The 57029-nt window shown below is 64.4% G+C and carries 51 protein-coding genes (1 of these 51 cut by a window edge); 30 read left to right on the top strand and 21 right to left on the bottom strand.

The features are described 5' to 3' along the window. The 4 genes in view from fba to FJ414_RS00760 are tightly spaced (at most 11 nt apart) and all read right to left on the bottom strand, a layout consistent with a single transcriptional unit that may run on beyond the window. Positions 1-645, bottom strand: the 5' portion of a protein-coding gene (fba, locus tag FJ414_RS00775) for a class II fructose-bisphosphate aldolase (protein ID WP_140640311.1). 435 nt of this gene lie to the left of the window's left edge; only the first 645 of its 1080 coding nucleotides appear in the window; the start codon lies at positions 643-645; the stop codon falls past the left edge of the window. Positions 646-656: 11 nt separating this feature from the next. Continuing rightward, positions 657-2660 carry a transketolase gene (gene tkt / locus FJ414_RS00770; RefSeq protein ID WP_140640309.1) on the bottom strand — a complete coding sequence of 668 codons (2004 nt, stop codon included), beginning with the start codon at positions 2658-2660 and terminating at the stop codon, positions 657-659. 10 nt (positions 2661-2670) lie between these two features. Further along, complete coding sequence (locus FJ414_RS00765; RefSeq protein WP_140640307.1) at positions 2671-3543, bottom strand: phosphoribulokinase; 873 nt, start codon at positions 3541-3543, stop codon at positions 2671-2673. 8 nt (positions 3544-3551) lie between these two features. Beyond that, positions 3552-4601 carry a class 1 fructose-bisphosphatase gene (locus FJ414_RS00760; protein WP_140640305.1) on the bottom strand — a complete coding sequence of 350 codons (1050 nt, stop codon included), beginning with the start codon at positions 4599-4601 and terminating at the stop codon, positions 3552-3554. A 119-nt stretch (positions 4602-4720) separates the two neighbouring features. Between FJ414_RS00760 and FJ414_RS00755 the strand changes: the two genes are divergently transcribed. Both FJ414_RS00755 and FJ414_RS00750 read left to right on the top strand, forming a co-directional pair. Then, positions 4721-5710 carry a LysR family transcriptional regulator gene (locus tag FJ414_RS00755; RefSeq protein ID WP_140640303.1) on the top strand — a complete coding sequence of 330 codons (990 nt, stop codon included), beginning with the start codon at positions 4721-4723 and terminating at the stop codon, positions 5708-5710. A 213-nt stretch (positions 5711-5923) separates the two neighbouring features. Continuing rightward, positions 5924-6124 carry a hypothetical protein gene (locus tag FJ414_RS00750; RefSeq protein WP_140640301.1) on the top strand — a complete coding sequence of 67 codons (201 nt, stop codon included), beginning with the start codon at positions 5924-5926 and terminating at the stop codon, positions 6122-6124. 17 nt (positions 6125-6141) lie between these two features. On the opposite strand, the gene FJ414_RS00745 is transcribed toward FJ414_RS00750, so the two are convergent. Genes FJ414_RS00745 through FJ414_RS00720 form a run of 6 tightly spaced genes read right to left on the bottom strand, consistent with a single transcriptional unit; the run spans position 6142 to position 11196 of the window. Continuing rightward, positions 6142-6768: a hypothetical protein gene (locus tag FJ414_RS00745; RefSeq protein WP_140640299.1), complete on the bottom strand. Its 627-nt coding sequence runs from the start codon at positions 6766-6768 to the stop codon at positions 6142-6144. Further along, on the bottom strand, positions 6768-7628 hold the full coding sequence (locus tag FJ414_RS00740; RefSeq protein WP_181181494.1) for an ABC transporter permease: 861 nt from the start codon (positions 7626-7628) through the stop codon (positions 6768-6770). The genes FJ414_RS00745 and FJ414_RS00740 overlap by 1 nt, the downstream gene beginning before the upstream one ends. 11 nt (positions 7629-7639) lie before the next feature. Next, positions 7640-8434, bottom strand: coding sequence for an ATP-binding cassette domain-containing protein (locus FJ414_RS00735; protein WP_181181477.1), 795 nt, complete (start codon positions 8432-8434; stop codon positions 7640-7642). Positions 8435-8475: 41 nt separating this feature from the next. Further along, positions 8476-8922: a hypothetical protein gene (locus FJ414_RS00730; RefSeq protein ID WP_140640295.1), complete on the bottom strand. Its 447-nt coding sequence runs from the start codon at positions 8920-8922 to the stop codon at positions 8476-8478. Positions 8923-8954: 32 nt separating this feature from the next. Beyond that, entirely contained in the window at positions 8955-9926 is a 972-nt protein-coding gene (locus FJ414_RS00725; protein ID WP_140640293.1) for a YVTN family beta-propeller repeat protein, read from the bottom strand. A gap of 22 nt (positions 9927-9948) precedes the next feature. Continuing rightward, positions 9949-11196, bottom strand: a complete 1248-nt coding sequence (locus FJ414_RS00720; RefSeq protein ID WP_140640827.1) for an ABC transporter substrate-binding protein — start codon at positions 11194-11196, stop codon at positions 9949-9951. Positions 11197-11609: 413 nt separating this feature from the next. On the opposite strand from FJ414_RS00720, the gene FJ414_RS00715 reads away from it, so the two are divergent. From FJ414_RS00715 to FJ414_RS00695, 5 genes are all read left to right on the top strand, one after another. Next, the gene (locus FJ414_RS00715; RefSeq protein WP_140640291.1) at positions 11610-12737 is read left to right on the top strand and encodes an S-(hydroxymethyl)glutathione dehydrogenase/class III alcohol dehydrogenase; all 1128 of its coding nucleotides are present in this window, start codon (positions 11610-11612) and stop codon (positions 12735-12737) included. Positions 12738-12803: 66 nt separating this feature from the next. Next, on the top strand, positions 12804-13373 hold the full coding sequence (gene gfa / locus FJ414_RS00710) for an S-(hydroxymethyl)glutathione synthase (protein WP_140640289.1): 570 nt from the start codon (positions 12804-12806) through the stop codon (positions 13371-13373). 485 nt (positions 13374-13858) lie between these two features. Beyond that, positions 13859-14842: an ABC transporter substrate-binding protein gene (locus FJ414_RS00705; RefSeq protein ID WP_140640287.1), complete on the top strand. Its 984-nt coding sequence runs from the start codon at positions 13859-13861 to the stop codon at positions 14840-14842. 192 nt (positions 14843-15034) lie between these two features. Beyond that, entirely contained in the window at positions 15035-15838 is an 804-nt protein-coding gene (locus tag FJ414_RS00700; protein WP_140640285.1) for an ABC transporter permease, read from the top strand. Positions 15839-15960: 122 nt separating this feature from the next. Further along, positions 15961-16719, top strand: a complete 759-nt coding sequence (locus FJ414_RS00695) for an ABC transporter ATP-binding protein (protein WP_210239423.1) — start codon at positions 15961-15963, stop codon at positions 16717-16719. Positions 16720-16888: 169 nt separating this feature from the next. Here the strand turns inward: FJ414_RS00695 and FJ414_RS00690 are convergent, their stop codons facing one another. Both FJ414_RS00690 and FJ414_RS00685 read right to left on the bottom strand, forming a co-directional pair. After that, positions 16889-18508, bottom strand: a complete 1620-nt coding sequence (locus FJ414_RS00690) for a GMC family oxidoreductase N-terminal domain-containing protein (protein ID WP_140640281.1) — start codon at positions 18506-18508, stop codon at positions 16889-16891. Positions 18509-18528: 20 nt separating this feature from the next. Then, positions 18529-20160, bottom strand: a complete 1632-nt coding sequence (locus FJ414_RS00685; RefSeq protein WP_140640279.1) for an amidohydrolase — start codon at positions 20158-20160, stop codon at positions 18529-18531. Between the two features lie 281 nt (positions 20161-20441). Between FJ414_RS00685 and FJ414_RS00680 the strand changes: the two genes are divergently transcribed. The 5 genes from FJ414_RS00680 to FJ414_RS00660 are packed head-to-tail and all read left to right on the top strand — an operon-like array spanning position 20442 to position 25335. Then, a complete protein-coding gene (locus FJ414_RS00680; RefSeq protein WP_140640277.1) occupies positions 20442-21716 on the top strand; it encodes an NAD(P)/FAD-dependent oxidoreductase in 1275 nt (424 codons plus the stop codon). A gap of 35 nt (positions 21717-21751) precedes the next feature. Continuing rightward, positions 21752-22168 carry a RidA family protein gene (locus tag FJ414_RS00675; protein ID WP_140640275.1) on the top strand — a complete coding sequence of 139 codons (417 nt, stop codon included), beginning with the start codon at positions 21752-21754 and terminating at the stop codon, positions 22166-22168. A gap of 5 nt (positions 22169-22173) precedes the next feature. Next, a complete protein-coding gene (locus FJ414_RS00670) occupies positions 22174-22848 on the top strand; it encodes a DUF1028 domain-containing protein (protein ID WP_140640273.1) in 675 nt (224 codons plus the stop codon). Between the two features lie 21 nt (positions 22849-22869). Beyond that, the gene (locus tag FJ414_RS00665) at positions 22870-24360 is read left to right on the top strand and encodes an aldehyde dehydrogenase (protein ID WP_140640271.1); all 1491 of its coding nucleotides are present in this window, start codon (positions 22870-22872) and stop codon (positions 24358-24360) included. A gap of 45 nt (positions 24361-24405) precedes the next feature. Further along, the gene (locus tag FJ414_RS00660) at positions 24406-25335 is read left to right on the top strand and encodes a LysR family transcriptional regulator (RefSeq protein ID WP_140640269.1); all 930 of its coding nucleotides are present in this window, start codon (positions 24406-24408) and stop codon (positions 25333-25335) included. Positions 25336-25341: 6 nt separating this feature from the next. Here the strand turns inward: FJ414_RS00660 and argE are convergent, their stop codons facing one another. Next, the gene (gene argE, locus FJ414_RS00655) at positions 25342-26499 is read right to left on the bottom strand and encodes an acetylornithine deacetylase (protein WP_140640267.1); all 1158 of its coding nucleotides are present in this window, start codon (positions 26497-26499) and stop codon (positions 25342-25344) included. Between the two features lie 219 nt (positions 26500-26718). Between argE and FJ414_RS00650 the strand changes: the two genes are divergently transcribed. The 4 genes from FJ414_RS00650 (at position 26719) to FJ414_RS00635 (ending at position 31262) form a co-directional block, all read left to right on the top strand. Next, positions 26719-28788 carry an NAD(P)-binding protein gene (locus FJ414_RS00650; RefSeq protein WP_140640265.1) on the top strand — a complete coding sequence of 690 codons (2070 nt, stop codon included), beginning with the start codon at positions 26719-26721 and terminating at the stop codon, positions 28786-28788. A 209-nt stretch (positions 28789-28997) separates the two neighbouring features. Beyond that, positions 28998-29777 (top strand): SDR family NAD(P)-dependent oxidoreductase, encoded by a 780-nt coding sequence (locus FJ414_RS00645; protein WP_140640263.1) that lies wholly within the window; start codon positions 28998-29000, stop codon positions 29775-29777. Continuing rightward, positions 29774-30370, top strand: coding sequence for an SDR family oxidoreductase (locus tag FJ414_RS00640; RefSeq protein WP_246672261.1), 597 nt, complete (start codon positions 29774-29776; stop codon positions 30368-30370). Before FJ414_RS00645 ends, FJ414_RS00640 begins: the two co-directional genes overlap by 4 nt. Next, positions 30354-31262 (top strand): aldose 1-epimerase, encoded by a 909-nt coding sequence (locus FJ414_RS00635; RefSeq protein WP_140640261.1) that lies wholly within the window; start codon positions 30354-30356, stop codon positions 31260-31262. The genes FJ414_RS00640 and FJ414_RS00635 overlap by 17 nt, the downstream gene beginning before the upstream one ends. Here the strand turns inward: FJ414_RS00635 and FJ414_RS00630 are convergent. The 4 genes from FJ414_RS00630 to FJ414_RS00615 all read right to left on the bottom strand — a co-directional run bounded on the left by FJ414_RS00630 (position 31259) and on the right by FJ414_RS00615 (position 35731). Further along, on the bottom strand, positions 31259-32017 hold the full coding sequence (locus FJ414_RS00630) for an SDR family NAD(P)-dependent oxidoreductase (protein WP_246672260.1): 759 nt from the start codon (positions 32015-32017) through the stop codon (positions 31259-31261). The two genes, FJ414_RS00635 and FJ414_RS00630, sit on opposite strands and share 4 nt — an antisense overlap. Further along, complete coding sequence (locus FJ414_RS00625) at positions 32017-33552, bottom strand: sugar ABC transporter ATP-binding protein (RefSeq protein WP_246672259.1); 1536 nt, start codon at positions 33550-33552, stop codon at positions 32017-32019. Before FJ414_RS00625 ends, FJ414_RS00630 begins: the two co-directional genes overlap by 1 nt. 83 nt (positions 33553-33635) lie before the next feature. Further along, entirely contained in the window at positions 33636-34610 is a 975-nt protein-coding gene (locus tag FJ414_RS00620; protein ID WP_140640255.1) for a substrate-binding domain-containing protein, read from the bottom strand. Positions 34611-34720: 110 nt separating this feature from the next. Further along, positions 34721-35731, bottom strand: coding sequence for an ABC transporter permease (locus tag FJ414_RS00615; protein ID WP_140640253.1), 1011 nt, complete (start codon positions 35729-35731; stop codon positions 34721-34723). Positions 35732-35980: 249 nt separating this feature from the next. Here FJ414_RS00615 and FJ414_RS00610 point away from each other — a divergent pair, with 249 nt between their 5' ends. Next, positions 35981-37021, top strand: coding sequence for a LacI family DNA-binding transcriptional regulator (locus FJ414_RS00610; protein ID WP_140640251.1), 1041 nt, complete (start codon positions 35981-35983; stop codon positions 37019-37021). Positions 37022-37083: 62 nt separating this feature from the next. Here FJ414_RS00610 and FJ414_RS00605 read toward each other — a convergent pair whose 3' ends face one another. Genes FJ414_RS00605 through FJ414_RS00590 form a run of 4 tightly spaced genes read right to left on the bottom strand, consistent with a single transcriptional unit; the run spans position 37084 to position 40909 of the window. Further along, positions 37084-38265 (bottom strand): mandelate racemase/muconate lactonizing enzyme family protein, encoded by a 1182-nt coding sequence (locus tag FJ414_RS00605; protein ID WP_140640249.1) that lies wholly within the window; start codon positions 38263-38265, stop codon positions 37084-37086. A gap of 7 nt (positions 38266-38272) precedes the next feature. Then, entirely contained in the window at positions 38273-39262 is a 990-nt protein-coding gene (locus FJ414_RS00600; RefSeq protein WP_140640247.1) for a transketolase C-terminal domain-containing protein, read from the bottom strand. Further along, positions 39259-40107, bottom strand: coding sequence for a transketolase (locus FJ414_RS00595; protein ID WP_140640245.1), 849 nt, complete (start codon positions 40105-40107; stop codon positions 39259-39261). Before FJ414_RS00595 ends, FJ414_RS00600 begins: the two co-directional genes overlap by 4 nt. Before the next feature lie 7 nt (positions 40108-40114). After that, positions 40115-40909, bottom strand: a complete 795-nt coding sequence (locus tag FJ414_RS00590) for an SDR family oxidoreductase (protein ID WP_246672258.1) — start codon at positions 40907-40909, stop codon at positions 40115-40117. Between the two features lie 107 nt (positions 40910-41016). On the opposite strand from FJ414_RS00590, the gene FJ414_RS00585 reads away from it, so the two are divergent. The 13 genes from FJ414_RS00585 (at position 41017) to ftsZ (ending at position 56922) form a co-directional block, all read left to right on the top strand. After that, positions 41017-42237: a mandelate racemase/muconate lactonizing enzyme family protein gene (locus FJ414_RS00585; RefSeq protein ID WP_140640243.1), complete on the top strand. Its 1221-nt coding sequence runs from the start codon at positions 41017-41019 to the stop codon at positions 42235-42237. Positions 42238-42451: 214 nt separating this feature from the next. Continuing rightward, positions 42452-44848, top strand: coding sequence for a thiamine pyrophosphate-dependent enzyme (locus tag FJ414_RS00580; RefSeq protein ID WP_140640241.1), 2397 nt, complete (start codon positions 42452-42454; stop codon positions 44846-44848). Positions 44849-44871: 23 nt separating this feature from the next. Further along, positions 44872-45882, top strand: coding sequence for a C-terminal binding protein (locus tag FJ414_RS00575; RefSeq protein WP_140640239.1), 1011 nt, complete (start codon positions 44872-44874; stop codon positions 45880-45882). Beyond that, positions 45879-46592 (top strand): E3 binding domain-containing protein, encoded by a 714-nt coding sequence (locus FJ414_RS00570; RefSeq protein WP_140640237.1) that lies wholly within the window; start codon positions 45879-45881, stop codon positions 46590-46592. The genes FJ414_RS00575 and FJ414_RS00570 overlap by 4 nt, the downstream gene beginning before the upstream one ends. Before the next feature lie 93 nt (positions 46593-46685). Beyond that, positions 46686-47456: a GntR family transcriptional regulator gene (locus FJ414_RS00565; protein WP_140640235.1), complete on the top strand. Its 771-nt coding sequence runs from the start codon at positions 46686-46688 to the stop codon at positions 47454-47456. A 200-nt stretch (positions 47457-47656) separates the two neighbouring features. Continuing rightward, a complete protein-coding gene (locus FJ414_RS00560) occupies positions 47657-48721 on the top strand; it encodes a substrate-binding domain-containing protein (RefSeq protein WP_246672257.1) in 1065 nt (354 codons plus the stop codon). A 68-nt stretch (positions 48722-48789) separates the two neighbouring features. Then, positions 48790-49857 carry a sugar ABC transporter substrate-binding protein gene (locus tag FJ414_RS00555; RefSeq protein ID WP_140640233.1) on the top strand — a complete coding sequence of 356 codons (1068 nt, stop codon included), beginning with the start codon at positions 48790-48792 and terminating at the stop codon, positions 49855-49857. A gap of 166 nt (positions 49858-50023) precedes the next feature. Then, positions 50024-51526, top strand: coding sequence for a sugar ABC transporter ATP-binding protein (locus tag FJ414_RS00550; RefSeq protein ID WP_140640231.1), 1503 nt, complete (start codon positions 50024-50026; stop codon positions 51524-51526). 42 nt (positions 51527-51568) lie between these two features. Continuing rightward, positions 51569-52558, top strand: coding sequence for an ABC transporter permease (locus FJ414_RS00545; RefSeq protein WP_246672256.1), 990 nt, complete (start codon positions 51569-51571; stop codon positions 52556-52558). Further along, positions 52555-53523 (top strand): ABC transporter permease, encoded by a 969-nt coding sequence (locus FJ414_RS00540; protein WP_140640227.1) that lies wholly within the window; start codon positions 52555-52557, stop codon positions 53521-53523. Before FJ414_RS00545 ends, FJ414_RS00540 begins: the two co-directional genes overlap by 4 nt. A 2-nt stretch (positions 53524-53525) precedes the next feature. After that, entirely contained in the window at positions 53526-54407 is an 882-nt protein-coding gene (locus FJ414_RS00535) for an SMP-30/gluconolactonase/LRE family protein (RefSeq protein WP_140640225.1), read from the top strand. A 264-nt stretch (positions 54408-54671) separates the two neighbouring features. Beyond that, entirely contained in the window at positions 54672-55712 is a 1041-nt protein-coding gene (locus tag FJ414_RS00530) for a proline racemase family protein (RefSeq protein WP_140640223.1), read from the top strand. A gap of 217 nt (positions 55713-55929) precedes the next feature. After that, on the top strand, positions 55930-56922 hold the full coding sequence (gene ftsZ / locus FJ414_RS00525) for a cell division protein FtsZ (protein ID WP_040996104.1): 993 nt from the start codon (positions 55930-55932) through the stop codon (positions 56920-56922). The last annotated feature ends 107 nt before the right edge of the window (positions 56923-57029 follow it).

Raw genomic sequence — 57029 nt, 5'->3', positions numbered from 1 at the left:
CTGCATGGCCAGGATGTCGCCGTCCGGCTTGCGCGTGAACTTGTAGGCGCCGTGGGAAGTGCCGCAGGCGATGGCGAGCGCGTCGACGCGGGTGGCGGTCACGAAGTCGACCGCCTGATCGGGATCGGTCAGCAGCTGATCGTGCGACAGCGCGCCCTCCGCTCCGTGACCGTCCTCCGCTTCGCCCTGGCCGGTTTCCAGCGAGCCGAGCACGCCGAGCTCGCCTTCGACGGAAGCGCCGACCCAATGCGCCATGCGCGCGACGCGTTCGGTGATGGCGACGTTGTAGTCGTAGCTCGCCGGGGTCTTGGCGTCCGCCATCAACGACCCGTCCATCATCACCGAGGTGAAGCCGTGGCGGATCGCCGAAAGGCAGGTGGCTTCGTTGTTGCCGTGATCCTGATGGATGCACAACGGAATGTTTGGATGGATCTCGGTCAGCGCCTCCATCATCCTGGACAGCATGATGTCGTTGGCATAGGAGCGGGCGCCGCGCGACGCCTGGATGATCACCGGCGCGTCGCAAGCCCTGGCCGCCTCCATGATGGCGAGGCCCTGTTCCATGTTGTTGATGTTGAATGCCGGCACGCCGTAACCGTGCTCGGCGGCATGGTCGAGAAGCTGGCGAAGGGTGATGCGGGCCATTGTCGGTCCTCCTAGATGATGAGTTTCAGCGCCGCCGCGGCGACGGCTTCGGGTGTGATGCCGAAATGCCGATACAGGTCAGGGGCGGGGGCACTGGCGCCGAAGCCGGTCATGCCGACAAAAGCGCCTGTGTCGCCGATCCAGCGGTCCCAGCCGAGACGGGCGGCCGCCTCGATGGCGACGCGCGGCGCCGAGCCGAGGACGGACTTGCGGTAGTCGGCTTCCTGTTCCTCGAACAATTCCCAGCACGGCATCGAGACGACCGCGGCGGCGACGCCGTGCTGGGTTTCCAGCCGTTCGGCGGCGGCAACGGCGATCTCGACCTCCGAGCCGGTGGCGATCAGCGTCACGGCGCGATGCGCGGATGGCTCGCGCAAGACGTAAGCGCCGCGGCCGGACCGGTTCTCGTGGCCATGTACCTGGCGCAGCGTCGGCAGGTTCTGGCGCGAGAGCGCGAGCACGCTTGGCCGCTTCCCGCTCTTCAGCGCCAGTTCCCAGCACTCCGCCGTTTCGATGATGTCGGCCGGGCGGAAGACATTGAGGTTCGGCGTGGCCCGCAGCATCGCCAGGTGCTCGACGGGCTGATGGGTCGGTCCGTCCTCGCCGAGGCCGATGGAATCGTGCGTCATCACATAGACGACGCGCTGGCTCATGAGCGCCGAGAGCCGCATCGCGCCGCGAGCATAGTCGGCGAAGCACAGGAAAGTGCCGCCATAAGGTATGAACCCGCCATGCAGGGCGATGCCGTTCATGGCCGCGGCCATGCCGTGCTCGCGAATGCCGTAATGAATATAGCGGCCTGCATAGTCGCCCGGCGCTATGCGATCCATGCCTTTGGTGATCGTCAGGTTCGAATGGGTCAGATCGGCGGAGCCGCCGACTGTCAGCTCGGTTGCGCCGTTGATCGCGGCGAGCGCCATTTCGGAGGCCTTGCGCGTTGCAACCTTGGTCGCCTTCTCGACGTGCTCCGCGCGGAAGGCGTTCAACGCTTCGAAGACCGCATCGGGCAGCTTGCCGGAAAGCGCGCGCTCGAAGTCTTCGCGGCGCGCCGAGGCGGCAAGCCGCCGCTCCCAAGCGCGCCGCGCCGCCTGGCCGCGTTCGGCGATCTCGCGCCAAGCCGAAAGGATGTCGTGCGGCACGTCGAACGGCGCGTGGGCCCAGCCGATGTTTTCGCGCGTCGCGGCGATCTCCGCATCGCCCAGCGGCGCGCCATGCGTCTTTTCCGAACCGCCGAGATTGGGGGCGCCCTTGCCGATCACCGTACGGCAGGCGATCAGGGATGGCCGATCCGAATGCTGTGCTGCCTCGATCGCCGTGGCGACGGCTTCCATGTCATGGCCGTCCACCGACCGCACATGCCATCCGGCGGCTTTGAACCGGGCCGGCTGATCCATCGATGTCGACAGCGAGGTCGGTCCGTCGATGGAGATCGCGTTGTCGTCCCAAAGCACGATCAGGCGGGAGAGCTTCAGGTGACCCGCGAGGTCGATCGCCTCGTGGCTGATGCCTTCCTGCAGGCAGCCGTCGCCGGCGATCACATAGGTGTAGTGGTCGACGAGATCGGCGCCGTGGCGGGCGGCAAGCATGCGCTCGGCCAGCGCCATGCCGACAGCGGTCGAAATGCCTTGCCCGAGCGGGCCGGTGGTCGTCTCGATGCCAAGCGCGTGGCCATGCTCCGGATGCCCGGCGGTACGGCTGCCCAGCTGACGGAACCGCTGCAACTCCTCGATCGGCATGTCCTGGTAGCCGAGCAGGTAATGCAGCGCATATTGCAGCATCGAGCCGTGCCCGGCCGAAAGCACGAAGCGGTCGCGATCGGGCCAATCCGGCGCCGCCGGGTCTATGGCGATGAAGCGGCTGAACAACACCGTCGCGACATCGGCCATGCCCATCGGCATGCCCGGATGTCCGGAACTGGCCTTCTGCACGCTGTCCATGGCCAGCGCGCGGATGGCGTTCGCCAAGTCGCGCTCGGACACGGCGGCGGTGGGCTTCAATGCTGCCAGGCTGGTCATGGCATCCTCCTCACGACACACGTTTCTTGCGTTCGATCAATTGCAGGATGAGCGGCGTCAGGATCAGCTGCATGGCAAGGTCGAGCTTGTTGCCCGGCACCACTATGGAATTCGGCCGCGACATGAAGGAGTCGTGGATCATTGAAAGCAGGTAAGGGAAATCGATGCCGCGGGGATTGGCGAAGCGGATCACCAGCATCGATTCGTCGGGGGTCGGAATCCAGCGCGCGATGAACGGGTTCGACGTGTCGACGATCGGCACGCGCTGGAAATTGATCGCGGTTTGCGAGAATTGCGGGACGATGTAGCGGACATAGTCCGGCATGCGGCGCAGGATCACGTCCATCACCGCCTCGGTCGAATAGCCGCGCGTGGCGCGATCGCGATGGATCTTCTGGATCCATTCGAGATTTATGACCGGCACCACGCCGATCTTGAGGTCCGCATGCCTGGCCAGATTGATCTTTTCGGTGACGACGCAGCCATGCAGGCCTTCGTAGAAGAGCAGGTCGCTCGGCGCGAATTCGCGCCATTCGGTGAAATGGCCGGGCGGTGTGCCGTACTGTTTCTCCTCGTCCTCGTCATGGATGTAGGTGCGGGTCTTCCCGCTCCCCCGGCGGCCATATTCCTCGAAAACCTCCTCGAGGATCTCGAGCTCGTTCGCCTCGGCATGGAAGTGGGTGAAGTTCGGGTTGCCTGCCTTTTCCTGCTTGGCGACCTCCACCTTCATCGCAGCGCGATCGTAGCGATGAAAGGCGTCGCCTTCGATGAAGGCAGCCTCGATGTTCTCGCGCCGGAAGATCATCTCGAAGATGCGCTTGACCGAGGTCGTACCCGCGCCCGACGACCCGGTGATGGTGATGATGGGGTGCTTCGCCGACATGGTTCCGCTCAGGCCCTGAAGAGTCCGCGGCGGCTGAACAGCGGCGCACGCTCGCCGATGGCGCTGGGCTCGGTGTGGTAGCGGGCGATCCGCGCGACTTCCCGCGCGGATCCGAAGACCACGGGTACGCGCTGATGCAGGCTCTCGGGTTCGATTTCCAGGATGCGGGTGATCGCATCGGTCGCGGCACCGGCCGCCTGTTCGATCAGATAGGCAATCGGATTGGCCTCATAGACCAGCCGGAGCCGTCCCTGGCTGTAACCCCGGCGTTGGTCGCCGGGATACAGAAACACGCCGCCGCGCATCAATATGCGGTAGCATTCGGCAACCAAAGAGGCGATCCAGCGCATGTTGAAATCCTTCTCCCGTGGGCCTTCGGCGCCTTCCAGGCAGTCGTCGACATAGAGGCGCACCGCCTCGTCCCAGTGGCGGTAGTTGGCGGCGTTGATGGCGAACTCCTGGGTCCGCTCCGGAATGATCCGGCTTTCGTAGGCCTGGACGAAGGTGCCTAGCCTGGTCGAATGCACGAAGACGTGCGTGCCGCTGCCGAGCGACAGAACGAGCGCCAACTGCGGCCCGTAGATAAAGAAGCCGGCGCCCAGCATGTTCGCGCCTGCCTGCAAAAAGGAGGCGGCCGGATCGGCGTCCGGCGCGCCAGTTGCAGGGAGGAGCGAGAAAATCGTTCCGACCGACACGTTGGTGTCGATGTTGGAGGAGCCGTCCAGCGGGTCGATGGCGACGGCGAGGGGGGCTTGCCTGTCGAGCAGGACCGGCTGCTCCAGCTCCTCGGAGGCATAGAGCGCGACCGGGGCGCGACGCATGGCGTCGAGGAAGATATCGTCGGCGAAGACGTCGAGATCCTTCTGGACATCGCCGTCGGCATTGGCGCCGCGGGTCCCGGCAAAAGCGGCGCCGAGCGCTCCCTGGTTGATGGCATTGCGGACCTTGGTAGCCGCCTGCGTGAACTGACGGACGGTGGCGACGACCGCGGATCGGCGTTTGTCCGGCAGGTCGCCGAGATAAGAGTTCAGAAAAGCGTCGAGCGTTGCCGCTGGCATCGTAACCTCCCGGTCCGGCGTATTTCCCAGGCGCCGGATGGAGAGATGAAACCAAACGGTCCAAGATAAGTAAAATTCAATAACTTTACCTTGACGCTAAAAATAATTTAGTATGCTGCATGAGGACTCTCACGCTCAAGCAATTCAAGACCGTCCAAGCCATCGTCAGCCACGGGAAAATCGTGAGCGCGGCCAAGGTGTTAGGCCTCTCTCCTCCAGCGGTTACGATCCAGTTGCGACAAGTGGAGGAGGAGTTCCAGCTGGCCTTGTTCGACCGGACGTCGGACGGCATGCGTCCTACTACCGCAGGGCTGGCCTTCGTCGAGGCGGCGCAGGCCATCGAGGAGCGGCTGCGCATGCTTGAGGACGAGATGGACGCCATCAAGGGCGTGCGCGCCGGCAGCCTGAGGCTCGGCGTCGTCTCCACCGCCAAATATTTCGCGCCGCGGCTGATGGCCGGCTTCATGAAGGAGCATCCCGACATCGACATGCGGCTTGCCATCGGCAATAGAGCCGAAACGATCGACAGGCTGAAGAATCACGACATCGACATCGCGCTGATGGGCCGTCCACCCAAGGAAGTTTCGGTGCGCGCTTCGGTCTTCGGCGACCATCCGCTGGTCATCATCGCGCCGCCCGAACACAAGCTGGTTTCGGCACGCGACATTTCCAAGGAAAGGATCGCCGAGGAGCATTTCCTGATCCGCGAGCCAGGCTCGGGCACGCGCATCTCGCTGGAGATATTCCTGAGCGACGTGCCTGGCCGGATCGACGATCTCGGCGTCGAGATGGGGTCGAACGAGACGATCAAGCAGGCGGTGATGGCAGGTCTCGGCATTGCCTTCATCTCCGCCCACACCATCGCCGCGGAAACGGAAGCCGGTCGGCTCGTCATTCTCGATGTGGCCGGGATGCCGATCCGCCGGCAATGGTTTTCGGTGATGCGCACCGATCACGTGATCTCGCCCGCGATGGCGACCTTCAACGATTTCCTGATGCGCAAGGGCGCGACTTACCTGCCCCTGTTCGGCAAACTGTATCCACATGCCGAAGCGGATGAAGCAGCGCCGACACGGCAAGCGAGAACGCCTGCAAGGCGGCCCAAGTGAAACGCCTGACATATCGGCTGTCGGGGTTCGTGCGAAAAGGTTGGGGAAGGGCGTGAGCAATGGGTCATCGCCATGGCGGTCGGCAGGCCTGCATGGCATATTGCTGATGGAAGGGTAGGGCAGCAATTCACACAAGGCGGAAGGGCAGCCAAACCCGCAGGCAAATCGCATGCGTCCCGGCGTGGGGTTCGGGATTTCGAAGGGGAAGGGGCAATGCTTTATACAATCGTGATGATGGTCTGCATGACGACCGTGCCGCAGACCTGTGAGCAACGCGAGGAAATGGCGGACGGCCTGGCCATGAATCCCGGAGTGGCCTTCATGCAGGCACAGCCGCTGGTCGCGCATTGGCTGGACACACATCCCGGCTATTTCGTGCAGCGCTGGCGCGTATTGCCCGGCCGGAGCAGCTAGAGCAATTCCAGGAAGAGTTATTTCTTCGCGGCAAGCGTCTCCGAGACGGTCTTGGCCAGCTGGTAAAGCCGCTGCTCGATTATCGTCGGCACGTCACAGACGTAGGTCAGTGATTGCGCGCGCTCCGTGAAGATGCGCGTCGCGAAATTCAGCTGGTCGGTCCGCCGCTCGACCTCGTCCTGATCCGCGCCGGGCTTTGCTCGCAACGCATCGACGTCGGACGCTTGCTTGCGCAAGTCAGCGGCCATTTCGAGCTGCCTGTGGGCATAACGGGAAATGCCGGAAATGACGTGCGAACGCTCGGCGTCCATGTGGTCGAACATGCCCTGCACGAGCATCGCCATTTTCGGCGCAAGCTGCTCGGCCGGAAGCGATGCCGCAAAATCCCTGATTTTCTTCTGAGCGTCGCCGAGCGGCAGCCGCCGCGCCGAGACGTCCTCGACAAGGGCGGAGACCGATGAGTCGTTTGACCAGTCCTTGGCCGACGGCGGAAGGTCCGGCCCGTTCCAGACCTGGCCGAGCGACAATTGCGGCACCTTGCGCTGGACGCAGGGCCAGCCCGGATCGGCGGTCGCCGCCCCGGCATTCGCGCCCGGCGCTAGCATGGCGACCACAACCAGGCTGCGAGCAAGCATTCCCGTCATCAGGCATTTCCTCCCGTATCCTGCTTGCGGGTCATCAGGCCGCGCGAGGGGTCGTAGGCGATGATGGCTCCGGCCAGAAACAGCAGCGTGCATCCGGCGACGACGCCCAGCGACACCCAATCGACCTGCCCGTAAAAGGCAAAGCGGATGAGTTCGACCGCGTAAGTGAACGGATTGATGATGCAGATCTTGTAGAGGAGAGGACTGGCTTCCTGGATGCGCCACAACGGATACAAGGCGGGTGAGGCGAAATAGCCAGGAAATATGACGAAGTTCATGATGCCGGCAAAGTTTTCGAGTTGCTTGATCACCGAGGACAAAAGCATCCCGAGGGCGCAAAGCATCATGCCCGATAGAAACAGCGCCGGCAGCACGAACAGGTAGCCAAGGGGCGGCGCCTTGACCCCCCAGAACCAGGCCACGATCAGGAACGCGTAGACCTGCGCGATCGATACGGCGACGCCGGCGAGCATCTTGGACACCAACAGAAACCAGCGCGGAAACGGGCTGACAAGCAGGGTGCGCATATTGCCCATCTCGCGGTCGTAGACCATCGACAGCGAAGACTGCATGCCCGAGAACAGAAGGATCATGCCGCACAGGCCGGGCGTGATGTAGACCTCGTAAAGGACGTAGGTTTTATACGGCGGTATGATCGAGACGCCGAGCACCTGGCGAAAGCCGGCGGCGAAGATGAACAGCCAGACGAGCGGCCTGACCAGCGAGGAGATGAAGCGCTCGCGTTGATGCAGGAAACGCAGGCACTCGCGCAGGACGATGCCCTTGAGGCAGACGAGATAGTGGCGCGGACCGAACGCGTCCGACCTCACCGGCGTGACGGAGGCGACCTTTTGCGGCATCGCGGACGTGCTCATGGCGAAATCTCCGCAATGCCGGTCGTCTCGCTGCGGTTGAGCTTCGAGAAGGCGTCGCGGATCGAACCGGCGCCGCTGGCCTGGATGAGATCGGACACTGTGCCGCTGGCGACAAGGTTGCCCTGTCGCAGCACGACGGCATGGTCGCTGTCGGCGACTTCGTCAATCAGGTGCGTGGCCCACAGAACGCCGATGCCTTCGGTTTCGACGAGCCTGCGGATGGTGGCCAGGATGCCGGCGCGCGACTGGACGTCGAGACCGACTGTCGCCTCGTCGAGCAGCAGCAGGGAGGGGCGGTGGAGCAGCGCCCTGGCGATTTCGATCCGTCGCATCTGGCCGCCGGAGAGAGAACGGGCCTTGTCATGCTCGCGGCCCTGCATGTCGACCGTTTCGAGCAGGGCGGCGATGCGTTGCCGGGCTTCGCCGCCGCCGATACCGTGCAGCGAGGCGTGGTAGGAGAGGTTCTGGTACACGCTGAGATCGAGGTCGAGCGTACGTGCCTGGAACACGATGCCGACACATCTGAGCGCTTCGCCGGAAGCGCGGCGGATGTCATGGCCGAAGATGCGGATCGATCCATGGCGGGTGTCGTAAAGGTGGCTGATCAGCGAGAACAAGGTCGTCTTGCCCGCCCCGTTGAGGCCGAGCAGCACCGTGAAGGTCGCCGGGGCGATCGAGAAGGACACGTTGTTCAGCGCCCGTTTGGGACCGTAGGAATGGCTGACGCCGACGACGTCGAGCGCCGCCACCTCATTTCCCGACCCGCCTGTCCGTACATGCTGCACGCCCATCACCCTGTTCTCATGTGCGCCCGGTCCTCATTTGCCGGTTTTCATTTGATTGTGATCTTGCCCTTCAGGCCCTTGTCGGCAAGGTCGGCGACGGACCACGTGTATTCGCCGGGGCGCACGGTGTGGAACTGAACCAATATGGTTCCCGCATCGTCGAATTCGAGCCAGGCCGGTGCGCCGGCCATGTGCACCTCGAGATCGTTTATGACGATCTGGTCAATCCAGACGTTGCGCCAGAGATCGGTCATGAACTTGTATTCGAAGCCGCCGTGAGATGTGATCTTCCAGCGATAGCCTTGGCCGGCGACCAGTTCGAAATCCGTCCGATTGACGTCGTAGCTGGATTTGTCCGAGCCCAGGACAAGCTCGGGGAGGTTCTTGCTGGATCGCGTCACCTTCGGGGCATCATCGTCGTCGGCACTGGCCGCGAGCGGGGCAACCGCCAGTCCGACAAGAACGACGAAGGCAATCATGCGACTGGTCTTCATGGAACGAACTTCCTGGCTTGCTTGGGACATCGCTAGTTCGGCGATATGGCCACGCCCCAGGGCTGCTGGCCGACGGTGAGCGACTGGACCGGTTCATCGGTCGCCGTGTCGATGAAGGTGATGTCGTTCGAGTTGCCGTTCGTGGTGATCAGCGTCTTCTGGTCGGGGGTGAAGGCGAGATGCCAGACGCGCTGGCCGACGAGGATATATCTTTCCACTTCGTAGGTTTCGGTGTTGATCACCGCGACATGGTTTGCCGGGCCGAGCGCGACATAGGCCTTCTTGCCGTCGGCGGTTATGGCGATGCCGACGGGCTGGATGGTCTCGGCCCGCAATCCGTTGATCGCGAACTGGATTTTCTTCACCACCTGGCGCTTGGCGTTGTCGATGACGCTTACCGTGCCGCCGACCTCGGCGCTGACCCAGACCTGGGAGCCGTCGGGCTTGAATTCGGCGAAGCGCGGGCGCGTATCGACCAGGACGTTGTCCGTCACCTCATGGCTTTGCGTGTCGATGAAATGGGCCATGCTGGTGGTTTCGGAGGTGTTGACCATGGTCTTGCCGTCGGGGCTGACGCCCATGCCTTCCGGCTCGACGCCGACCGGAATCTCCGAGAGCACCGCCTTGCTCGCGACATCGACGACGGTCACCAGATTGTCGTCCTCGTTGGCGATGTAAAGCGTCTTGCCGTCAGGCGAGAGCACGAACAATTCAGGATCGGGCCCGGAGGGCAGATCGCCCACGATTTGAAGGCTCGACGTATCGATGATTTGGACCGTGTCGTCGTCGCTGGCGCACAGATAGACGAACTTGCCGTCGGGCGAAATCGTGATGCCGCGCGGCCGCTGCCCGACATCGACGGTCTTGATCACCTTCATCGTCGCCGTGTCGACGACGGTCATGGTGTTGTCCTTCTCGTTGGAGACATAGGCCGTATAGGCCGATGCCGGACCGGCCACGAGGCCGGTCGCGAGAAAGGCGAGTGCACAAGCTCGTCCTTGCACCGATTTTCCTCCCGATTGCTTTTTACTTAAGGGCGCATTTCGTCTCCGGCTGGTCGACGCCGAGCGTGTCTAGCTCGGAAACCTGATGGAGGTAGCCCTCCTGCGGCGAGGTCGAGACGACCGACTTGGCGTCGCTGAGCAGGATCGGCTGGCGCAGCTGAAGGTTCCATTTGCGGAAGGTCAGCTTCTGGCCCTTGAAGGCGGCGACCGAGAAATCGTCCGAGCGGATATAGTCGCTGATCTTTTTCGGATCGTCGCCATTGGTGCGCGTGGTGGCTTCGCCGACGGCCCGCACGGCCGTCCAGGCCGACATGTCCTTGGACAACATTCGCCGGCCCGTCGTCCTCAGGAACCGGCTTTGCATCTGGATGCCGCCCCACTGCTCACTCGCGGGATGCCATGACGAGGCGACAAGCCCGGCCGTGCCCGCGACCGGGCGCGGCGTCCAGGTGCGGTAGGGCACATAGGTTCCGAATACCTCGCTCTCGTCGGCGACCAGCACCACGTCGTGCTCCGGCAGGTCCTGCGTGAACACGGAAATCTGCTGCTGGATCTGCGTGGCGCCGGTGTCGGTGCGCCTGGCGGTGCCGGAGTCCTTGAACTCCTTCTCCGCCACGATCTGGCCACCGAAACGGGCAGCCGCGCGGCGCAACGCATCGGCGTAGAGATGGTCCTGCTCATGCGAGCCGTAGAGCAGCACCCAGTTCGGCCATTTCTTCACCATGAGATATTGCGCCAGCGCGTCGGCCAGCATGCTGCGCGTCGGCGCGATGTGGAAGACGTTTATGCGGCAGTCCTCCTCGCGCAGGCTGTCGTCGGTGGCGCCGATGTTGAAGATCAGCACGCCCTTGTCGCGCGCGATGTCGGCGATGGACAGCAATTGCCTGGCCGAGAGGTCCGCTACCACATAGCGGTCGCCCTTGACGATCAGGTCGTCGAATGCCTGAACCACATCGGCGTCCGGCTTTATTTCGGTGATGTCGAGGCTGAATTTCTGGCCGAGGAACGTTCCTGTCGTATTGTTGTCGCCGATCGCCACCTTGGCGCCGGCAGCACCCTCGTCCCTTGGCGGCAGGTCGAGCAGGGAAAGCGTCAGCTGCGGCGCGTATGCCCGCAAATAGCCTATCTTGATTTCGGTGATCTTCTTTTCAGGCTTGGCCGTTGCGGCCGGTTGCTTGCTCGCTTCCTGAGCCGGCGCACCGGAAATGTTGGCGGCCAGGAAAAGAAAGCACAAAAAGGTCGTGAGAGTGCTCGGCACCGCGCTCGTCATCGATAACATTACCCACTCTCGTGCCGGGTCCAATCCTATCGGACCGGCGCCAAGCCAAGGTGCCCGCGGAAAACTTAGCGGACGTGTTGGATTTATCAAACCTTGTAAGCTGACCTGCCACTTCTGCTTTAGTCCTATTCGCCGCCGGCAAGGCGGCCGGCGATCAAGTGGATCGCGGCATGCCGAACTGCGCGGAAAGTTCCCGGTCGATCCTCGAGATCAAGCAACGCGTCTATCGGGTGGCCACCTCGAAACAGGTGAAGGGTGGGGGGACCTTGGTAGAATAGACTTATGAGGTAGACCGTTCGATTATTGCTAGCTCACTACGGCTTGGAAACGGTATTTTTGTTGTCTGGCGGACGTCACGTCCGCCGGAACATGAAGTTTTTCGACTGCCCTGGGAGGAGTGCCTCATGAAGACGCGTGCCGCCGTTGCCGTTGCCGCCGGAAAGCCGCTTGAGATCATGGAGGTGGACCTCGAAGGGCCGCGCGACGGCGAGGTCCTGGTCGAGGTCAAGGCAACCGGCATCTGCCATACCGATGAGTTCACGCTGTCGGGCGCCGATCCGGAAGGGCTTTTTCCGGCCATCCTCGGCCATGAGGGCGCCGGCATCGTCGTCGATGTCGGCAAGGGCGTCACCTCGGTCAGGAAGGGCGACCATGTCATCCCGCTCTATACGCCCGAATGCCGGCAGTGCCCGTCCTGCCTGTCGCGCAAGACCAATCTGTGCACCGCCATCCGCGCCACGCAGGGCCAGGGCTTGATGCCCGACGGCACCTCGCGCTTCTCGATGGGCAAGGACAAGCTGTTTCATTACATGGGCTGCTCGACCTTTTCCAACTTCACCGTGCTGCCCGAGATCGCGGTCGCCAAGGTCAATCCCGACGCCCCCTTCGACAAGATCTGCTACATCGGCTGCGGCGTGACGACCGGCATCGGCGCCGTCATCAACACCGCCAAGGTCGAGCAAGGCGCGACGGCGGTCGTCTTCGGCCTCGGCGGCATCGGCTTGAACGTCATCCAGGGGCTTCGCCTTGCCGGCGCCGACATGATCATCGGCGTCGATCTGAACAACGACAAGAAGGCCTGGGGCGAGAAGTTCGGCATGACGCATTTCGTCAATCCGAAGGAGATCGACGGCGACGTCGTGCCTTACCTGGTCAACCTGACCAAGCGGGGCGCCGACCAGATCGGCGGCGCCGACTACACCTTCGACTGCACCGGCAACACCAAGGTGATGCGCCAGGCGCTGGAGGCCTCGCATCGCGGCTGGGGCAAGTCGGTCGTCATCGGCGTCGCCGGCGCCGGCCAGGAGATCTCGACCAGGCCGTTCCAACTGGTCACCGGGCGCAGCTGGATGGGCACCGCCTTCGGCGGCGCGCGGGGCCGCACCGATGTGCCAAAAATCGTCGACTGGTACATGGAAGGCAAGATCCAGATCGATCCGATGATCACCCACACGCTGAAGCTCGAGGACATCAACAAGGGCTTCGACCTCATGCATGAGGGCAAGTCGATCCGGAGCGTCGTGGTTTACTGAGGAAAAACAAGCCGCCGACCTATGGCCAGCGACTGAAGTTGCACAGGTTCAACAAGGGAGGAACTCATGCCTGAAAAACTGCATCCGAAGATCGACAATGGCCTGCCGAGGGAGAGCGCGAGCTTTGCCGGCGGCACGCTGGTCTGCCTGTGCACCAGCAATCCGGTGAAGGTGAAGGTCAAGGGCCAGATCGCCCACAACCACGCCTGCGGCTGCACCAAATGCTGGAAGCCGGACGGCGCCATCTTCTCGGTCGTGGCCGTTGCCGGCAGCGGCGATGTCACCGTGACGGAGAACGGCGACAAGCTCAAGGTGGTCGATCCCTCGGCCCTCATCCAGCGCCATGCCTGCACAAGCTGCGGCGTCCACATGTACGGCCCGGTCGAGCGCGACCATCCCTTCAAGGGCCTGTCCTTCATCCATCCCGAGCGCTTCGAGGAGGACGGCTGGTCGCCGCCGGGCTTCACCGCCTTCGTCTCCTCGATCATCGAATCCGGTGTCGATCCGAGCCGCATGGACGGCATCCGCGCCCAGCTGAAGTCGATCGGGCTCGAGCCCTATGACTGCCTCAGCCCCGGCCTGATGGACTATATCGCCACCTGGACCGCCAAGAAGTCGGGCGCCTTGGCGGCATAGTCCGCATTGCCACGTCGAGAGGCGTGGCGATCGTGCCGAAATGCCTGGGTTGCGGCCGACGAGGCCGCATCCCTCGACAGTGCCCCAAAGCGCCTGAATTTGCCACTCATCTGGCGCCGCCGTCGATTTCCCGATGGTCGAGAGCGCCTTCGATCGGGCGAGCGTCCCTACCGCTACAATCTCTTTGGTCAGCAAGCCGTTCACGGTCATTGGTGCATCTGCCGGCGCCATCGGAACCGCGGTCGCCTGGCGCCGTCAATTCAAGCGCGTCAACCATGCAGGGTCCGCTGCTTCGGTTTCGGCGAAGCAAAGGACAGAAAAAGACTTCTTTTTGCGATCCGGCCCGGATGCTCTCTTGCGGGACCTAGAACAAGGCCCGCCTGGGAGGGCGACGCATAACAAGAGAGCGGCTGCCGAAACGACAGCCTGGCATACGCCACTCGAACGAGGTCGATGCCGGTAACAGCCATAGGGGAACCACGATAATGAAGACATTCCGAAACTGCCTGATGACCGCGGTCAGCGCGGGCCTGCTGGGCCTGGGGCTTGCCGCTCCCGCCAACGCCGGCGCCATTCGCCTCGGCATGACCACCTGGGTGGGCTACGGGCCGCTGTTCCTTGCTCGCGACCTTGGCTACTTCAAGGAAGCCGGCGTCGATGTCGACCTGAAAGTCATCGAAGAATCAGCGCTTTACATGGCGGCGGTGGCCGGCGGCGATCTCGACGGCGCCGCCTCCACCGTCGACGAACTGATGAAGTACCGCTCGGACGAGCTCTGCTTCAAATACGTGGTGGCGCTTGACGACAGCCATGGCGGCGACGGTGTCGTCACGCAGGCCGACGTCAAATCGCTCAAGGATTTGAAAGGCCAGCCCGTCGCCTTAAACGAGGGCTCTGTTTCCGAATTCTGGTTCAACGTGCTCCTGAAAAAGGAAGGCATGACCGAGGACGATGTCAGCGTCACCAACATGACCGCCGACGATGCGGCGACCGCGTTCATCGCCGGCCAGGTTCCCGCCGCCGTGACCTGGGAGCCGCACCTCACCGAAGTCCGCAAGGGCGGAAAGGGCAAGGTGCTGATCGATTCCACGACCACGCCTGGCCTGATCGTCGATGTGATCGCGCTCAAATGCGACCTGATCGAGAAGCACCCCGAGGATGTGAAGGCCCTCATCAAGGGCTATTACAAGGCGGTCGACTACATCAAGACCAACCCGGAAAAGGCCTATGAGATCATGGCCAAGGGCATTGGCGGCTATCTCGAGAAGCCCGAGGATTTCGCGGCCGGCGCCCAGGGCGTGCGCTACTACGACCGCGCCCGCAACCTGGAATTCTTCGGCACGCCGGAGAAAAGCGAAGCGTCCGACCTGGTGAACTTCGCGCAGGACATCTGGGGCAAGGCCGGCAAGCTCAAGATGACGATCGACTCGAAGACCATCCTCGACACCGATTTCATCAAGGAACAGTGAGCCTTCGGGATAGCCGGAGTCGGCCCGCCCGGGCCGATCCCGGTTTCTCGAACGCCTGAGCTTCGCGCCTGGGGTCGGTTCACCGTTTCGCCGAAACGGCGAACCTCTCTATCATTTGTTTTGACGCAATTCCGAACGGAAAGCCGCGCTCGCTTTTGGTGGAATTGCTCTAAAATCAACGGAGGCCATCTTATGGCACAAAGGCGGACGGCGTGGACACGCCTGACGACCCCATTCGCCAACATCCCCGCCAGCACGGCAACGACACTCGCGCTGGCGATGTGGGTGGTCGTGATCGGCGGCTGGGCGTTGCTGTCCTATGGCCGCGTCGTGCCGAACATGTTCCTGCCGACGCCCGGAACGGTGCTGCAAACGACCTATCGCATGTCGCTGGACGGCAGCCTTTTCTACCACACGCTCACCAGCGCCAAGGTGGTCATCCTGGGCTTCATCGTGTCCTCGGTGATCGCGGTGCCGCTGGGACTGTGGATGGGGACCTACCGGGCGGTGCAGGCACCGCTGGAGCCGCTGGTCAATTTCATCCGCTACCTGCCGGTGACCTCCTTCGTGCCGCTGTTCATCCTTTGGATCGGCATCGGCATCGAGCAGCGCATCGCGGTCATCTTCTTCGGCACATTCTTCCAGCAGCTGGTGATGATCTCCGACTGCGCGCGCAGTGTGTCCAGGGATCTGGTCAACGCCTCCTACACTCTGGGCACCAAGCGCTCGGAGGCGGTGTGGCACGTCATTTTCCCTGCCGCGCTTCCCTCGATACTCGACACGCTTCGCGTCACCATGGGCTGGGCCTGGACATATCTCGTCGTGGCGGAGCTCGTCGCGGCGTCGAGCGGCCTCGGCTATATCAGCCTCAAGGCGATGCGCGGCTTCCAGGTCGATGTGATCTTCATGGCGATCGCCGCGATCGGGCTTCTCGGCCTGATCACCGACACCGCATTCCGCATTCTGCGGGCAAGGGTCGCGCCATGGGCACCTTGATGTTGAACGCATCCTCGCAAACCGCAGCCGGATCAAGGGTAGTGATGACCGAAACCGTCAAGGCGAACATTCCGGCCGGCACGGCCCATGCGGCCGGCGATCCGCATTCGACCGGCACCACGATGGCCATCGAGGACGTGACGCTGCGCTATGGCGACGCCAACGGCGTGCTGGCGCTGGACGATGTGTCGCTGAAGGTGGCGAAGAACGAATTCTGCGTCATCGTCGGCCCTTCGGGATGCGGCAAATCCAGCCTGCTTTATCTCGCCGCCGGCCTCAATGACGCGACCTCGGGCACTATCAAGGTGGACGGCAGGGAAGTGATCGAACCCGGCCCCGACAGAGGGATGGTGTTCCAGAGCTACACCCTGTTTCCCTGGCTTACGGTGCGCGCCAACATCGAATATGGACCCAAGCGCAAGGGCCTGCCGGCGGAGCAGCGCAAGCAGATCGTCGACCAGTATCTCAACGAGGTCGGCCTCGCGCCCTTTGCCGACCATTATCCGGCGCAGCTCTCGGGCGGCATGAAGCAGCGCGTGGCGATCGCCCGCGCGCTCGCCAATGATCCGGCCGTCCTCTTGATGGACGAGCCGTTCGGCGCGCTCGACAGCCAGACGCGCGGCACCATGCAGAAGCTGCTCCTGCGCGTCTGGGAGCGGCAGCAGAAAACGGTGCTGTTCGTCACCCACGACATCGATGAGGCGCTGGTGCTTGGCGATCGCGTTCTGGTGATGACGGCCAGGCCCGGCAAGATCAAGGCCGAGATCAAGGTCGACATCCCGCGGCCGCGCTCGATGGACGTGATCCTCGAACCCGACTTCATCGCGCTCAAGCGCCGCATCCTCGGCCTCCTGCACGACGAGATCGACGAGGATCACTAATGCATGTCGCCCAAAAGCGCGCGGCGGTTTTGGGCGAATGACATCCATAGACAGAGACTTAAGCGCGTGACGCGCTTTAAGAGCAATCTCAAGCAATCACAAACAGTTGGGGGCAGTCCTGCGTGCAAACGCTGAACTGCCCTCAAACGTCAAAGGCCGAGGCGATCTTCTACCTTTGGCCGCGATGCGCCGAGCCGAGGATCATCTCCGAAGCCTTCTGCCCGATCATCATGCTTGGCGCGTTGGTGTTGCCGCCGATCAGCTTCGGCATGACCGAGGCATCGGCGATCCGCAGCCCGTCCACGCCGCGCACCTTGAGCGTCGCCGGATCGACGACAGCCATATCGTCGGTTCCCATCTTGCAGGTTCCGACGGGGTGATAAACCGTCAGCGCCTCGGCGCGCAGATAGGCGAGGATCTCGTTGTCGCTGCGGACATCCTTGCCCGGCAGCATCTCCTTGCCGCGCACCGCGTCGAACTCGGGCGAGGCAAAAATCTGGCGCGCGATCTTGATGCCTTCGACCAGCACCATGGCGTCGTCTTCATGCGTGAAGAAGCGGTGGTCGATCAGGACGTCGCGGCGGGAACTGTCGCGCGACAGCCTGATCTCGCCCACGCTTTTCGGCCGAAGCACGCAGGTGTGAATGGCGTAGCCGTGGCCGTATTCGATCAGCCTGCCGCGATGGCTGCGATAGCCGGGCACGAAGTGGAACTGGATGTCGGGAAAGCCGTTCGCGTGCCTGGTCTTCGCGAAGCCGCCGGCTTCGACATAGTTGGTGGTGAGCATACCCTTGCGGCGCGCGAAATACTGGAAGGGTGCCGCCGCGATACGGGGCAGGTTGGCGATCGACAAGCCGAGCGTCCTGGTGCTCCTGGAGCGCACCGTGATCATGCCGTCGACATGGTCCTGCAGGTTCTTGCCGACACCCGGCAGATCAAGAACCGGCGTGATGCCGATCTGCCGGAGCTCGGCTGCGGGGCCGATGCCGGACGCCATCAGGATCTTGGGCGAATTGATGGCGCCGGCCGAGAGCACGATCTCGCGGTTTGCGGAGAGCGTCTTCTGCTGGCCCTCGTGCCGCACGCGCATTGCCGTGGCGCGGCCTTCGGCAATGACGAGGTCGATCACCTCGCATTGGCTGAGCAGCGTCAGGTTCCTGCGGTCGAGCACTGGGCGCATGAAGGCACTGAAGCTGCTGAAGCGCTGACCCCTATCTTGCGTGACGTTGTAGATGCCGAGGCCGAACTGGCTTTCGGCATTGAAGTCCGCGTTGGCGGGCAGGCCGGCGTTCCTGCCGGCCTTGACGAACATGCTGGAAAGCACGTTCGGATCACGCGGATTGTCGACCAGCAATTCGCCGTCGTCGCCATGATAGCGCGGGTCCTGTCCGAGCAGATTGCGCTCCAGTTTCCTGAACACCGGCAGCACGTCGCGATAGGCCCAGCCGGCGCAGCCGAGTCCTGCCCATTCGTCATAGTCATCGGCCGCGCCGCGAATATAGACCATCGAGTTGATCGAGCTCGATCCACCCAGCGCCTTGCCGCGATTGACCGGAATGCGGCGGTTGTTGAGCTCAGGCTGCGGGACCCCGACGAAACAATAGTCGTAGGCCGGGTTGCCGTAGAGCGAGAGGATGCCCGCCGGCACCTTGACCCGCAGGCTGTTGTCGCTGCCGCCGGCCTCGATCAGGCACACTTTGACCGACGGATCGGCGCTCAGCCGATTGGCGACCACGCAACCGGCCGAACCCGCGCCGACGACGATGTAGTCAAATTCAGCCGCTTCCATCCAACCCCCAAGACGCGGCCTCAAGCCGCCGGTTCGTCCCAGACCGATCTGCCGCCGACGATCGTTTTCAGCACCTTGATGTCCGCGATTCTGTCCGGCTCGACCTGCAGCGGATCATCGGAAAGGACGATGAAGTCGGCGAGCTTTCCCGCCGCCAAACTGCCCTCGTCGTTTTCCCGGTGGCAGGCAAAGGCCGCCCCCAGCGTATAGGCATGAACCGCCTGCGCGACGCTGATCCTCTGCTCAGGGACCCAGCCGCCTTCCGGCTGGTGGTCCCGGCTCTGGCGCAACACCGCATTGCGAATGCCGACGAGTGGATTGAGGTCGACGATGGGCCAGTCAGTTCCGAACGCGACGGCGCCCGCGGCCTCGAGGATGGAGCGAACCGGAAAGGCCCGCGGAAGAGATCCGGAGCCGACACGCATTTCCCAAAGCCCTTCCATCCCGAGCCATTGGTCTCGTGGATAGATCATGGCGGGCTGGAAGCTGGCTATCGCTCCTATCTCGCCAAAACGCTCGATGTCGCGCGCGGCGGGTATTTCGCAATGCTCTACCCGCGGCCGGCGCTGCCGCGAGCGTTCCCCATCCGCGGCATAGGCGTCGAGGGCCATTTCGATGGCGCCCGTCCCGATCGCGTGTGTCCAGACCTGAAATCCTTCCTGCTGCGCATGGCTGACGGCCGCGTTGTAGGCCGATACCTTCCAAAGGCATGTTCCGGTTTCGCCCGGTTTGTCGGCATAGCCCTGGGGCATGAAGCCGGTGTGGGATTCCAGCACGCCGTCCAGGAAGAATTTGACGACGCGCCCGTCGAGAAAGTCAGGGTCGAGGTCACCCCTCCATCCGGACACGCGCGCAATCACCTCGTCGAGGTTCGAATCCGGGTTTGCAATGCTCGAAAGCGTGAACCGCAGGCTTAGCTCGCCATTCGCGAATATCTCTGCCAGCAAGGGGACCGCTTCGTCGTCCATCCCGGCGCTTTGAACCCGCGACAGTCCCAAACGGCTTGCTTCCTTGATGGCGGAGAGCAGCGCCGCTCGCATATCGGATTTCGAGGATTGGGGGACCAAAGTTTCAAACTGGGACCACGCTTTCTCCTTCAACCACCCGGTCGGCTCGCCGTTCGCATCTCTCACGATCTCGCCACCTTCGGAGTCGGGCGTGTCCCTTGTGATGCCGGCAAGTTCCAGCGCCTTGCTGTTCACCCAGGCCGCGTGCGCCATGCCGGAGCGGAAGAAAACCGGGCGATCGGCAACAACCCGATCGAGCAGCGATTTGTGGAAGCCGCCTTCGGGGAGATCGGAGTAGCCGTAACTGAATTCGCTGCCCACGATCCATGCGCGGTCGGGATGGGTTTGCGAATAGGCCTTCAACCGGGCGAGGACGTCGCCAAAGGTGTTTGCCTCGCGCAACCGTACTTCATCGAGATATTTGCTCCCCCAGGCAAAATGGACATGGGAGTCGATGAAGGCCGGCATTGCGAACCGACCCTGGAGATCGACGATTTCGGCATTCGCGGAAGCCTGCGCCCTGACGGAGGACCAAGAGCCGACAGCAACGATGCGGTCGCCGCGAACCAGCATCGCCTCAGCAACGGGATTCGCCGCATCGACCGTGTATAGCGCGCCGTTTGTATAAAGGGTCTCTCGCGCCATCTCACTCTCAGCGGTCGTCGCTCCGATGCGGGTGACGCAGGGAACCACCAAACCCAAGGCGCAAGAATTACTTTTTCCAGCACCCGTGCTTAGGGTCCGCCTAAGCTTTTCCCGATGTCCGGAGGCGGGAATTGGATGCCCCTCGGCGATCCCGTTCCAGCGTTTAGGGATAAGCTAAGCACTGACACATGAAATCATAATTTTCGCCCCGCCAGCCCGTCACTAAAAGCAAACCGGACCTCCATCGCAGCGGCGAAAGCCCTATCGAAAGAGACGTGGATATGTCGGTTGAGAAGGTAGACACGCTCGTCGTCGGCGGCGGCCAGGCCGGGGTGGCGATGAGCGAGCACCTGAGCAAATGCGGAGTGCCTCATCTTGTCCTCGAACGCGGCCGGATCGCCGAACGCTGGCGCTCGCAGCGGTGGGACTCCCTGGTCGCCAACGGTCCGGCCTGGCATGACCGGTTTCCGGGCATGGAGTTTCCCGTGACTGGCCCCGATGGCTTTCCTTCCAAGGAGGAGGTCGCCGACTATTTCGTCGCCTATGCAAAGCAGATCAACGCGCCGATCCGCTGTGGCGTGGAGGTCAAGCTCGTGCAGAGAAATGTCGGTCGTCCGGGATTTCGCGTCGAGACGTCGGATGGCGTGATCGAAGCCAACAGCATTGTTGCCGCGACCGGACCTTTTCAGGTCCCCGTCATCCCGCCCGTCGTTCCTGCGGATGCCGGCATCCTGCAAATCCACTCCAGCGCCTACCGCAACCCGGCGCAACTGCCAAAGGGTGCGGTGCTGGTGGTCGGCGCGGGATCCTCGGGCGTGCAGATTGCCGACGAGTTGCAGCGCTCAGGCAGGCGCGTCTATCTCTCGGTCGGCCCGCACGATCGCCCGCCGCGCGCCTATCGCGGCCGCGACTTCTGCTGGTGGCTGGGCGTTCTCGGCAAATGGGACCTGGAAACCCCGGGATCCGGCACGGAACATGTCACGATCGCGGTCAGCGGCGCTCGCGGCGGCGAGACGATTGATTTCCGCCGCCTGGCCGCGCGGGGGCTTACGCTTGTCGGTATGACAAAGACATACCAGGACGGCGTGATGACCTTCGCGCCGGACCTTGCAAAGAACATTGCCCGCGGCGACGCCAATCTGATGTCGTTGCTGGACGAAGCCGACGCCTATGTTGCCCGCAACGGTCTCGACCTTCCGGAAGAACCCGCTCTGCGCAAGATCGACCCCGATCCGGACTGCGTGACCAATCCGATTCGCGAACTCGACCTGGCCGAGGCCGGGGTCGCGACGATCATCTGGGCAACGGGCTTTGCCGTCGATTACAGCTGGCTGAAGGTCGACGCTTTCGACGAGAAGGGCCGGCCAAGGCATCAGCGAGGCGTCTCGGTCGAGCCCGGGATCTACTTCCTGGGACTGCCCTGGCAGTCGCGAAGAGGGTCGAGCTTCATATGGGGCGTCTGGCACGATGCCAAGCATGTGGCCGACCGTATTTCGACGCAGCGCAAATATCTGGCCTATCACGCCGCCGCGACCCGCGAGCCCGTGGACGCCTGACCAAAGCTGCGAGCCCGACCCTTATGGAGACCAAGATGGCGCATACGCGAATTCGCAAATTCAACACCAAGGACACCTATCCCGAGCAGAAGCTCGACAATGATCTCTGCCAGGCGGTCGTCACGCGTGGCGGCCGGACCGTCTATCTGCGTGGGCAGTGCCCGCAGGACCTCGATACGGCGAAGAACATCGACAGCCACGATCCGGTCGAACAGACCCACAAGGTCATGCAGAACATCAGGCAGCTCATCGAGGAATGCGGCGGCACGATGGAGCATCTGGTGAAGGTGGTTATCTACATCACCGACGTCCGCCATCGCGAAGCCGTCTACCGGACGATGGGCGAGTACATCAAGGGCGTCCATCCGGTTTCGACCGGGCTGGTCGTGTCGGCCCTGGCGCGGCCGGAATGGCTGGTTGAGATCGACGGCACCGCCGTCATCCCGGACTGAACGCCATGACCTTTTCCATCGTCGCGCGCTGCAGGCGCACAGGCATGTTCGGCGTCGCGGTGTCCTCGTCGTCTCCGGCGGTCGCGGCGCGTTGCGCCTACGCGCAGGCCGGCGTCGGCGCGGTCGCCAGTCAGAACGTCACCGACCCGACGCTCGGGCCACGGGCGCTGGAGTTGATGGCGCGCGGCGCCTCGGCCACGGAGGCCGTCGCGATCCTGAAGCGCACGGGCGCTTTTATCGAATACCGGCAGATACTGGCTGTCGACGCCGCGGGCGTCAGCGTGATCCACTCCGGGCCGAAAGCGCTCGGCATCTGGGCCGAGGCGCGCGGCGAGGACGTGGCCTGCGGCGGCAACCTGCTTGCAAACGACGGCGTCCCGCGCGCCATGGTCGAGGCCTTCCTTGCCTCGGAAGGCGATCTCGGCGATCGGCTGATCGCCACGATGCGCGCCGCGCTCAAAGCTGGCGGCGAGGCGGGGCCAGTCCGCTCCGCCGGTATGAAGCTGGTGCGCGATGTTTCCTGGCCCGTCGCCGACCTGCGTTGTGACTGGACCGAGGACTGCCCGATCGAGCAGCTGGCAGGGCTGTGGGACATCTACAAGCCCCAACTCGATGCCTACGTGACCCGCGCCCTCAACCCGTCCGGCGCGCCGAGCTATGGCGTTCCCGGTGACGAGTAGTACCGGCAGTCTGGAGTCAGCATGAGCGAACTCAGCCATAAGGAATGGATCGGCAAGGCGTCGGCGATCCGCTTTCGCGACAAAGCCTTCATCGACGGCAAGGCGGTGCCGGCGCGCTCCGGCCGAACCTTTGCCAGCATCAATCCGGCCACGGGAGCGACGCTCGCCGAGGTCGCCTCCTGCGGAGAAGAAGACATCGATCTGGCCGTCGCCGCGGCCCGGCGCAGCTTCGAGGCCGGCGTGTGGTCGCGAACGGCCCCCGCGCATCGCAAGCAGGTACTGCTCAGGCTGGCGGAGCTGCTGCGCGAGAACCTGCCGGAGCTCGCGCTGCTGGAATCGCTGGATATGGGCAAGCTGGTCAAGGACGCGGCCACCATCGACGTGCCGGGCTCGGCGGCGATCTTCCAGTGGTATGGCGAAGCGATCGACAAGGTCTATGACGAGGTGGCGCCGACCGGCCATGGCGACTTGGCGCTGGTACGACGCGAGCCGCTTGGCGTCGTGGGTGCCGTGGTGCCATGGAATTTCCCCCTCGACATGGCGACCTGGAAATGCGCGCCGGCGCTGGCGGCAGGCAATTCGGTGGTGCTGAAGCCGGCCGAGCAATCGCCTTTCTCGGCGCTCAGGCTGGCGGAGCTCGCCATGCAGGCGGGCTTGCCCGCCGGCGTGCTCAATGTGGTGCCCGGCCTCGGCGAGACCGCCGGCCAGGCGCTTGGCCGCCATATGGACGTCGATTGCCTCGCCTTCACCGGGTCGACCGCCGTGGGCAAGCTGTTCCTGCAATATTCCGGCCAGTCGAACATGAAGCAGGTCTGGCTGGAGACCGGCGGCAAGAGCCCCAATCTGGTGTTCGCCGATTGCGCGGACCTGGACGCTGCGGCCGACATGGCCGCCTTCGGCATCTTCTTCAACCAGGGCCAGGTGTGCTCGGCCAATTCCCGGCTTCTGGTGGAGCGCGGCATCAAGGATGCGCTGGTCGAGAAGCTGGCCGAGCGCGCAGCGGCGACGCAACCCGGCGACCCACTCGATCCGGCATCCAGGATGGGGGCGATGGTCGACGCGCGGCACACCGCGACCGTCATGCGCTTCATCGATGGCGGCAGGAAGTCGGCCCGGTTGGTCACGGGCGGCGGCCGGATCTCGGTCGACGGGCGCGGCAGCTTCGTGCAGCCCACCATCTTCGACAATGTTGCGCCCGAGGATCCGCTTGCCCGCGACGAGATATTCGGCCCGGTGCTGTCTGTCATCGCCTTCGACACCGAAGACGAGGCGCTCCGGATTGCCAATGACAGCGTCTACGGGCTGGCGGCATCGCTTTGGACCGACAGCCTGTCGCGGGCACACCGCATCGCGGAAAGACTGCGGGTGGGCACGGTTTCGGTGAACACCGTCGATGCGCTGAGCCCGATGACACCCTTCGGCGGCTTCAAGCAGTCCGGCTTCGGTCGCGACCTGTCGCTGCACGCGCTCGACAAATACACGGCGCTGAAAACCACCTGGATCAAGTACTGAGGACCGTGACCTTGATCACCGGGTGCAAACCGGCAACATAGGACCATGCCGCTCCGCTTCACACTCAGACAACTCGAGTACTTCGTCGCCGTCGGCGAGGCGGGTTCGATTGCCAAGGCAGCCGAGCAGGTGAATGTCTCTCCGCCGTCGATCTCGGCGTCGATCGCCCAGCTCGAAGCGGAGTTCGGCGTCCAGCTCTTCGTGCGCAAGCACTCGCATGCCCTGGCGCTGACGGCGGGCGGGCGCCTGTTCCTCAAGGAAGCCGCGCGGCTGCTCAACGATGCGGATGCGCTGCATGACATTGCCGGCGATATCGCGGAAAAAGTGCGCGGACCGCTGGCGATCGGCTGCCTGCTGACCTTCGCGCAGATCGTGCTGCCGGCGCTGCGCCGGAAATTCGAGGACGCCTTTCCGGATGTGCGCGTCAGGCAGTTCGAGCGCAACCAGGGGCAGTTGTTCGAGATGCTGCAGCGTGGCGAAATAGACGCAGCACTGACCTACGATCTCGAATTGTCGCAGGACATGACGTTCGAGCCGCTGATGCAGCTGCCGGCCTATGTCATGCTGCCGGCCGCGCATCGCCTGGCCGCGAGGGCGGGCATCACGCCCGAGGAACTGGTCGACGAGCCGATGGTGCTGCTCGATCTGCCCTATAGCCGCGAATACTTCCTCTCGGCGTTCCAAGGCCTGCGGCCCAGGATCGTCGAGCGCACTGGCGATATCGCCGTGATGCGTTCGATGGTGGCCAATGGCTTCGGCTACGGCATCGCCAATATGCGGCCGCTCAACACCATGTCGCCGGACGGCAAGCTGCTGGTCTTCGTGCCCTTGCTGGGGGACCTCCGGCCGCTGACCATGGGAATCGCGCTGCCGAACGCCGAGCACCGCACGCTGACGGTGCAGGCCTTCATCGACCACTGCCGCCGCTTCGTGGTCGAGCAGGGCGTCTTCGGCACCGAACGCATCGTCAAGTGAGCGACATCACGGCCAGCCGTCGACGAGCCGTGACAGCAGCCTCTCCAGCATCTCGTCGCAACGCCGCAGCTGTTCGACGCTGACGAACTCGTCCGGCTTGTGCCCCTGCGCCATCGAGCCCGGTCCGCAGACGACGGCGGGCGTGCCGAGATCGCGGCTGAACAAGCCGCCTTCCGTGCCGAAAGCGACCTTCATGGTGCTATTGGCGCCGGTCAGCGATTTGACGAAGGCGACGGCTTCCGAAGCGGCCGGCGTGTCGAGACCCGGATAGGTGTTGGTGATCTCGATGTCGATCGCCGCTTCGGGCGCGATCGAAGCGGCGTCGGCGGCAATGCGCGCCGCAGCACTGCGCAGCCTGTCGAGAATGCCGGCGGCATCGTCGGCGGCGACGTTGCGGATCTCGAAATCGACCTGGCAAAGGTTGGGCACGATGTTGAGCGCCACGCCGGCATTGATCTTGCCGACATGCACGGTCGTGTAGGGAATGTCGTAGTCGCCGTCGCGAGCGCCGTCGCGGGCCAGCCGATCCTGTTCGTCGCGCAGGGCCCGCACGAAATCACAACCGAGATGGATGGCGTTGAGCGCCAGCGGGGCGAGCGCAGAATGGCCTTCGCGTCCCTTGCAGAGAGCGCGCGCCGCAAGCTTGCCCTTGTGCCCGGTCGCCACCTGCATGTTGGTCGGCTCGCCGACGATGCACAGCAGCGGCCGCTGGGGCGCTGCACTCAGCATCTCGATCAGGTCGCGCACGCCGAGACATCCGACTTCCTCGTCGTAGGAGAGCGCCAGATGCAAGGGCGTGCCCAGCGCCATCTTCCGGGCCTTGAGACAGGCCGCGAGAGCCGAGGCCACGAAACCCTTCATGTCCGCCGCGCCGCGCCCGAAAAGCTTGCCGTCGCGCTCGGTCATCGCGAATGGCGGCAGGATCCAGTTCTGGCCGTCGACGGGAACGACGTCGGTATGGCCGGACAGCATGATGCCGGGCTTGTCGGCCGGTCCGATGGTAGCAAAGAGATTGGCCTTGTGGCCGTCCGCGCTGTGGATGATCTGGCTGGCGATGCCGCTCGCTCCGAGCAGCTCCGCCGCATAGCCGATGAGGTCGAGGTTCGAGTCGCGGCTCACCGTCGGGAAGGCAATCAGCTTTTCGAGGATCCTGGTGCTGTCCATATCTCTTGTTCCGTTGCCGCAGCCGGCTGTTTACATCGCGCCGTAGCGGTCCTGAAGTCGCATTTGGCTCAGCCCCGATTCATCGCAGGCTAATCCATGCAAGGCGATTAGGCGCGTCCTAATCCGCACAGAAGAAATCCATAGTTTTCCCGCGCCGGCGCCAACTTATGAGTAGTCTCGGCAACTGCGGCAGCGCCAAGCCGACAGGAAGGAAGCACCATGCGCGACCCACGCTACGACATTCTGTTCGAGCCGATGAAGATCGGTCCGGTGACGGCCAAGAACCGCTTCTACCAGGTCCCCCATTGCAATGGCGGCGGTTATCGCGATCCGTCGGCCGCTGCCGAGATGCGCCGGATGAAATCCGAAGGTGGCTGGGGTGTCATCTTCACCGAGCAGACGGAGATGCACCACACCTCCGAGATCACGCCCTTCATCGAGCTCAGGCTCTGGGACGACGCCGATATTCCGGCCTTGGCCAAGATGGCCAAGGCGATGCACGAATATGGCGCGCTGGCCGGCGTCCAACTCGCCTATTCCGGCATCAACGGCCCCAATCTCTACACCAAGGAGGTCCCGCGCGGGCCGTCGGCCTTGCCGATCCGCACCTTCACCAACGATCCGGTGCAGGCGCGCGCGATGGACAGAGAGGATATTCGCGATCTGCGCCGCTGGCACCGCAACGCCTTCAAACGCGCAAAGCAGGCAGGCTTCGATTTGGTCTGCCTCTACGGCGCGCACGGCTTCGGCATCATCCAGCACTTCCTGTCCACTGCCACCAACCAGCGCAGCGACGAATATGGCGGCTCGCTGGAAAACCGCTCGCGGCTGATGCGCGAACTGATCGAGGAAGGGCGCGACGCGATCGGCGACACGTGCGGCCTGACGCTCAGGCTGTCGCTCGACGAGATGATCGGCGAGCTTGGCTTCGCCAATTCGGAAGTCCGCGACATGATCGAGATGCATGCCGAGCTGCCTGATCTCTGGGATCTCGCCCACGGCGCCTGGGAGGATTGCTCGGGACCGTCGCGCTTCAAGGAAGAGGCGGCGCAGGAAAGCCTCGTCTCCGGCATCAAGAAGCTGACCTCGAAGCCGGTCGTCGGTGTCGGCCGCTTCACCTCGCCGGATGTCATGGTCAGGATGATCAAGTCGGGCACGCTCGACTTCATCGGCTGCGCCCGCCCGTCGATCGCCGATCCCTTCCTGCCGAGGAAGGTCGAGGAAGGCCGCATCGAGGATATCCGCGAATGCATCGGCTGCAACATCTGCATCACCGGCGACATGACGATGTCGATCTCGCGCTGCACGCAGAACCCGACCTTCATGGAGGAATGGCGCAAGGGCTGGCATCCGGAGCGCATACAGGCAAAGGGCGACAGCGACAGCGTGCTGATCGTCGGCGCCGGGCCCGCCGGACTGGAGGCCGCCCGCGCGCTCGGCCTGCGCGGCTACCAGGTGGCTTTGGCCGAGGCTGGCACCGAGCTTGGCGGCCGCGTGGCGCGCGAGTGCCTGCTGCCGGGCCTGTCGGCCTGGGGCCGGGTGCGCGACTACCGGCAGTACCAGCTCAGCCAGATGCCGAATGTAGACATCTATTTCGAGAGCCGGCTGTCGGCGGACGACATCCTGTCCTTCGGCTTCCAGAACGTCGCCATCGCCACCGGATCGTCCTGGCGGCGCGACGGCGTGGCACGCGCCCATGTCGTGCCGATGCCGATCGACGCCGCAATGCCGGTCTACACGCCCGACGATCTGATGGGCGGCAAGGTGCCCTCCGGCAACGTCGTGCTGTTCGACGACGACCACTATTACATGGGCGGCGTGCTGGCCGAGCTGATGGCGCGCCAGGGCGCGAAAGTGACCCTGGTAACCCCTTCGGCCTATGTCTCGGACTGGACCCGCAACACGCTGGAGCAGGGGGCCATCCACCGCCGCCTGGCGGAGTTGGGGGTCGATATCGTCCTCAACAGGACCGTCACGAGCATCGTTTCGGGCGGCCTCGCGACGGCCTGCGTCTATACCGGCGCGAAACAGGACATGGCCGCCGATGCCGTCGTCCTGGTGACGTCGCGCAATCAGGACGACGCCGTCTGGCACGCGCTGAAAGCCCGGGAAAACGAGTGGGCCAACAATGGCATCCGTTCGGTCAAGGTCATCGGCGATGCGGAAGCGCCGGGACCGATCGCCTGGGCTACCTATGCCGGCCATCGCTTCGCCCGCGAGCTGGACGAAGCCGATATCGGTGACGCGCTGCCTTTCCGGCGTGAGGTGACGGCGCTGGCGGACGGCTAGCGCCGCTCAATTGGGACCCTTCGAGGCGATCGACCGGCGCGGTAGCGCTTTGCTAGATCCGCGCGGCTTCCGTCGGCAGATCGTGCCGAGGCTGAAATGGCTCTGGTCATCCAAGGAAATCCGATATCATCGGCTCCGTTTTGGGACTTCCTTGACCTTTGATATTATTATAATAGCTTCATATCGAAGGGTGATGATGACGGCGAGCAATGCGGTGTAACTTATCGGATCGGGTCGCCTTGGTTACCGGGGCGGCGGGCGCAATCGGAAGTGCCATCGCCAAACGGCTTTCGGATAACGGGGCCGCGGTTGTCGTCGCGGACATCGACATGGCAGGCGCCGAGCGCGTCGCGGCCGGACTGTGCAATGCGAAGGCCTGCGCGCTCGATATTCGCGACGGCCAATCGGTCGATGCCGCGATCGCCAGGGTTTGCGAGCAGTACGGACGGCTCGACATCCTGGTCAACAATGCCGGCGTCAATACCTTGGCGCACCGCGTCACCATAGACGAATTTCCTGCCGAGGAGTGGGATCGCATCACCGGCATCGACCTCGACGGCCTCTACATCATGAGCCGCGCCGCATTGGCGCCGATGCTTGCGGCCGGGAGGGGTGGACGTATCGTCAACATCGCTTCGGTCGTCGGCCTTGCCGCGATGCGCCTGCAAAGCCCGTTCGTCGCCGCCAAGGCCGCCATCGTGCATCTGACGCGGTCGATGGCGATCGAACTGGGCGCCAAAGGGATCCTTACCAATGCGGTCGCGCCCGGCTCGGTGATGACTGCGCTGACCGCCAAGCTGTTCTACGGGGACGACGGCAAGTTCGCCGGGCGCACCCAGGAGTTCCTCGCCCATGTGCCGCTCGGCCGACCGGCCCAGCCGGAGGAGATCGCCGAAGCGGTGCTGTTCCTGGCTTCTCCGGCCGCCAGCTACATCAACGGCCAGGTGCTGGCCGTCGATGGCGGCTGGACAGCGGGATACATGATGTGAGCGCCGCCATGGAAATCGATCTTGCCGGCGCCACGATCGCGCTGGACGGCGAAACCAATGCGATCGTCGACGCGGTGCTCGCCGCATTGCGCGCCAATGGCGGTCGTATCGTCGAGGGCGCCCCGACGCGCGCCGCCGCCGATATCCTGCTGATCTCGTGTCCGTTACGCCCGGGAACGAAAGCCGAAGATCCGCGCTCCCTGTATGCCGACGCGCGCAAGGCCGCGGCGGCAATGACCGAGCGCGGCGGCCGCATCGTCTTCCTGATCTCGGCGATCGCCGGCATGCCGATGCGTCGCCATCCGCGCTTTTCCATGGAGAACGCGTCGATCCTTGCTGGGATGCGTGCCCTGGCCATGGAATTCGGGCCGAAAATCCTGGTCAATGCGGTTGGCTTCGGCGCGGTCGAGGACGACGCCTTCATTTCGGGCGACAAGGCGATGCTTAGCCACACCCCGGTCGGCCGCGCCGGCAGCATCGAGGAAGCGGTCGCCGCGGTGCTGTTCTTCTGCGATCCGTTGAACAGCTACACCACCGGGCAGATGCTGGGCGTCGATGGCGGCTGGGCGGCGGGCTATGGGCGCAACTTCTGAGGCGCTGACACTGAGGGCAGGGGCGCTGGACGTCGAACTGGCACCGGCAATCGGCGGCAGCGTCAGCGCGATGCGCTGGCGCGGCGTCGATCTCATGCGCCGGCTTTCGGATGACGACCGCGATGCGGGCAACGTGCTGGGCGTCGCCATGTTCCCGATGGTGCCCTACGCCAACCGCATCGCCGGGAACGAATTCGACTTCGGGGCAAGGCGCTGGCGGGTTCTGCCCAACAATCTGCCCGAGACATTCAACGTGCATGGCAGCGGCTGGAAACAGCCATGGACCGTCACCGGATGCGGTGCCGCCGCGGCCACGCTGGTGCTTGAGGTCGCCGCCGGCGCGGAACCCTATTCCTATCGCGCCGAGCAGGCCTTCGCCGTCTCGGAGGAGGGTCTCGGCGTCACCATGACGCTGACCAACGCAGGGCCGGTTCCCATGCCGTTCGGCTTTGGCCTGCATCCGTGGTTCGATCGAGATCGCGGCGTGACGCTGCAATTCAGCGCCCGGCGCTTCCATCTCGAAGAGCCCGAAGGCGTTTCGGGCGATCCGATCACGCTGCCGCCCGAACTGGATTTCGCGAAGGGCGGGCCGCTGCCCGACGGTTGGCGCAACAATGACTACGGCGGCTGGACCGGCGAGGCGATCATCCGCTTTCCGTCGCGCGGCGCCGGATTGCGGATCGCCGCCGATCCCGTCTTCAAGCATCTGATGCTCTATGCCGACCCGACCAAGCCCTATTTCTGCCTGGAACCGCAGACGAATGCCTCGGGCGCTTTCGGCCGTGGCCGATGGAGCGATCCGGATGAAGGCGTGATCGTGCTTGCGCCCGGCGAAAGCGCGGCGGGCGGCGTCTCGTTCATGCCGTTCGCACTTACACCCGGGGCAGCTTAGAGCAGCCGGGCCAGGAGACCGCCATCCACCTGCATGGCGCTGCCGGTGACGAAGGACGAGGCGTCCGAGATCAGGAAGCCGACGGCGCTGGCGATCTCGGAGGGGTTGGCGATGCGGGCGATCCTGTTGGGTTCGAAAGAGAGGCCCAGCGCTTCCGCGCCGCCGGCCGCCTCCAGCCCGTTCAGTGTCATTCGGGTGGCGACCGAGCCGACAAGCACGGCGTTGACGCGGATGCGGTCGACGGCATAGTCGAGCGCCATCTGTCGCGACAATCCAACGACCGCCGCCTTTGTCGCCGCATAGGCTGGCACGCCGGGAACCGTGGCATCGGCGTGCACCGAGGCGATGTTGACGATCGAGCCGCCGCCAGCCGCGCGCAGCAGCGGCAAGGTCGCGCGGCAGACACGGAAGATAGCGGTCAGGTTGACGGCAATGGTCCTTTCCCAGTCTTCGTCGGAAAGCTCCTCGAGCCGCTTGCCGGTCGGATAGATGCCGGCGCAGTTGACGACGGCGTCAAGCCCGCCGAACCGCTCCGTCGCCTCCGCCACGGCCGCTCGCACCTCGATTTCGCGGGTGGCATCAGTCTCGCGAAAGATCAATTTGTCGCCAGCGTAACGGCCGGCAAGCGCCTTGCCCTCCTCGGCATCCAGCCCGACGCCGAACACGGCCGCGCCCTGAGCGACGAGATGCTCGGCCGTCGCCCGGCCGATGCCGGTGGCCGCGCCGGTAACCAGAACGCGTTTGCCGGCGAACATCATGGCAATACCTGCACCTGCGAAGCGTGGCGTTCTGCTTGCGCCGTGGTCACCGAACGCAGCACGCGATCCTCGCCGCCTTCGCCGCGTCTGAATTCGTCGACGATGCGGCCATCGGCAACGACGAGGCAACGGTCGCAAAGACCAATCAACTCCTCGAGCTCGGAGGCCACGATCAGCAGGCCCACGCCCTTTTCGGCAAGGTCGACCACGAGCCGGTAGATTTCGTGCCGGGTTGCCGCGTCGACGCCCTTGGTCGGCTCGTCGAGCAGCAGCACTTTCGGCGCGCGCATCAGCACGCGGGCGAACAGAAGTTTTTGCTGGTTGCCGCCCGAAAGATGGCTGACCGAAGCCTGCGGCGACGATGCCTTGACGTTGAGCGCGCGCATGGCGGCCAGGATGGAGCTGCGTTCAAGCCCGCCGCGCACGACGCCGCGCCGCGACAAGGGGGCGAGATTGCCGATGGTGATGTTGGCGCCGACCGGCAGATTGAACAGCAGGCCGTCGCGCTTGCGGTCCTCGGTCAGAAGCGCGATGCCGGCGGCACGGGCGTCGCCTGGCGATCTGATCGGCAGGGACTCGCCGGCGACGCGGATTTCGCCCGTGGCCGGGACGCGGCCGTAGATGCCGTGCAGGATCTCGCTGCGGCCGGAGCCAAGCAGGCCTGCAAGCCCGACGATCTCGCCAGCGGCCACCGACAGATTGATGTCCTTGGCGCCGTGGACGGCGCCGCTATGGCCGGCGACGGTCAGATCGCGAACCTCCAGCGCGGTCGGGGCTCCGGCAGGGGCCGCATGCTCGGGAAACAGCCGCTGCAATCGTTGTCCCGACATCGAGAAGATGAAGGTCTCGGCGTCGAAATCCTCCCTCGCGATGCGCACCGCCACCTGTCCGTCGCGCAGCACCGTGGCGCGGTCACAGATGGCCAGCACTTCCGGCAGCCGATGGGTGATGTAGATCATCGCCACACCTTGCGCCTTGAGGCGTCGCAGCACGCTGAAGAGCGCATCGACCTCGGTGCCGGAAAGCGAGGCGGTCGGCTCGTCCAGCATGAGCACGCGCGGCTTCATGACGATGGCGCGGGCAATCATCACCAGATGTCGCTGCGCCGAAGTCAGCGATGCGACATAGGCCCTGGGATCGATGCCGATGCCAAGCTCGGCAAAAATCTCGCCCGCCCTCTGTTCCAGTTTCCGCTGGTGGACCATGAGGCCGTCGCCCAACCCCGTGCGGCCGGCAAAGACATTCTCGGCGACCGAGAGCTGCTCGAGCACTTCGATCTCCTGCGGCACATAGCCGACACCGTTCGACCGCGCGTCGGCGGGCGAAGCGAAGCTGACGGGCCTGCCGTCGAGCTTGATGGTGCCAGCATGAGAGCCGGCCGGATGCACGCCGTTGAGGATCTTGACGAGCGTCGACTTGCCGGCGCCGTTCTGGCCAAGCAGAGCGTGAATCTCGCCCGGAATCACGTCGAAATCCACGCCGCGCAGCGCCTGCACGCCGCCGAAGCTCTTGGCGATTGCGGTGGCCGACAATAGCGGTTCTTGGGCGGCGTTGGGCAAGGCGATCCTCTCGGCGGATGCCGGGTCCGGGCAAGCCGCGGACCCGGCGATGGGCGTTACTGGCCGGCGTTGTCCAGCATCTTGTAATAGGGGTCGAGGTCGGCGGCGGTGATCACCTTGGCCGGCAGCGGGTTGCTGTAGGGGACGGCCTTGCCCTGGGCGAGATCGCCGAGCAGTTCGGCAACCTTGGCGCTCTCTTCATAGAGCGGCTGCGCGACGATGCCGTAGGCGGCGCCCGATTTCACCAGGTCGAGATTCTGCCTGATATAGTCCATGCCGATGATGACGACGTCGCGTCCAGCCTTGCGGGCCGCGCCCGACCAGGTCTGGATGCTGTTGCCGGTGGTGCCGAAGGCCGCGGTCACGTCCGGATTGCCTTGCAGGATCGCCACCGCCTTGGCCTCGGCCGCCGATGGTTCGAAGCCTTCCATCTGGGTGTCGAGCACCTTGATGTTGGGGTACTTCTCGGCGATGGTCTTGCGGAAAGCGGCCGACATGGCGTTCTCGGTATCGTTGGACGCGCCTTGGGTGAGCGCCACGGTGCCCTTGCCGCCGAGCTTTTCGCCGATTGCGACGGCGGCGTTCTGGCCGGCGCCGGCAATATCCTCGCCTGTCGCTGCCTTCAGCCCCTGGACCGTGCCTTCCGGCGGCAGCACATGCCAGGTCACGATCGGGAATCCCTCCTTGGCCAGCTTGGAAATGTAGGAGTAGATCGCCGGATCGGGACCATAGACGCCGATCGCGTCGTATTTGGTGCGGGCCAGGGCGGCTTCGGCCAGCGGCAGTGTTGCTGGAATGTCCCAATTCGTCGCGCTCGGGTCGCCGACGACTTCGCAGGTGTAGCCAAGCTCCTTGCATTTGTTGAGGAAACCCGCCTGCATCAGCCGGTGCACAGGGTGATCCTTCATCGCCTGCACCCAGAGCAGATGAATATCGGCGGCCTGGGCGAGGCTCGCCGAGCCCAGCGACGCGGCAGCCGCCATGGCCGCGAAAGCAGTGCGGATCAGTCCTTTTCTCAAATCGATTTTCATGTCCTACCTCCCTTGCTTCACCGGCGTTCTTGCCGGCGTAAGATCTGCTGTTCGCGTCATCTTCCGGCGTTTGGAAATGGTCCGTGCGTGAGTTCGCTCCTCGTGGCCGGCTATGCGCCGGCGATGAAGTAGCGGCGGCGCACAATGTCGAGCCCAACGGCCATGACCATGATCACGCCCACCGCGATCTGCTGCCAGTTGGAGTTGACGCCGATGACGACGAGGCCGCTCTGCACCACCTTCAGCATCAGGATGCCGACAACGCCGCCGGCGACCGTGCCGGCGCCGCCGAACAGGCTGACGCCGCCGACCACGACTCCGGCGATGACCGTCAGTTCCCAGCCGCTGCCGATCGAGGTGCCGCCGCTGCCGAGATCGGCCATGACGAACATGCCGGCAATCGCCGCCAGCGCGCCGACGACGATGAAGGCGCCGATCTTGTAGGCGCTGGTGTCGATGCCGACGAGGCGCGCCACTTCCTGGTTGCCGCCGGTGGCATAGATGTTGCGCCCGAGCACGGTGCGCCGCAGGACGAAATCGGCGGCGATCGCCGCGACGATGAAGAAGGCAAAGCTCCAGCCGAGGCCGAAGGCGAGGTCGGTGCCGCCGATCGCACTGATCGCCTCCGGCAGCGGATAGACGGGGTAGCCGCCCGTCACCACCTGGATCAGGCCCTGGCCGATGAACAGCATGCCGAGCGTCTGGATGAAGGCGGGGATGCCGAGCCTGACGACGATCAGGCCGTTGACGAGGCCGATCAGCGCACCGACGCCGACACCGCCTAGAATGGCGACGGTCACTGGCAGCGCGGCCGCCGTCATCAGCTTGGCGGCGACGACCGCGGACAGCCCGGCCACCGAGCCGACGGACAGGTCGAACTCGCCGGCGACCAGAAGGATGGTCTGGCCGATGGCGATGATGCCGACAAACGACACGACGTTGAGAATGGCGCGGATGTTGCGCTCCGACAGGAAAGCCGGTTCGAGCAGCCAGAAGAAGACGATCAGCAGAGCCATCGCCGCCAGCACGCCCACTTCGCCGATGGCAATGAAGCCGATCAGCCGCCGCCGGAACGATTGCCCATCCCGGGGCGGCGAGCTCACGTCAGCCGCGCTTTCCATCCTGACCTCCCTGGCGGCGCACGCCACCGGCCCCGCAACCGGCACCGTCACGCCCACGCCGATCCCGGCGCGCTCCTCTACGTCATTAAGATTATAATATTATAACTTGTCAACGGCGAAAATTTCAGAAGTCGGAAGACGCCGGCACATCGCTGGAAAGCACATGCCGCAGCCGCTATGAATGGCGGTGGCCGTGCGATCCGGAGCAGGATTTTCCCTTCGCGCGTCGTGCTTTGTTGGAGCTTGGCGATGACCGATGGGTCACGGGACGACCCTGGCGGAAACACACCGTCGCAGCGCCTCGGGGTTCGCGAGATCGCGAGACGCATCGGCGTCGCGCCCATAACCGTGTCGCGCTCCCTGTCCAATCCCGGCAGGGTCTCAGCGGAGACGCGTGCCAAAGTTCTGGAAGCCATAGAGCAGATCGGCTTCGTGCCCAACCAGCTTGCTTCCAGCATGCGCGGCAACGGCCGCATGATCGGGACGGTTGTGCCGCCGCTGATCAATTCGGGCATCGCAGAGCAGGTGCAAGGCATGTCCGACGAATGCCATGAGGGCGGCTATTCGATGCTCCTGGTGCAGGGCGAATTCACGCGGGAAGCCGAGGAGAAAGCGATACGCACGCTGCTCGGCTGGCGCCCGGCCGGCATGATCCTTCAGAGCTTCGTGCAAAGCGAAACGGCGCGCGCCTTGCTGAAGGGCAGCGGCGCGCCGGTGGTCGAGATCTCCGAGGTCAAGGGCCGCGATCCGATCGACATCGTGGTCGGCGTCTCCAATTTCGAAACCGCCTACGCCATGACCATGCATCTGGCCGCCAAGGGCTACAGGCGGATCGGCTTCGTCTCGACGCCGATCCACGGCAATGACCGCCTGCAACAGCGCCGCACCGGTTATCACGCGGCGCTGACCGAGCTCGGCATCAAGAACCATGATGGTATGGAGGTCGAGGTGCCGATCACCGCGCAGGGCGGCGCCGAGGCGCTGATCACGCTTACGTCACGGCACAAGGACATCGACGCCATCTTCTTTTCCAGCGACACGCTGGCCGTCGGCGCCGTGCAGGAATGCCACCGGCGGGGCTGGGCGGTGCCCGGCAGGATAGCCATCGCCGGTTATGGCGACATGGACCTCGCCGCGCAGCTCTATCCGCGGCTGACCACGGTGAAGGTCAATCGCTACGACATGGGCCGTCGCGCCGTGCGGCAATTGCTGGCGAGACTGGGCGGCGACGGCGAGGTGCCGGCCGTCACCAGCCTAGGCTTCGAGATCATCGACCGTGAAAGCGCCTAGTTTTTCGTCATCCACCGGCGGAGCAGCCGCGAAGCGGCGTCGCTCACCGAGGCCTTGCCAGTTTAGAGGCCAGGTTTCCCCGCTCCTTCCCGTCGCCCCAGGCGCTTCTCCCAGCCTTCGGCATGGACGTTGAGATAGGCGTTGGGGTCGTAAGGGTGGTCCTTGATCGCATCGAGGTTGAGATCGATGCCGAGCCCCGGCGCTTGCGGCAGCGACAGATGGCCATTGTCCGGGTTGACGGTCGGATGCCAGGTCACCAGCTCGCGGGTCCACGGATCGTTGAAGGCGTCGAAATGCTCCTGGATCAGGAAATTCGGCACCGCCGCCGCCAGCTGCAGGCATACCGTCGTCGCCACCGGTCCGCCGCTCTGATGTGGCGCGATATGGCTGCCATGGGCTAAGGCCAGATTGGCGACCTGCATCGATGGCGCGATGCCGCCAAGGGACATCGGCTCGGGCTGGAAGATGTTGACGCCGCCGCCGGCCGCCAGCGTGTAGAACTGGCCGACCGTGTCGTACATCTCGCCGGTCGCCACGGGAATGGGCGAGCGGTGCGCCACCTCATGCACGGTCTCCTGACGGTCGCGCGAGGTCGGCTCCTCCCACCAGTAGATGTCGAGGTCGGCGAATTTCTGTGCCGCCTGAAGTGCTGCGATCTCGGTGAAGCGCGCATGTACGTCGATCAGGATCAGCGTGGCGCGCGGCAGCTCGTCGCGCAGTTTGCGGCAGATCGCGTAGGAAAGATCAAGCTCCTCGCGTGAAATGAAACCTTGCGCCGTGCCGAACGGGTCGAGCTTGAACGCCTTGAAGCCTTTCGCCAGAACGGCCCTCGCGGCTTCGAGAAAGGCCTCCGGCGTGCGCTCGGTGCGATACCAGCCATTGGCATAGCCAAGCACGCTGTCGCGCACCTGCCCGCCGAGAAGCTGGTGGATCGGCACGCCCAGGCTCTTGCCCAGAATATCCCAGCAGGCGACCTCGATCGCCGCGATCACCGTGCGGTGGATGTGGCCGCCGTCGAGCGAAACGCTGTCCAGCATGCGCTTGGCCAAAGCGTTGATGCGGCGCGGATCCTGGCCGATGGCGAGATGCCTGAGCTCATGCACGCCGGCTTCGGTGGTCTTGATGAAGCCGTTCAGCGTGCCTTCGCCGACGCCGTGAATGCCCTTGTCGGTATGGACCTTGACGAACAGCCAGTTCTTCCAGCCGGCGCCGACGGCAAAGGTCTCGATGTCGGTGATCTTCATGCGGAATCTAACCCAAACCAGTAATCGTTGCGACAACGGCTTCGATGGTGAGGCCGTATTTCGCCTGCAAGGTCGGCACGGCGCCGCATTCGATATAGCGGTCGGGCAGGCCGATGCGCGTCACTTTCTTCGCGATGCCGGCCTCGAACAGGCTCTCGACGACAAGGCTCGCAAGGCCGCCGGTGGCGACATGGTTTTCCGCCGTGACGATCCGCTCGACGCCCGACGCGAACTCAGCCACCGCGCCGGCGTCGAACGGCTTGATCGTCGGCACGTGCAGGACGCCAGTCGAAATGCCCTGTTTCTGCAGGGTCTCCGCCGCGTCCAGCGCCCGCTCGGTCATGAAGCCGGTCGAGATGATGCCGACATCGGAGCCTTCGCGAAGCCGCCGCGCCTTGCCGATCTCGAATTTGTAGCCGGGCTCGAACACGACGGGAACGCCGCCGCGCAGCAGGCGCATGTAGACAGGACCTTGATGCTCGGCGATCGTGACCGTCGCCGCTTCGATCTCGGTCGCATCGCAGGGGTCGATGACGGTCAGGCCGGGGATCATGCGCATCAGCGCCAGATCCTCGATCGCCTGATGGGTGCCGCCATAGCCGGTCGTCAATCCCGGCAGGCCGGCGATGATCTTCACATTGAGGTTGGAGTGGGCAAGCGCGATGGCGACGAAATCATACGCGCGGCGTGTCGCGAACACCCCATAGGTGGTGGCAAATGGCACCTTGCCGGTGCGCGCCAGCCCGGCGGCGACGGCAACCAGATTCTGCTCGGCCATGCCGACATTGAAGAAGCGCTCGGGAAAAGCATCCCGGAACGGCAGGATGTCGGTGTATTTGCCAAGGTCGGCGGTCAGCCCGACGATGTCGTTGCGGCTCTCCCCAAGCCTGGCCAGGGCCCGGCCGAACGGCGCTTCGACACTTTGCCGGCCGCCGCCGACAGCCTCGTCCTGGCCCATGGCCAGCGTCCGTCCGGCCTTCATGCCGCTGCCGCTCATTGCTCCATCCCCACGCTTTTGTCGAACTCGGCGATGATGCCGTCCCATTGCGCCACGTCGATGCGGAAGAAGTGCGATTTCTCGCTGGTCTCGATGCGCGGCACGCCCTTGCCGGGCAGGGTGCGCAGCACGATCGCCTTCGGCTTGCGGTTGCGCTGGCGCGCGCCGGCCAGCGCGTCGACGACGGCCTTCATGTCGTTGCCGTCGATCTCCGCCGTCTCCCAGCGGAAGGCGCGCCATTTGTCGGTCACTGGCTCCATGTCCAGCACCACGGGCCCATCGGCCTGGATGCCGTTGCAGTCGATCAGCGCCACTAACCCGTCCAGCTCGAAATGGCTGGCCGACATCGCCGCTTCCCAGGTCGAGCCTTCCTGCATCTCGCCGTCGGAGAGCTCGACGAAGACGCGCGCGTCCGAGCGATCGAGGCGCAGTCCGAGCGCCTGGCCGACACCTTGGCCGAGGCCGTGGCCGAGCGAGCCGCCGATAACGTCGACGCCGGGCGTGGTGTCGAGCGTCGACATCTCGAGCCGGCTGCCGTCGGCGCCATAGGTGACAAGTTCCTCGACAGGGATGATGCCGGCCTCGGCCAGGGCCGCCCAAAGCGCGATCGAGTAATGCCCGGTCGACAGCAGGAAACGGTCGCGATCCGGCCATGCCAGATTGTGCGGGTCGTAGCGCAGTTCGTGGAAATACAGCGCCGCCAGCACGTCGGCGATGCCGAGGCCCTGGCCGATATAGCCCTGGCCCTGGCCGCGCGCCATGGTCAGCATGTGGCGACGCAGCAGCGTCGCCTTGCGTTGAAGCGCTGCGACATCGGCGCTGCCGGGAGGGGAGTTTCGCAGCATTGGATGCCTAGTCCTTGTCCAGCCCGCCCGACATGTTGAGCCGCTCGGCGGTCATGTATTTGGGCGCATCGAGGCAGAGCCAGACGACGGCTTCGGCCACCTCGGAAATCTCGGCGCGGCGGCCGAGCGGAATGCGGCGCGTCCGCTCGTCGAGGAAGGCCTGCAGATCGTTGCGGCCATTGGCGCGGGCAAGATCGAGTTCGGTCGAGCGCTGCATCTCGGTGTCCATCATGCCCGGCGCCAGGCTGTTGACCAGCACGCCGTAGGGCGCAAGCGCGACCGCCGCGGCGCGGGTGATGGAATCGACACCGGCCTTGCTCGCCGTATAGGCGGTGTAGTCGGGCAGCGCCATGCGCGAGCCGGGCGAGGTGATGTTGACGATGCGCCCCGAGCGCTGCTCGCGCATCACCCGGCCGGCCGCCTTGCAGGCCATTGCAAGCGCAGTGACGTTGAGCGCCAGCGTGCGCGTCCAGGCCTTGAAGGTGGCGTCGAGGAAGGGCTCGATCACGCCATAGCCGGCATTGTTGACGAGGATGTCGATGCCGCGCCAGCGCGCGACCACTTTTTCGACCGCCGCTTCCGGAGCGCCTTCGAGCGTGAAGTCGCCGATGATGATCTCGGCTTCCGTCCCGGTCCGGCCGATCTGCCGGGCCGTCTCGGTCACGCCTTCGCCATTGATGTCGGTAACGGCCACGGCGCATCCGCGCCTGGCCAATTGCAGCGCCACCTCGCGGCCAAGCCCCCCGGCGGCGCCGGTGACAAGCGCCCGTCGCGTCATCGTGTCTGGAATTTCAGCAGGCAAGCCAACCTCCTCCCAAGTCATCTTGACGCGATGGATACCGGTATCCATAGATGGCTGTCAACGGGCTTGTGCTACTGTTCGCGGGCCGTTGGAGCCGGGAGGAAAAATTGAAGATCGTCGCGCTTGAAACGCTGCAGCTGGCGGAGTTCCCGTTCCTGTTCTGGCTTCGCGTCCACACCGATGCCGGCCTCATCGGCACCGGCGAAACCTTCTGGGCGCCGGGGCCTGTCGCCTCCTACATCCACGACAATGTCGCGCCCTACCTCATCGGCAAGGATCCCCGCGATATCGAGCTGCACGACCGCACACTCGGCAGCGTCTATGTCGGCGCGCGCGATTCCGGCGCCGAGGTGCGCGGCAATTCCGCGGTCAACATCGCGTTGTGGGATATTTACGGCCAGGCGCTTGGCGAGCCGGTCTGGCGGCTGCTGGGCGGCCGCACGCACAGAAACGTGCCGATCTACAACACCTGCGCCGGCTACAAGCATGTGCGCGCCAGCAAGAAGAACGCGCTGTTCGAGCGCGGCGAGGACTGGTCGCTCAAATCGGGCGATTCCAACGAAGGCCCGTATGAGGATCTGCTCGCGTGGCGCTACAACGCCGGCGACCTCGCCAGAAGCCTGAAATCCGAAGGCATCGGCGCCATGAAGATATGGCCGTTCGATATCGCGGCCGAGGCATCGAACGGCGCCCGCATTTCGCTTGCCGACCTCGACAAGGCGCTGGAGCCGTTCCAGAAGATCCGCGACGCCGTCGGCCGCGACATGGAGATCATGGTCGAATTGCATGGCCTCTGGAGCCTGCCGCCGGCGCTGCGCATCGCCGAAGCGCTGAAAGCCTATGACGTCGCCTGGCTGGAGGAGCCGATCCGCTACAACGAACTCGACGCCATGGCCGAGTTGGCGCGCCACACATCGATCCCGATCGCCGCCAGCGAGCGGCTGGCCACGCGGCAGATGTTCAAGCAGCTTATCGACAAGCGCGCCGCTAGCGTGATCATGATCGACCTCGCCTGGTGTGGCGGCCTTTCCGAAGCGCGCAAGATCGCCAACATGGCCGAGGCCAGCGAATTGCCGGTGACGCTGCACGACTGCACGGGGCCGATCGTCTATGCCGCCAGTTGCGCGCTGTCGGCCACCTTGCCGAACGTCAATTACCAGGAAGCCGTGCGCGCCTATTTCACTGGATGGTACACCGAGATCGTCGCCGACATTCCGCCGGTTAGTGACGGCCGTGTCGCGCCGCTCGAGGGGCCGGGGCTCGGTCTCAGCCTTCGGCCGGAGCTGTTCCAGCGGCCCGATGCCACGGTGCGCATGACTAGGATCTAGCGCACGGTTTTTTCGCCAGGACCTTTGTCAAAACAAAGTGATGGAGCGTTTCGCCGGCTCGGTGAAACGGTGAACGCGCTTGCGCCTCACAGGCTCTGCTCAGAGCCTGTAGACATTATGCTATTATAATCTATGATGAGCCCGAAGCGAGCAGCCACAAGCTCGCCGCCGGCGCGTTTCTGTCCGGCGCCAGACGGATTCACGGGAGGTTTTGGTGGCAATTTCTGCGGCGCGCGCACGCGAGGATTTCAACGGTGCGTCAAATCTGCCCGACCGAAAAATCCTGCTCGACCTGTTCGAGCGCATGGTGTTGCTGCGCCGCTTCGAAAGCATTGCCCAGATCGCTTGCCGCAAGGGTGAGACGCCCGGCTTCCTGCATCTCTATATCGGCGAGGAAGCGACCGGCGTCGGGGTCTGTGCGCATTTGCGGCCGACCGACTGGGTCACGTCGACCCATCGCGGCCACGGCCATGCCCTGGCCAAGGGCGCCAATCCCGGGCGCGTGATGGCCGAGCTGTTCGGCAAGGCCGACGGCATTTGCGGCGGCCGCGGCGGCACCATGCATCTCTACGACCGCTCGGTCGGCTTGTTCGGCACCAACGGTATCGTCGCCGCCGGGATCGGCCATGCCGTCGGCATCGGCATGAGCGCCCGCCAGCAGGGCCGCGACGACATCGGTGTCGCTTTCTTCGGCGACGGCGCCGCCAACCATGGCGGCTTCCACGAGGCGCTCAATTTCGCGGCGGTGCAGCGGGCGCCTGCGGTCTTCATCTGCGAGAACAATCTCTACGCCACCGCTACGCCGCTCAAGTCGATCACGCTCAATCCAGAGATCGCCACCAAGGCCGCGTCCTACGGCATGCCCGGCGTCGCCGTCGACGGCAACGACGTCTTCGCCGTCTGGTTGGCCATGAAGGAAGCGACCGAACGTGCCCGCGCCGGCAAGGGCCCGACGCTGATCGAAGCCAAGACCTATCGCACCGTCGGCCACCATGAGGGCGACCCGGTCATCGGCACCTATAGGACGCAGGAAGAGCTCGACGCCTGGATCAAGCGCGATCCGATCGACATGTTCCGCAAGCGGCTGATCGAAGAGTACGGCGTCGCCGATGCCGAGGCGCTCGCGGCAATAGAGGCGCGGATCGAGAAGGTGGTCGAGGAGGCGCTCGCCTTCGCCCGCACTTCGCCCGAGCCAGATCCAGCAACGGTGCGCCTGCACGTCTTTGCCGATCCGATCAATCCGCCGGCTGCCCTGCAGCCGCGCGCCGTCGGCGAGACGCGAACGCAAGGCTGGCTCGAGGCGGTGCGCGACGGCATTGCCGAAGAGATGCGCGCCAATCCAGCGATCCTTTACTTCGGCGAGGGCACCGGCGAGCGCGGCGGCAGCTTTGCCCACACGAGGAACCTGTGGCAGGAGTTCGGTGCCGAGCGGATGGTCGACACGCCGATTTCGGAGCAGGGTTTTACCGCAGCCGCCGTCGGTGCTTCGGCTACCGGCGCGCGCACCGTTTCCGACCTGATGTTCGCCGACTTCGCCTTTGAAACCGCAGGGCAGATTTTTCTGCAGGCGGCGAAGCTGCGTTACATGACCAGCGGCGTCATGAGCGCGCCGATGGTGGTGCGCGTCGGCGCCGGCGCGCTGCGCAGTTCCGGCCCGCATCACAGCGGCATCTACCACCCGGTCTTCGCCCATATGCCGGGCTTGATCGTCTGCGTGCCGTCGAACCCGGCGGACGCCAAGGGCCTGATGAAGACTGCGCTCCGGGCCGGCGATCCGGTCATCATGCTCGAACCCAAGGCGCTGTTCGCCTCCAAGGGCGAGGTGCCGGTCGGCGAGCATTATGTGCCGTTCGGCGTCGCGCGGATCGCGAGGGTGGGCCGCGACATCACCATCGTCGCGGCCGGGCAGATGGTGCAGCGCGCGTTGGAAGCCGCGGAGGCATTGGCCGCCGATGGCATCGAGGCCGAAGTGATCGACCCGCGCACCATCATGCCGCTCGACATCGACACGATCGTGGCCAGCGTCAGGAAGACGCATCGCCTGCTCGTCGTCGACGAGGCGTGGGCAATGTGCGGCCTTGGCGGCGAGATCGCCCAGGCGATCAACGAGCTCGCCTTCGACGAGCTCGATGCCCCGCCCGGAAGGCTGCATACAGCGCCGACCTCGCATCCCTTCGCGCCGGTGCTGGAGCGAGCCATGCTGGTCGACACGGCACGCATTGCCCAAGGCATTCGCGACGTCGTCGCCGGCAAGCCGCCGGTGCCGGATCACTGGTACACCGTCGGCCTGAAAAGCGCCGCGCCGGCAAAGCCAGCACCTGTTTCAGCCAAGCCACAGCCCACGGCACCAGCCGCTTCCATCGCCACCGCCGGCGACGACGAGCCGATCACGATGCCGTTCGGCGATCTCACCGTCAGCGAAGGCACGGTCGTCAAATGGCTGAGGGCGGTGGGCGACGCGGTGAAAGAAGGCGAGCTGATCGCCGAGATCGAGACCGACAAGGCCGTGGTCGAGATCGAGGCGCCGGTCAGCGGAACGCTCAACGCCATCGATCAGCCGGTCGGCGCCGTGGTGCCGATGGGCGGGCGCATTGGCGGCATCAAGAGATAATCATCCATATCCGAAGGGCAAGCATGAAGATCCTGTGCGCCAATTGGCAAGCCGCCGACGAGGCCGAGCTCGAACGCGAGCACTATCCCGACATCGAGTTCATCCTGGCCCGCTCGACAAATGACAAAGCCGCCGCGCTCGATCCGGCGGTTTGCCAGGCGGTCGACGCGGTCATCAACTATTCGCCGACCCATAATGTCGCCGCCGCGCCAGCCGCCTTTCCCAAGGCCAGGATCGCGGTGCGCTCCGGCGTCGGCTTCGACAACATCGATACGTCCGGCTGGGGCGCGCGCAAGATTCCCGCCTGCAACGTGCCCGACTATGGCACCACCGAAGTCGCCGATCACGCCATCGGCCTGATGCTGGCGCTGACGCGCGGCACGTCGGCCTATGGCGCCGAGCTTTCGGCCAATGGAGCCGAGGGCTGGCATTTCTCAAAAGCACCGCTGGTGCGCCGTCACAAGGGGGCGACCTTCGGCGTCGTCGGGCTGGGCCGCATCGGACTTGCGGCGGCCCGCCGCGCCGCCGCCTTCGACATGAAGGTGGTGTTTTATGATCCGCATCTTCTGTCCGGCGTCGACCTGTCGACCGGCTATGAGAGGGTGCATTCGCTGGCCGAGCTTATGAGGCGGGCCGATGTGGTGAGCGTGCATACGCCGTTGAGCGAGGAAACGCGCAAGCTCATCGGCGCGGATGCCTTCGCGGCCGCCAAGCCTGGCCTTGTCCTTGTCAACACGGCTCGGGGTCCGATCGTCGATCTCGACGCGCTGGAAGCAGCGCTGCGCAATGGCGTCGTCGCCGGCGCTGGGCTGGACGTCCTGCCGAACGAGCCCGGCGATCTCGAGCATTCGCTTCTGGCGGCGTGGCGGCGCCGCGAGCCGTGGATCGCCAACCGGCTGATCGTCACGCCGCACGCGGCTTTCTACAGCCCGGCGGCGATGCGCGACCTCAGGCTGAAATCGATCGAAGTCGTGCATGCCTATCTCGCCGAGGGCCGGCTGACCAACTGCGTCAACGCCGAGTATCTGAAATGAACATGGCGGTGGCATCGCGGCTGGCTGTTTCGCCCTATGCGCGCCGGCTTGCCCGCGAGCGTGGTTTCCTGCTCGAAGCGCTCCACGGCAGTGGTCCGGGCGGCCGCATCCTGGCCGCCGACGTGCTTGACTTTACCCCGGTCGATGCGCCGGCAGAGCTTCTGGCCGCGGCCCCGGCGTCTTCGCCTGTCGCGTCCAGCATCGCCGCCTTCGCGACATCGATCGCGCTGGACGCGTTGCACGAGTTGCTGAGCGTGCTGGAGAGCTCGGGGAAGGTGTTCGACATCGACGACATCGTGTTGCGTGCCACCGGTTGCGCGTTCGGCGAGATTTCAGAAGTGGCCAAGGTCAGGGAAGCGCCCGTGGCGCTCGAACTCGGCAACAGGCAAGTCATGTTCGCGACCACATCGGGAATGCCGCTGACGGCGCTGCGCGCGGCGCGGCTTGCGGCGCAAGCGGACAATCGCGACGATGCGCAAAAACCGGCCGTCCTGTCGGTGCGGCTGCTGCCGCCGAGCGATATCCGGCCGGTGACGATGCCGCTGTTGCCGGGCCGGGCCATGCGCCTGACAGTCTCGGTCGGCTCCGCCGGTGACAACGCCGAATGCCTGCTGACGGTGGACGCCGCGCGTGTCGACGAGGCAACCTCGACGGTCTGGCTCGCCGAGTTGAAATCGGCGGTCGAACATCCGCTTCGGCTCTTTGTCTAAGCATTGCCGCAAAACCGCAGTTTTGCGCGTCATGCGATAGCCTCGGGCGGCGGAAGCTATTATAAAAGCTTCGACACAGACGCGACGAGGCTCATGGACAACACCGTTCCCACCATCGACAGTCTTCCCAGGCGCTCGCTTGGACGTTCCAACGGGCCGCTCTATCGCCAGCTCGCCGACATCTTGCGCGTGCCGATCGGTGACGGCACCTTTCCCGTCGGCGGGGAATTGCCGAAGGAAGCGGCGATCGCCGAGCACTTCGGGGTCAGCCTGATCACCGTGCGCCAGGCGCTGCGCGATCTCGAAGCCGACGGACTGATCAAGAAGCGCTCGGCGAAACCGGCGGTGGTCGCGGCGCGCAGCCCGTCGGTCAATCTGAGCTGGAAGTTCAAGAACTTCGCCGACATGGCGGCCTTCACCAAGGACGCGCAGCTTACGGTGAAATCCTATCGCAAGGAGGTCTCACCTGTGCTCCAGCGCCATTTCGGCATGGGCAAGGAGGAGGCGGGCTATTGCCTGCGCAGCGTGCTGTCGATCGGCGAACAGAGGAAGGCGCAGATCACCACCTATTTCCCTCCCGACATCGGCGCCAGGCTGAAGCGCGAAGACTTCTCCGATGTGCTGATCTTCCGCTCGGTGCAAAAGCATCTCGGGCTGCGCCTCGACGTGGCGCATGTCACCGTGCGCGCCGAAATCGCCGACGAGGCGGTTGCCGCCGATCTCGGCATCGCACTGGGCAGCGCGGTGCTGACAGTGGAGATGCTCTATCAGTCGGCCGACCAGCGCAGCATCGAGTTCTCCGTCGCCCGCCATCCCGCCGATATTTTCAGCATCACCTACGACGCGCCGAACGACCTCTCCTGAGACCCTCGAAAGTGCGATTTCTGCCGTCGGGTGCATGGACAGGCCTATAAAATTATAATAGCATGATAGCTAAGCTGAGGTGCCGGCGGTAGGCGAGATAGTGCGCGAATTCCGCCCACGACCGCAGCTGTCGAGAGGCCCGGTGTCTGATCAAGATGGCGCAGTCCATCGCCAGCCGGGAGGAACATAGGGAGGAGACAATGCAGTCGAGGAGCCTGTGCGCCGGCTTGGTCGCGCTTGCCGGATTCGCAGCCTGCGCTGGAGCGACATCCGGCCATGCCGAAGCCAAGAAGACCTACGCCATCTACCTTTCCAACAATTTTGTCGGCAATGACTGGCGCCAGCAAATGGAGCGCGTCGCCAATGTCGCGGTCAACAAGGGGCCGCTGAAAGGCCGCGTCGACCTCAAGATCGAAAATGCCGAAAACACTGTCCAGGCGCAGATCAATTCCCTGAACAACATCATCCGCCAGAAGCCCGACGCGATCCTGATCGACGCGTCGTCGGCCGAGGCTCTCAATCCAACGATCAAGAAAGCCTGCGACGCCGGCATAATCGTCGTCAGCTTCGACCAGACCGTGTCGGCCGAATACGCCTACAAGCTGCATTCCGACTTCGACATCATGGCCAACAACCAGGCCGAATGGATGGCCTCCATGCTCGGCGGCAAGGGCAAGGTCTTCATGGACCGGGGCCTCGCCGGCGCGCCGATCTCCGAGCAGTTCGAAAAGAATTTCGGCGCCGTGCTCAAGAAATATCCCGGCATCGAGATCGTCGGCTATTTCAACGGCAACTACGCCGCAGGGCCCGAACAGGAGGGCGTGGCGAGCCTGCTCGCCGCGCACCCGGAGGTCGACGGCATCTTTTCGCAAGGCTACGGCACCGGCGCCATCAAGGCGCTGCAGAATGCCGACCGGCCGATGGTGCCGGTCGTCGCCGCCGCCTTCAACGGCACCGGCGTCAGCTGCGCCGAGACCAAGGGAGCGAAATGCTGGCTCGGCGCCAATCCGCCATCCCTGTCCGCCGAAGCGATCAAGCTCGCCGTCGACATTCTCGATACCGGCAAGAAGCCGGCCGACACGACCGTGCTGTTCAATTCGCCCGGCCTGACCACGGATATGGTCGATGCCAAATACGCGCCGAATTCCTCGGCCGTGAAGATCGAACTCGGCAAGACCGTGTTCCCCGATCTGGCGCCGGGCCTTTCGCTGCCGGTATCGCCAAGCTGGGTGGAGATCACGCCCAAGGAGGCCTCGGGAAGCTGATTTGATGAGGGCAGGGGCACCGCATCGCGGCGCCACGATTTCGAAACGAAAAACGGGAGGAGAAAATCATGAAATTATTGAGCCGTTACACCGGCCTTGCAGCGCTTGCAGCCACCATGATGGCGGTTGGCATGCAGGCCGGCCATGCCGAAGACAAGAAACCCTACACCATCTATCTCTCCAACAATTTCGTCGGCAATGACTGGCGCCAGCAGATGGAGCGCGTCGCCACCGTGTCAGTCAGCAAGGGGCCGCTGAAAGGCCGCGTCGACCTCAAGATCGAGAATGTCGAGAACACTGTACAGGCGCAGATCAACTCGCTGAACAACATCATCCGCCAGAAGCCGGACGCGATCCTGGTCGATGCCGGTTCGGATTCGGCGCTCAACCCCACCATCAAGAAGGCCTGCGACGCGGGCATCGTCGTCATCAGCTTCGACCAGGTGGTGACCGAGCCTTGCGCCTATGCCGTCGCTTCCGATTGGGACCGCATTCCCGCCGTCATGGCCGAGTGGATGGCCACCCAGCTTGGCGGCAAGGGCAACATCATCCTCGACCGCGGCCTCGCCGGCGCACCGATCTCGGCGCAATTGCAGGGTGGGTACGAAAAGGTTCTGGCCAAATATCCCGACATCAAGGTTGTCGGCTATTACAACGGCAATTACGCGCTCGGTCCGGAACAGTCCGGCGTGGCGGCACTGCTTGCCGCCAATCCGAAGATCGACGGCATCATGACGCAAGGCTACGGTTCGGGCGCCATCCAGGCGCTGAAGGACGCCGGCCGGCCGATCGTCCCGGTCGTCGGCTTCTCCTACAATGTCGCGGCCGTCACCTGCGCGCAGACGCAAGGCGCCAAATGCATCCTCGGCTCGAATCCGGCCTATCTTTCCTCCGAAGCGATCAAGCTGGCGGTCGATATGCTGGACACCGGCAAGAAGCCGGCCGAACGCTCGGTGTCGGTCAAGGGTGATTTCGTGACGACCGATCCTTTCGAGTCGAAGCTTTATCCGGGCACAAAGATGATCAAGATCGCGGTCGGCGAAAATGCCTTCCCCGACCAGGCGCCCGGCCTGACGCTGCCGATCACGCCCGATTGGGTCGAGATCACCGCCGCGGAAGCCGCCGGCAGCAAGTAACATCCGGTTCCACGATCCTGTCTCCCGGCGTCGAGCGATGCCGGGAGACCTTTTCGAGCAATTCCAGGAAAGTGTGAGCGGTTTTTCGTCCGGAATTGCGTAAAAAGAAAGAGATAGAGCGGTTCGCCGTTTCCTTGAAACGGTGAAACGCTCTGGAAAGCGGCCCATGGATCTCGTTACCGTCAACGGTCTGTCAAAACGCTATGGCGGCATCGTCGCGCTGAGCGAAGCCGCATTCAGCGCCCGCGCCGGCGAGGTGCACGCGCTGCTCGGGGAGAACGGAGCGGGCAAAAGCACCTTCATCCAGATCCTGTCGGGAGCGGTGCAGCATGACGGCGGCTCCATCCTCGTCGATGGCCAGGACTATCGGCCCGCGAACCCGGATGCCGCGCAGGCGCGCGGCATTGCCGCCGTCTTCCAGGAACTGTCGCTCATCCCCGATCTCAGCGTCGAGCAAAACATCTGGTTCCGGCACGAGCCAAGGACATGGCTTGGTACCGTCAACCGCGCGGAAATGCGCCGCAGGACGCTGGCGCTTCTCGAAAAATACGATTTCCCGGCGCTGCGTCCCGAACAGGAATTGCGGCGGCTGACGCTGGCCGAACGACAGATCGTCGAGATCGCCAAGGGCCTGGCCAAGGACCCGCGCATCCTCATCCTCGACGAGGCGACTTCGGCGCTGCCGGCGCGGGAGGCGGAATGGCTGTTGAAGCTCACCCGGCAACTGGCCGCCGAAGGCAGGCTGGTCATCTTCATCTCGCATCGCATGGCCGAGGTGCGCGCCATCGCCGACCGGCTGACGATCTTCCGCAATGGCAGCACTGTCGCCGCGCATGAGGCCGCTGCCGTTTCCGACGACGAGATCGTCACCCAGATGATCGGCCGGCATCTCGACCGGCTCTATCCCGAGCGCGTGCCGACGATGACGGATCGCGTCGCGCTCGAGGTCGCAAACCTCGCCAGCGGCAGCCGTCTCTCAGGGGTCGACTTTTCGCTTCGCGAGGGCGAGGTGCTCGGCGTCGGCGGCTTGCAGGGCCACGGCCAGCGCGAATTGTTCCAGGCGCTGTTCGGCGCCACAAAGGCGAGCGGCACGATCGAGCTCTGGGGCAAGCCCGCGGCTATCGGCAATCCGCGCCAGGCGCTGACCGGCAAGGATGGCATCGCGCTGGTGCCGGAAGACCGGCGCGGCCAGGGCCTGCTCTTGACCAAGAGCGTACGCGAGAACCTGACGCTGTCGGTCATCAAGCGCTTCACCGAAAATGGCCTGCTCAGCCGGCAGAAGGAAGCGGCCCTGGTCAAGGAGATGGTCGATTTCCTGCGCATCAAGGCCGGCACGCCGGAACAACTCGCCGGAACGCTGTCCGGCGGCAACCAGCAGAAGGTGATCTTCGGCAAGATGCTTCTGACGCAAGCGCGCGTGCTCCTGCTCTACGATCCTACACGCGGCGTCGATGTCGGCACCAAAGGCGAGATCTTCCAGCTGATGCGCGATCTCGCCGCCAAGGGCTACGCGATCCTGTTCCATTCGAGCGACATGCCAGAGCTCGTCCATGTCGCCGACCGCGTGCTGGTCATGCGCAACGGCCGTATCGCCGCGACGCTGGAGGGCGAGCATATTTCGGAGGAGGAAATCCTGCGCGCCGCCATGCTTGAAACCAGGGCGGCCTGAGGCATGGTGATGTCCGCGGAGCAAACTGTGGAAAGGGCGCGAATGCCGGCGCGAACCAAGGACAGCAGGCCAGGCATGGATTGGCGCGGCCGCGCGCTCGACCGCGCGCCGTTCCTCGTCGCCTGCCTGATGCTGGCCTTGATCGTCGCCATCTATGGCAGCCTGCAGTCCGGCGTCTTCAGCCTGGACGAGCTCAATCTCGATACGGCGGCGGCGATGACGCTGATGCTGGCGGCAACCGGACAGACCATCGTTCTGGTGCGCGGCGGCATCGATCTGTCGATCGGCGGCATGATCAGCCTCGGCACGGTGATCGCGGCGACGCGTTTCACCGACGATCCTTCGACCACGGCGTTCTGGGCGCTGGCCATACTGGCGCTCGGTTTCCTCATCGGCGCGCTCAATGGCCTGCTGATCTCGCTGCTCAAGCTGCAGCCTTTCCTGGTGACGCTCGCCACCTGGTCGATCCTCAATGGCGTCGCCATGATCATCCTGCCGACCGATGGCGGCAGCGTTCCCGGTTGGTGGGTTGGTTTCGCCTCGGTGCAACTCCTCGGCCTGACCAGCCCGGTCTGGATGTTGCTGGCGCTGCTCGTGTTCTGGTGGTGGTTCCGTGCGACGCGCGTCGGCATCACCATCCAGGCCTCCGGCTCCAACGAGAAATCGGCGTTTCTGTCGGGGGTTTCCATCACCCGCGTCAACATCGTCACCTACGGCCTGTCAGGTCTGTTCGCCGCGGGCGCGGCGCTGTTTCTGATAACACAGACCGGCGCCGGTTCGCCGACCATCGGCAAGGACTACATCCTGCCTTCCGTGGCGGCCGCGGTCATCGGCGGCGTCAGCCTGTTCGGCGGTCGCGGCCATCTCGCCGGCACGCTGATCGGCGCTTTCGTGCTTACCCTGATCGGCAATCTGGTCTTCGTCCTGCACGTGTCGAGCTATTGGCAGCCGGTCGCGTCCGGCATCATCCTGCTGCTCTCGGTGCTCGCAAGCTCGATCGCCGAAAAGGCCGCGAGGAACCGCGTCCAATGAGCGCTTTCCTCGCCCGCAACCGCCTCATCGTGCTTGCCTATGCCGGCATGATCGTGCTGCTCTTGGTCACGGCGATTTTCTCGCCTGGCTTCCTCTCGGTCTCCAACATGCGCTCGACCGTGGTGCTGGCGGCCTTCGTCGGCATCGTCGCGCTCGGCCAGACCTTCGTCATCATCGGCGGCGGCATCGACCTGTCGGTGCCCTGGGTGCTGAATTCCGCGGCGATCGTGATGGCGCTGCTCTGCGGCGGGCAGGATCTGCCGCTTATCTGGGTCATGCCGCTGCTGCTTGCCGGCGGCGCCTTCATCGGGCTCATCAACGGCGTCGGCGTCGCCCAGTTCGGCGTGCCGCCGATTATCATGACCTTGGCCACCAATGTCATCCTGCAGGGCCTGATCCTGGTGCTGACCGGTGGTTCGCCGACGCCGTCCGCGCCGGCGCTGATCCAGTTCCTGTCGGTCGGGCGCATCGGCGGCTTCCCGGTCATAGCGCTGATCTGGCTCGCGCTGACGCTGGTCGCCACGCTGCTGCTCTCCAAGGCCGCGTTCGGGCGTCATCTCTATGCGCTGGGAACCAGCGCGACCGTCGCCGAATTCTCCGGCGTGCCGACCGCGCGCACCACCATCCTGACCTACGTCGTCTCCGGCCTCACCGCCGCTTTCGCCGGCATGCTTTTGACCGGCTATTCCGGCCAGGCCTATCTCGGCATGGGCGATGCCTATCTGTTCACCTCGATCGCGGCGGTCGCCATCGGTGGCGCTTCGATCCTCGGCGGCAGCGGGCATTATCTCGGCACCGTCGCTGGCGCCATGGTGCTGACTATCCTCACCGGGCTCTTACCGGCGCTCAACCTGTCGAGCGGCGCACTGCTCGTCGTCTACGGTGCGGTGATCTTGATCACGGTGTCGATCGGCAGCGAGACCTTCGCCGGGCTCGGCGGCAGAATTCGCGGCAGAAGGGCTTGAGCATGGTCGAAATCACTTGCGTCGTCGATGCCGGAGCAGAGCTGGGCGAGGGCACGCTCTGGGACCCTAAGGCCGGCGTGCTTTGGTGGATCGACATCTGGAAGAAGCTGATCCACCGCTACGACCCGTCGACCGGCAAGGACGAGGTGTTCGAGACGCCGGAATATCTCGGTTGCCTCGGCCTGCGCGAAAAAGGCGGCCTGGTGCTGACCATGACCGACGGTTTTCATTTCTTCGACCCTGCGACGGGTGTGTTCGAAGCGATCGTCGACCCGGAAGCACATATGCCGAAGACCCGTTTCAATGACGGCAAGCCGGACCGGCAGGGGCGGTTCTGGTCAGGCTCGATGTTCGAGGTGCCCGGCAAGCCGATCGAATTCATCGGCGCGCTATACCGGCTCGATCCCGATCTTTCGGTGCACAAGATCATCGACGGCATCGGCTGCTCCAATGGGCTCGCCTGGAGCCCGGATTCGAAGACCATGTATTTCTCCGACAGCCATGCCGGCGCGGTGTGGGCCTATGATTTCGACCCCGCCACCGGCGACATCGAGAACCGCCGTACCTTCGTCGACATGACGGTCACCGGCGGCGTCGCCGACGGAGCTACGGTCGATGTCGAAGGCTGCTACTGGGTGACCATCCCGGTGACCAGCAAGGTCTGCCGCTACGATCCGACCGGCAAACTGATGCAGACGGTGCTCTTGCCGACCGACCTGCCGACCTGCTGCGAGTTCGGCGGCAAGGACCTCGATATCCTCTATGTCACCTCTGCCGTGCTCAAGCGTCCTGCCAGCCACTTCGTCGGCCAGAAGCATCCGGGCGGCCTGTTTGCGCTCGATGTCGGCGTCAAGGGTCTGACGCTGCCGGCATTCAAGGGATAGCGCCGGCAATCAAGGCGCGACATCGCGGGCGGCGTCTCGACCTTGCGCGCCGAGATGGTCCCGTCGCCATAGGCGGGTTGGCATTCACAGCGCGGGGTGCGTGCCAGCCACCAGAGGAATTTTCCGCGATTTCGGCGTGCAGTTGGAAGAACGTTGGCGGTCATTCGCGGAATCTCCTTGAGGCTGGCGCGCGGATTGATCAGTTTGTCCCAAGCAGGACCACTTGCCAGGCGGATAGTCGCTGCGGACAGGGAGAGAAAAGCAATGCGCACCAAAACCAGCATCCGCGTCGTCGGCTGCCACACCGAGGGCGAGATCGGCGATGTCATCGTGGGCGGCGTGTTGCCGCCTGCCGGCCGCACGATGATGGAAAAGATGATCACGATGGAACGCGATCACGACCATATCAGGCGCATGCTGATCTGCGAGCCGCGCGGCAGCGTTGCCCGGCATGTCAATCTCCTGGTGCCCTCGACGCGCGAGGATTGCGCCGCGGGCGCCATCATCATGGAGCCGACCGAATATCCGCCGATGTCCGGCTCCAACACGATCTGCGTCGCCACGGTGTTGCTCGAGACCGGCATGGTGCCGATGCAGGAGCCCGAGACGCGCTTCAAGCTGGATATGCCCGGCGGCGTCATCGAGGTGCGCGCCGAATGCAGCGACGGCAAATGCCTGTCGATCACGCTGCGCAATGCCCCCGCCTTCGCCGAGCGCCTCGATGCCAATATCGAGGTGGAAGGGCTCGGCACGATCAAGGTCGATATTGCCTATGGCGGCATGTTCTACGCGATTGTCGATGCGCCCGCGCTCGGCTTCTCGGTCACTCCCGACGAGGCCCGCGAATTGGCCGTGGCCGGCGAGAAGGTCCGCCGCGCGGCGCGCGAGCAGCTCGATGTCGTGCATCCGCAGTTCGACAATGTGCGCGGTGTGTCGATCGTGCAGTTCGCCATGCCGTTCCAGGGGCCGGGCAACGTCACGCGCAACACCTGCATCGTCTCGCCAGGACGCTCGGACCGCAGCCCGACAGGAACCGGCACCTCGGCCCGCATGGCCGTGCTGCAGGCGCGAGGCCAGATGAAGACCGGCGAGGTGCTGATCCATGAATCGATCATCGGCTCGCGCTTCACCGGCAAGATCCTCGAACTTACCGAAGTCGGAGGGCGCAAGGCGATCGTGCCGCAGATAACCGGCAGAGCCTGGATCACAGGAGAGCACAACTACTATCTCGATCCGACGGATCCCTATCCGCAAGGCTATGTGCTGTCGGATACCTGGGGCACCTCGACTTCGGTGACGCAATAGAATTTCCTGCGGTGCGCCGGCTCGGATAACTCGAGCGCCCAGACGCTTCCAGCTCTTGGCTGGGGCGTTTGCGCTTGCAGAATGTCAGCGGACCTTGCAGGGAGGCGCCTGCTCTGATTCCCTGCGGTTGGTGGGGGTCGCCTGATTCGTGTGCTTGCTTCGGTTCCGCATGATCGTGCGGCGGAGCCGCAGGTGCCTTCGGTAGAAAGATGAGGAAATGACCGCCAAGCCGGAAATCCTGGAGATGAGGCCCAAGATCACCGTTGTCGGGGTCGGGGGCGCCGGCGGCAACGCCGTCAACAACATGATCGCCGAAGGGCTGCAGGGCGTCGAGTTCGTCGTCGCCAACACCGATGCCCAGGCGCTCACCATGTCGAAGTCGTCGCGGCTGATCCAACTGGGTGCGCATGTGACCGAGGGCCTGGGCGCCGGGTCCTTGCCCCAGGTCGGGAGCGCTGCCGCGGAAGAATCCATCGACGAGATCATGGATCACCTTGCGGGAACGCATATGTGCTTCATCACCGCCGGCATGGGCGGCGGCACGGGGACGGGCGCGGCGCCCGTGATCGCGCGTGCCGCGCGCGATGCCGGCATCCTGACGGTGGCCGTCGTCACCAAGCCTTTCGTGTTCGAAGGCAAGCGCAGGACGCAGGCGGCCGAGGAAGGCATCGAACGGCTTCGCGAGAGCGCCGATACCGTGATCGTCATCCCGAACCAGAACCTCTTCAGGGTCGCCGACGCCAGGACCACGTTCGCCGACGCCTTCGCCATGGCGGACCGCGTTCTCTACGCGGGTGTCGGCTGCATCACCGATCTCATCGTCAAGGAAGGCCTGATCAATCTCGATTTCGCCGACGTGAAGTCGGTGATGCGGGACATGGGCCGGGCGATGATGGGGACCGGCGAGGCCTCCGGGGAGGGGCGCGCCAAGATCGCGGCCGAGGCGGCGATCGCCAATCCGCTCCTCGATGAAGCTTCCATGTCCGGCGCCAGGGGGCTGCTCGTGTCGATCTGCGGCGGCATGGACATGACGCTGTTCGAGGTCGACGAAGCCGCGACGCGGATACGCGAAGAGGTCGACGCCGATGCCGACATCATCGTCGGCGCCATCTTCGACCAGGCATTGGCGGGAAAGTTCCGCGTGTCCGTCGTCGCGACTGGACTGCGCAAGAGCGCCGACATCGCGCAATTCGAGCAGAGGATCGCCTGAGACCACAGGGATCTCGCGGCTGCGCTAACCTTCGACTGCACGATGCAATCGGCCGGTATCCGTTTCCGGCGGCGAACAATCACGACCGCATGGACCCATATCTGTCC

Source organism: Mesorhizobium sp. B3-1-6 (genome assembly GCF_006439555.1).
Taxonomy (GTDB): domain Bacteria; phylum Pseudomonadota; class Alphaproteobacteria; order Rhizobiales; family Rhizobiaceae; genus Mesorhizobium.
The sequence above is the reverse complement of the archived record's forward strand: the minus strand, read 5'-3'. Positions and strand labels throughout refer to the sequence as shown.

Excerpts from the sequence above, each read along its gene's own strand:
- tkt (WP_140640309.1), bottom strand. The coding sequence starts at position 2,660 with ATGACCAGCCTGGCAGCATTGAAGCCCACCGCCGCCGTGTCCGAGCGC.
- FJ414_RS00765 (WP_140640307.1), bottom strand. The coding sequence starts at position 3,543 with ATGTCGGCGAAGCACCCCATCATCACCATCACCGGGTCGTCGGGCGCG.
- FJ414_RS00760 (WP_140640305.1), bottom strand. The coding sequence starts at position 4,601 with ATGCCAGCGGCAACGCTCGACGCTTTTCTGAACTCTTATCTCGGCGAC.
- FJ414_RS00755 (WP_140640303.1), top strand. The coding sequence starts at position 4,721 with ATGAGGACTCTCACGCTCAAGCAATTCAAGACCGTCCAAGCCATCGTC.
- FJ414_RS00750 (WP_140640301.1), top strand. The coding sequence starts at position 5,924 with ATGCTTTATACAATCGTGATGATGGTCTGCATGACGACCGTGCCGCAG.
- FJ414_RS00745 (WP_140640299.1), bottom strand. The coding sequence starts at position 6,768 with ATGACGGGAATGCTTGCTCGCAGCCTGGTTGTGGTCGCCATGCTAGCG.
- FJ414_RS00740 (WP_181181494.1), bottom strand. The coding sequence starts at position 7,628 with ATGCCGCAAAAGGTCGCCTCCGTCACGCCGGTGAGGTCGGACGCGTTC.
- FJ414_RS00735 (WP_181181477.1), bottom strand. The coding sequence starts at position 8,434 with ATGGGCGTGCAGCATGTACGGACAGGCGGGTCGGGAAATGAGGTGGCG.
- FJ414_RS00730 (WP_140640295.1), bottom strand. The coding sequence starts at position 8,922 with ATGAAGACCAGTCGCATGATTGCCTTCGTCGTTCTTGTCGGACTGGCG.
- FJ414_RS00720 (WP_140640827.1), bottom strand. The coding sequence starts at position 11,196 with ATGACGAGCGCGGTGCCGAGCACTCTCACGACCTTTTTGTGCTTTCTT.
- FJ414_RS00715 (WP_140640291.1), top strand. The coding sequence starts at position 11,610 with ATGAAGACGCGTGCCGCCGTTGCCGTTGCCGCCGGAAAGCCGCTTGAG.
- gfa (WP_140640289.1), top strand. The coding sequence starts at position 12,804 with ATGCCTGAAAAACTGCATCCGAAGATCGACAATGGCCTGCCGAGGGAG.
- FJ414_RS00705 (WP_140640287.1), top strand. The coding sequence starts at position 13,859 with ATGAAGACATTCCGAAACTGCCTGATGACCGCGGTCAGCGCGGGCCTG.
- FJ414_RS00700 (WP_140640285.1), top strand. The coding sequence starts at position 15,035 with ATGGCACAAAGGCGGACGGCGTGGACACGCCTGACGACCCCATTCGCC.
- FJ414_RS00695 (WP_210239423.1), top strand. The coding sequence starts at position 15,961 with ATGGCCATCGAGGACGTGACGCTGCGCTATGGCGACGCCAACGGCGTG.
- FJ414_RS00690 (WP_140640281.1), bottom strand. The coding sequence starts at position 18,508 with ATGGAAGCGGCTGAATTTGACTACATCGTCGTCGGCGCGGGTTCGGCC.
- FJ414_RS00685 (WP_140640279.1), bottom strand. The coding sequence starts at position 20,160 with ATGGCGCGAGAGACCCTTTATACAAACGGCGCGCTATACACGGTCGAT.
- FJ414_RS00680 (WP_140640277.1), top strand. The coding sequence starts at position 20,442 with ATGTCGGTTGAGAAGGTAGACACGCTCGTCGTCGGCGGCGGCCAGGCC.
- FJ414_RS00675 (WP_140640275.1), top strand. The coding sequence starts at position 21,752 with ATGGCGCATACGCGAATTCGCAAATTCAACACCAAGGACACCTATCCC.
- FJ414_RS00670 (WP_140640273.1), top strand. The coding sequence starts at position 22,174 with ATGACCTTTTCCATCGTCGCGCGCTGCAGGCGCACAGGCATGTTCGGC.
- FJ414_RS00665 (WP_140640271.1), top strand. The coding sequence starts at position 22,870 with ATGAGCGAACTCAGCCATAAGGAATGGATCGGCAAGGCGTCGGCGATC.
- FJ414_RS00660 (WP_140640269.1), top strand. The coding sequence starts at position 24,406 with ATGCCGCTCCGCTTCACACTCAGACAACTCGAGTACTTCGTCGCCGTC.
- argE (WP_140640267.1), bottom strand. The coding sequence starts at position 26,499 with ATGGACAGCACCAGGATCCTCGAAAAGCTGATTGCCTTCCCGACGGTG.
- FJ414_RS00650 (WP_140640265.1), top strand. The coding sequence starts at position 26,719 with ATGCGCGACCCACGCTACGACATTCTGTTCGAGCCGATGAAGATCGGT.
- FJ414_RS00645 (WP_140640263.1), top strand. The coding sequence starts at position 28,998 with ATGCGGTGTAACTTATCGGATCGGGTCGCCTTGGTTACCGGGGCGGCG.
- FJ414_RS00635 (WP_140640261.1), top strand. The coding sequence starts at position 30,354 with ATGGGCGCAACTTCTGAGGCGCTGACACTGAGGGCAGGGGCGCTGGAC.
- FJ414_RS00630 (WP_246672260.1), bottom strand. The coding sequence starts at position 32,017 with ATGTTCGCCGGCAAACGCGTTCTGGTTACCGGCGCGGCCACCGGCATC.
- FJ414_RS00620 (WP_140640255.1), bottom strand. The coding sequence starts at position 34,610 with ATGAAAATCGATTTGAGAAAAGGACTGATCCGCACTGCTTTCGCGGCC.
- FJ414_RS00615 (WP_140640253.1), bottom strand. The coding sequence starts at position 35,731 with ATGGAAAGCGCGGCTGACGTGAGCTCGCCGCCCCGGGATGGGCAATCG.
- FJ414_RS00610 (WP_140640251.1), top strand. The coding sequence starts at position 35,981 with ATGACCGATGGGTCACGGGACGACCCTGGCGGAAACACACCGTCGCAG.
- FJ414_RS00605 (WP_140640249.1), bottom strand. The coding sequence starts at position 38,265 with ATGAAGATCACCGACATCGAGACCTTTGCCGTCGGCGCCGGCTGGAAG.
- FJ414_RS00600 (WP_140640247.1), bottom strand. The coding sequence starts at position 39,262 with ATGAGCGGCAGCGGCATGAAGGCCGGACGGACGCTGGCCATGGGCCAG.
- FJ414_RS00595 (WP_140640245.1), bottom strand. The coding sequence starts at position 40,107 with ATGCTGCGAAACTCCCCTCCCGGCAGCGCCGATGTCGCAGCGCTTCAA.
- FJ414_RS00575 (WP_140640239.1), top strand. The coding sequence starts at position 44,872 with ATGAAGATCCTGTGCGCCAATTGGCAAGCCGCCGACGAGGCCGAGCTC.
- FJ414_RS00570 (WP_140640237.1), top strand. The coding sequence starts at position 45,879 with ATGAACATGGCGGTGGCATCGCGGCTGGCTGTTTCGCCCTATGCGCGC.
- FJ414_RS00565 (WP_140640235.1), top strand. The coding sequence starts at position 46,686 with ATGGACAACACCGTTCCCACCATCGACAGTCTTCCCAGGCGCTCGCTT.
- FJ414_RS00560 (WP_246672257.1), top strand. The coding sequence starts at position 47,657 with ATGCAGTCGAGGAGCCTGTGCGCCGGCTTGGTCGCGCTTGCCGGATTC.
- FJ414_RS00555 (WP_140640233.1), top strand. The coding sequence starts at position 48,790 with ATGAAATTATTGAGCCGTTACACCGGCCTTGCAGCGCTTGCAGCCACC.
- FJ414_RS00550 (WP_140640231.1), top strand. The coding sequence starts at position 50,024 with ATGGATCTCGTTACCGTCAACGGTCTGTCAAAACGCTATGGCGGCATC.
- FJ414_RS00545 (WP_246672256.1), top strand. The coding sequence starts at position 51,569 with ATGCCGGCGCGAACCAAGGACAGCAGGCCAGGCATGGATTGGCGCGGC.
- FJ414_RS00540 (WP_140640227.1), top strand. The coding sequence starts at position 52,555 with ATGAGCGCTTTCCTCGCCCGCAACCGCCTCATCGTGCTTGCCTATGCC.
- FJ414_RS00535 (WP_140640225.1), top strand. The coding sequence starts at position 53,526 with ATGGTCGAAATCACTTGCGTCGTCGATGCCGGAGCAGAGCTGGGCGAG.
- FJ414_RS00530 (WP_140640223.1), top strand. The coding sequence starts at position 54,672 with ATGCGCACCAAAACCAGCATCCGCGTCGTCGGCTGCCACACCGAGGGC.
- ftsZ (WP_040996104.1), top strand. The coding sequence starts at position 55,930 with ATGACCGCCAAGCCGGAAATCCTGGAGATGAGGCCCAAGATCACCGTT.